The sequence below is a fragment of the uncultured Sulfitobacter sp. genome, from assembly GCF_947497275.1.
Lineage (GTDB): Bacteria > Pseudomonadota > Alphaproteobacteria > Rhodobacterales > Rhodobacteraceae > Sulfitobacter.
This window is the reverse complement of record NZ_CANMFS010000006.1, coordinates 1-57,671: the sequence shown is the minus strand read 5'-3', so window position 1 is coordinate 57,671 and position 57,671 is coordinate 1. Positions and strand designations below refer to the sequence as shown.

Here is a 57,671-nt window from a genome sequence, read left to right as displayed (position 1 = left end):
CGCCGTCTTGACGCCCATGGAGACATTCGTGGGTATAGTCATCCCCCGATAATCCAGAAACCGGTTCCAGCCCTCTTTGTCCGCAGGGTCCATTTCCAACCAGCGAATGCTGCCCGGTGCGCCTTCCATCTCGGACAGGACCGACGAAATGGGCGAGCAATAGGCCACATCAGATTTGCCTTCGATCACGGAACGGCAGTTCTCGCCATAGCTCGACGCAGGCACGTAAGTGATCGTTTCCTGCGCTTCTTCGGGCGTCAGGCCAATAAACCCCGGCAACGCCTCTGTCACAACCGATACGATCGCGGGCGAGAATACACCCGACGTCACACGCACGCCGCCTTTGCCGATGTCCTGGAGCGTTTCGATGTCGGAATCGCCCGCCACGACAAAGCCCCATGGCGTATCGTTGTGGTGCCACAAAATTCGCTGCGGAATGGCTTTTGCCGACGCATACCCGCCGATGCCTTCGGTCTGCGACGCGATCTCGGCGGCAGAAACAGATGCGATCGCAACGTCCTTGCGGTCCGTCAGGCGCTTGTTGCGCATCAATTCGCTGTCTTCAGGGACGATTCGGACGGTGGTGCCTGTCTCTTGCTGAAACACGGGACCCCAACCGTTGGTCGATGCAAAGCTGCCTGTCGACGTTCCCGGCGTGGCGATGACCATCAGGCGCGGCCAATCATAATCCTGCGCGTGGGCACCGCCTGACAGCCCGACCGCCAGAACGGCGGCTCCGACAGCAGATTTCATAAATCCATTCATACACGTTTACTCCCGTTTGCTTTTTTTAAAGGTGTTCGGGAAAGCCACAGTCATGTACGGCGCAGGAATCAGCGCACTGGATGCTGTTCCAAGCTCCAGATGCCAACGGTGCGTCTTTCTGTTCATGAAACTTGCCCTCCCCAAAGCAGATCGCTTTTTCCAGCGAGATCGGGCACACCCGATCCAACCCGATGTTCTCACATCGCCGGACACCTTCCTCCCGAAGGGATCCGACTCGATCATGGAATCAGCTTAGGGGGATAATTACGTTGTGCCAATACCGCAGATCGGAACTTCATTCCGCAGTTTGCGGTTTGTCGCGCGTCGGCTGATCGGATCATTCTGTCTGCACCAGGGTTTTGCGGACTGAAATATAGCGGTCAGCGATGAAATCCGCGGCAAACAACGCCTTTTTGGGATGTTTTTTTGTTGCGGTGTGTCCGGTCGCAGATCTTTCCGGCGCCGCACACGGCCGAGGGCAGATGTCACGAAGGTATCTATCACGATCCGCCTTGACCTGGACATCATCGAGGCGTTCAAGGCGGAAGGTTCTGGCTGACAAAGACGGATCAACGATGCATTGCGCAAGGCCGCAGCGCTATAGCGGGTGACCTGCCAATGAACTTTCATCCACTTGGAACCAGAGCCCTTTGAGTTGATACCCCGATTGGCGCAAGTGGAGCAACCGACATCCGCGCGTAGCTTGCAGATCGCGCGGCGCGGGTGTCGGTCACGGTAATGAGGTATTCGGCGAATGCCTTGAGCGTCTGGTAGCCGAGCGCCGAATGCGGGCGTGCTTCGTTGAAGTCTGCAACCTAGGCCCGGATCACGGCACAAGCATGCGCCATGTTTCGGAACATCGTCTCTTTGAGCAACTCATCGCGCATGCGCCCATTGAAGCTTTCCACGAAACCGTTTTGCATGGGCTTGCCCGGTGCGATGTAGTGCCATTCAATCTTGCGATCCGCGGCAGAGCTTAAGATCGCGTTACTGGTCAGTTCGGTGCCGTTGTCGCTGACAAACATGCCAGGCTTTCCACGCCGTTCGATCAGGGCCGCCAATTCCCGCGCAACACGCCGCCCGGAGATCGAAGTGTCCGGGATTGCCGCCAGACATTCCCGGGTCACATCATCAACCACGTTCAGGATGCGGAACCGTCGGTCGCAGGCGATCGGGTCATGGACAAAATACAGTGACCAACGCGCATTGGGCCGGGCCTCGACCAAGATCGGTGCCCGGGTTCCTACCGCCTTGCGCCTGGCGCGCCGTTTGCGCACCGTGAACCCTTCTTCTCGATACAGCCGGTAGATTCAATTGATCCCTGACGGCTCGCCCGCGCGGCGCAGCAACACGAACAGACGCCGATAGCCAAACCGACGGCGTTCATTGGCCAGATCCCGCAGCCGCTGGCGCAGCTCCGACAGGCCCAGCTTGGCCTGCAGATGCGCAACGGCTTCGCGCTTCACCGCGGGCCCTACCATTTTTTTTACAAGTGTTCCTTCATCGCCGCCGTGTCCAGCATCTGCTCGGCCAAGAGCTTCTTCAGCTTTGCATTCTCGTCTTCGAGCGCCTGGAGCCGTTTGGCATCCGACACCGTCATCCCACCAAACTTCGCCTTCCCGGAATAAGAGGTGCCTTCCGACATCCCGTGCTTGCGGCATAGATCGGCACACTTCGCGCCTGCCACATGCTCGTTCAAAATGCTGATGATCTGTTCTTCCGTGTATCTCGTTCGCTTCATGGCCCCCCCTTCCTTGGGGCGGACTCTAATCGCAGATGGAGGAAAAATCTCGTGGCAGGTCACGGGTAGCGACGTGGAGCGAGTACGACTGGCACCCGGATAAGAACTGGGACCCTTTTGCGCAAGCCCACGGCCTCGTGTGACAACTACCGAAAACGAGCAGAGTTTTTCACCAGTATCGGCCGTTTCTGTCATATGCCCTACCTTGAAAACGGCATCCTTGAGATCAATAACAACATGGCCGAAAGAGGCATGCGGGCCATCGCTATAGTTCGCAAAAACTGACTTTTCGCCGAGTCCGAACGCGGCTGCCGATCAACCGCCATCGCCTATACACTGATCGAAACGGCCAAGCTGAACGGCGTAGATCCGCAGACATGGTCACGGATGTCCTGGGCCGCATCGCCGATCACAAAATCACGCGTATTGATAAACTGGTGCGATGGTGTTGCGCCGGAGCTGCGTGACCGGAAACAGCGTACCGTTGCTATTGGACGCTGACCTTAATTCATGGCTCAGATGTTCCACTCAATCGTTTGCGCAGAACTACCATATCCTGCCCCATAGAGCGCACGTTTGCGAGCGCCTTTCGATGAACAGAGGTGAGGTTTTCGTGATCATACAAAGACGGAGGACGACCCTTGTAAACTTCAAGGATATCGAATGTCCGGCTCCACTCGTTTCTAACATAGTCAGCGGTATGGACCGAGGACCCATAGTTCGACGGAAAGTCCATAACGCTACCCTTGGGAGTATGAATATCAAAGTAGTGGAAACCTGCTTTACGAAGCTTGTTCTGTACCGGAATCGGAAACTTGGATTCAATACACCAATCACCTTGAAATGTAATCAGATAAATGGCACCGGGTCGCCCCACGCGCTCTAGTTCGGTAAGCCATCGGTCCTCGCTATCCCTCGTGAGATGGGAGAATACCGAGAAGCTGATAACTAGATCGAAGCTGTTTGCAGCCCATTTGAGCTTTGGCTCTGTTTTGTTCTGGTAGATATCAGCCTTTGGGAAGTGTTTCTCCATGAACGAAATTAGTGGTCTGTTAACATCGCATCCTGAGATTTTCTGCTTCTCTGGCGAAAAGAATTGAAGAAGACGCCCTGCTCCACAACCGAAATCAAGGACGGAATCAAAGTCCGTTAGCCTTTTGCCAGCATGTTTGGTAGTCGCTGCCTCAAACATCGTTGCTACTTCGAACGCTGTCTTTTGAAACTCTTCAAAGGATTTGGGGCCAGCGGTATGCTTGATCAGGTCGGGGGGAACATCAGACAGGAAAGGGCGATCAAGGTCATCAAAAGGGAAAGCTCTTGCAACACGATACATGTATAAAAATCCTGTTTGGTGAGACTGATAAACCACGGTATAGTACCAAAGTTCTTCAGAGGCCACCTGCCCAATAGCACTATTTTTGCTTAGAACCCACAGACTATGATAATCCGCTCCAAAATTAGTGGTGTTCAAAAGTCGAGTTTTCTCGGAAAGATATCTGAGGAAATTTACGATGAAGAACTGAACCGCGCCGTGTTTGCCGGAGGCTCCAACTCATGAGTAGGGTGGAGCATCATGAACAAGACAACGAACAAATACTTACCAGAAGTACGCGAACGAGCGGTTCAGCTGGTTTTGGATGGCGCAGGGCACCATGAGAGGCGTTGGGCTGTGATTTGTCGATTTCTGCGAAGATCGGCTGTGCGCCGTGACCTGCTCCCCGAAGAGACCTCGGTTTTTAGTTCGCTCTGTTCAGGTTTTGGTCCTCTACTGACCTTTGGTGATACTCCCACGGGGTGAGCCCATCAAGACTCGTGTGTGGGCGATGGTGATTGCAGTCGTCGCGCCAAGCAGAGATCAGATCCCGGGCGTGGCGCAAGTGGGCGAACAGGTGCTCGTTGAGGCACTCGTCGCGCAGACGGCCGTTGAAGCTTTCGACGAAGCCGTTTTGCATGGGCTTTCCGGGAGCGATGTAGTGCCACTCGACCTTCCGTTCCTCCTGCCATCTCAGGATGGCGTTTGATGTCAGTTCCGTTCCATTGTCGCTGCCCCCCCATGCGCGGATACCGCAGGAAATTACAAGTTGGTCGGCGCAATGCACCGGCATAGAGACTTCTTATTGTTCATGGTTTGCTCTAAACTGCTGTTTATCCGGTAGCTGTCTAGACTGATCCCGCGCCAGCAAAGGATTACCAGCATAGGATTTGCCGGATTACGCCCCTTGGCCTCGTAGAAACTGGTGGCAGGGATCAGGCATAGACGCTCCGTGAGGTCTTTTTCCAAAAATGATGAAGTGCGCAACTTGTCATTACGGGCATTGTTTACCGTTCTGCGCTGGATCGGTTTGCCTGTCTTTTTAAAGGTTCGTAGAAGCAGGAAGCCCCTATGCGTGTTCCAAAGGGCGCGGTCCGCACCTCGATCAGGATTTATGGTAGGGCTGTTCCCTTAGGGAAAATTGCGGGCAGAGGTTCCGCTTTGCCGAGACCGTTGTCGAATGCACCTTGGCATTTTCGTCACGCATGAAATTCAAACTGGAAACTGGTAGGGAAACAGGCTTCGCACCGAGACCCAGAAAGCCACCGGCATCGACTACCGCCTGTGCGGTCTGGCCGGTTCCGTGAAAATGAGACACATCGCCGATATGGCTATCCTCGGGCCGTATACGTTCGCGCCATCGGCGGACTCGGAATTCAATTCGTCGGGGCGAAGGGAGGTGTGTTTGGAATGGCCCATTGGTAACCTCGCTTTGAATGATTTTCCATTACTGGAGAAATCTGTTTGACGGGTGGCTGGTTCTGCTTTGCCAAAGTCGGCTCGTTTTCAGGCGGAAAGCTGCGCGCAGTGCTGGTGTCAGTGGCATCGTCTGACTTATGGCTTGTCCGGAACATCCAGCCATGCGACCTGCACTTGCGCAGCGGATAGAGACATCGCTGTGGGCTTGGCTGGGCAAGCATTCATCATACGTTCCAACAGCAATTGAGGCAGGATGTTTGATCCTTTCAAACGCGCGCGTGTCCGAGCGGCGAAAAAAATAAGACGATCGGTCGCTTCGACGGTGACAGACACATGGGGCAACCTGCTCGGCCCCGCCAAATCCGTTAAGCGGACGAAGTCCAAGACGGAAAAGAAAGCCAACACGTCGAGCGTTACCACGCGCAACAGAAAATCGGGCGCGGCACCCGTCAAGTCGAAGACACCGGCCACTTCGAGATCTCGCTCGACCGTGCCACGAGGGGCTTCATTTCAGAGCGGGACGCATGATTGTGCCTTTGGCACTCGGACTTTCAAGCTGTATTTGCCCGTCGTCGCCGGGAAGAACTCCGGCCCCTTACCTCTGGTCGTCATGCTGCACGGCTGTGGGCAAACACCGCAGGATTTCGCCCGCGGGACGGGTATGAACACTTTGGCGGAAGAATTCGGCTTTATCGTCCTTTATCCGGCCCAAGCCCGCAAAGCGCATCTGAATCGTTGCTGGAACTGGTTCAGGCGCGGTGACCAGATGCGGGGCGCGGGAGAGCCCGCTTTAATCGCCAGCCTTACCCGCACAGTTATTGCTGAACACAACGTCGACCCTGCCAGAGTCTATGTTGCGGGCCTGTCGGCAGGTGCGGCCGCGGCAATGATCGTTGCTACTGCATATCCCGATATTTTTGCCGCTGTCGGGGTCCATTCCGGTATGGCCGCAGGTGCTGCCCATGATGCGGGCTCTGCCACGCGCGCCATGCAAGGCGGAGATCCCGGCAAGCGTCAGGAAATTCCCACACCCACGATCATTTTTCACGGTGATGCGGACAAGGTCGTCAATCCACGCAACGGCAGGTTCGTCACCATGCGCGCGGTGGAGCCCTTTGCGGCGCTTTCCAAGAATGAGCAGACACGAAGCGGAGCCAACGGACGGGGATACACACGTATTCAATATCGCATTGGTAAAGGGCGTCCATATGTCGAACAGTGGGTCGTTCACGAAGCCGGCCACGCATGGTCCGGTGGCCATGTGGCGGGAAGTTATACCGATCCCAAGGGCCCAGACGCCTCACGCGAGATGGTGCGCTTTTTTATGCGGCATCGAACCACCAAAAAACGACGGGCGACGCTGCCCCAGACCGGATGAGCGATTTACGCGGAGGCTACAATCACGTCACTGGTTCCGGTGAAGCAGGATCATTCACCGTCAAATGACCTGCATCCCAAAGGGCAGGGCAAACCTCTGCTTCGGCATGGCCGTTGCGCAGCCTGCGGCACGCCCCAACGGGAATATCGACGGCAGCCAAGACATGGTCGGTCATCATCGCCGCAGTCTGGGGCGCGAGTGCCGCGTGAATGCCATCAAGCGATACACCGACATCACAAGGCGTAAAGACGCTGGCGCCACCTACGCCGGTATCTGTCGAAGCGAGACCAAAAGGCACGCCAACTGCGCCAAGAACACAAACGACCGTCTGAAGTTCGATGGCGCGTGCCCGCGCGCAGCTGAAAACCCTGTTGTAGCCGGTGATCATGTCAGTCTTGGCCGGAATGATCACCAGATCAAGGTCGAGCATCCCCAGGCGGGACCACAAGTCCGTAAACTCGCTGTCGAGACAGATGATCATGGCAATCCGCAGACCATTCCATTCTATCACGTTGATCGATTTGCCGTGGACGGTTACGCCGCCGGCGCCCTGCTCTTCGAGGGGGGTCAGGCTCAGTTTGTCTTGGCTGTGACGCACACCATCCGGTGTTAGTAACCACGCCCGATTAAAATACGGCGTGTCGCCATCCACCGTTTCGGTTGGGAAGGGGATGGTGCCGGCAAGGATCGAAACGCCATAGGTCGCGGACATGGCAGCAATCGCATCCAGTGCGGTCTCTCCACATTCAAACAGCCAGCCAAGGGTGTCGGATTTCGGCATGTCGGCAGGAGCAAAACCTAACCACTGGGCACAGGCAAATTCGGGAAGGACAAGCATATGCCCGCCTCGTGCTGCGGTCTGGGCAACGCGCGCTTCCAACTTTGCCAGCCACGACTTCAGATCCGGCACGACCGGTTCAAGATTGGCAGCCCAAAGGTCGATCGAAACATAGTCCATGAAATTTCCTGTGTGAGGTTCAAGTTGATTATCTAACGGCCCGCATGGCTGCCACCGGCGCTTTGCAATCAATCCATAACGACTCCGGCGTGTGAAAGGTTCCATAGTTTATCGTAATCGGAGTGTAGGGCACTGGCTCGCACACAGGTGGGTCAGTCTTTGGTATGGAGATATCAATACCGCGTCTGCGCGAATGGGCTTGTTCCCCACGCCTCTTTTGAAGGGCGCTACGCCGGTCTTTGCATTTGAATGCTACACCTCGTTTTCCAAGCAAACGGCTTTTCAGCGATTAATCCAATCCATCGCCCGACCTACTGTGAATCCGTGCAGGATGGTGGATGCAAGGATTGTGAAAGCCATGATCAGCCACAGGTCTGATATGTTGGACAGCTCAACGTATGTCGCGGCGTAGGCAAGATAATAGATCGAACCAATGCCGCGCACACCGTAAACTGCGATGACCGCGCGGTCGGGGCGCTGCAAGCCGGTTCCAGTCAACGACACCCAACCGGCCACCGGACGCACGACCAACAAGACGATTGCCGACATCACCACATGCTGCCAGGTCAGATCCATCATCAGGATCGGGAGCGCCGTGCCGAGGGCGGTCAGCAGTATGGCGGTCAACACGTGTTCAATCGATTCCGAAAAATCATGCAAGTGTCGGTGATAGCCGTGATCACTTTCGATCCGGCGCAAGGAAAGCCCCAAGACGGCAACGGCAATAAACCCGTAACCCTCAACCAGTTCCGTTGTTCCATAGCACAGAAACACACCCGCGATGGCGATGACGCCCGATCCGGTATCGGCAAGCCGGCTTTCCCGCGGCAGGTTGAACAACACCTGACCCAACAACCATCCCCCGGCCCATCCCATCAAGGCACCGACACCGATCCTATAGATCACATCCCGCAGAAGCCATTGCAGACCCCAATCATAGACTGCCAGCCCCTGCACCGCGATGATCAGGCCCAGATACACGAACGGAAAGGCGAGCCCATCGTTCAATGCGGCCTCCGTGGTCAGAGCGAACCTTACGGGGTGTTCCTCGCCCTCCTGAGGGGGTGCTATCTGCACCTCCTCGGCCAGAACCGGGTCGGTTGGGGCCAGCACCGCCGCGAGCAGAACCGCCCCTGCCACGGTCAACCCGCCGATAGTGACACCCAGCAGGGTGATGGCCAGGATCGTCAGGGGCATCGCAATGATCAGCAACCGCAAGGTCGGGGCCCATTTCCGGAGCGGACCGATGCTGTCGACGCGCATGCCGGCGCCGAACAGGGCCACGATAACGGTCACTTCGGCAACAACTTCCCACAGTTTCGGGCTGTCCCTTGGGTCGGGTGGTGCGGGGATATCGGGAAAGATCAAGACTGCCGCAGCGCCGAACAGGATCATCAAGGAAGCTGCCGCCGGATCACGCGATGATATCAGCCGGGGTATCCAGCGGGACAGGATGATGATGGTCCCGACGATGGCAAGTATCAGATGATATGAACTGAGCTCGAAAAACGGTTCCTGTTCCATGAGCGTTCTTTGGCTGCTTTCAATTTGTCGGAGGAGAGGTTTCGGCCAGACCCATTAATAGCCGGTCATCAACTTGATCGCCGTGAAGCACGGATACATCACCCGTAGTCTCGAGGACCACGGCCCGCACCGATGAAAGCTCCAGCGCGTTCGCTTCACGCAGTTTTGCGATCAGGTCTTCCTCGGACACGCGGGTCCGGCGCAGGGCATCCTGCAGGATCACCCCGTCTTTTACGAGCAGCTCAGGGGTGTTCTGCACCAACTCGTCAAATCGGGGGGATTTCAGGCGTAACTTCGCAACAGTGAACTGTGTTGCAAACAGGCAGACCATCGCGGTCAGTGTCTGAACCAGTCCTGGCCATGTATCCGATTGTGATGCACCTGCCAGCAGGGATCCCATTGCCACCGTCATGACGAAATCGAAATTGGTCATTTTGGAAAAAGACCGAAGTCCGACAATACGGACAAGAAGTATTATCCAACACAGTCCGAATGCGCTCAGCAACGCGCCCTTGGCGACCGCGTCCACGATCTGTCCTTCAAAAAACATGGCTGAACCCTCATCGAAAATATTATGAAATTGGTCGGTTTGGGCATCCTACACCGGCCCTCATCAACCTGTTTGCATCTATATTGAATTGGAATGTCTATGGACAAGATAGACGGGCATAAGTGCAAAAGCACAGGGTAGGAGACGTTCTTAAATGGTCGAATTCAGTGAATTTATTCTTCGGGTGTTGTTTGCGGGTGGGTGCGGTTTGCTTGTCGGGATCGATCGCGAGGTCAAGGGCAAACCTCTGGGCGCGGGCACCTACGTTCTGGTTGCGATCGGTTCCGCAGCGCTCATGAGCGTTACCCTCAGTTTTGCACTCAGTGGCACGGTCGAGGACGATGCGATTTCAATCGATCCAACACGTTTGATCCAGGGAATCGTCGGTGGGATCGGTTTTCTGGGTGCAGGTGCCATCATGTCGCCCAGCAAGGACGGGCGTCTGAAAGGTGTGCGTAGTGGGGCAGCAATCTGGGCGGTGGGCTCCATCGGTATCGCCTGCGGATTAGGCTTTCTTAAAGAAGCGGCGTTTTTGTCAGCATTGATATTCATCGTGCTGAACATTTTCGACTGGCTTCACATCCGGGGCGGCAAACAAGTGGGTTTAGCCGATGAGTAAACTAAGCTGTCGCAAACTGGCGATGCTGGAATAATCCGAACGCACGTTCCGCGCGGGGCAGGATGTCTATCAAGGGGGCGATGTCAGCAGCAATCTTTATGGGGTCAAATATGATGGAAGTTCAGCTATACGGACCTGCCGGACGGCAGACGCCAGATCATCAAGATTCACCACCCCGGTGATATTGTCGGATTCCCGGATGTGGCGCTCAGACAATTTACCATCACCCTTGTCACGGTAGAGGAGGTCTGCCTCTGCCGATAACGCGCGGGACTTTGCTGTGCGGCATGGACTGGGTCTGGAGATACCGGACTGCGTTTTGCCTACGGAACACCGCGTCGGACTTACCCGCCGCATGGGATGTGATGTTGCGCGGCATGTGATGCCAGGGCTGGAATATTTGCTCACGACGGACGCCGATTGCGTCGTAGCCCCTGAATGAGTCTCGGCCGATATTAACCCGCTGAAATCTGCAGACGCGGTCTGTGGCAGAGTTTATCTTATCCCCGCAGAGGCGGGCGATCTGGACCGCATGGACACGGAGCCTGCCACCAGCGAGGGGAATACAAAAATCTCGTGCAAAAGCTCTATGCCCTCCGTGGATATGGATGCGCCGCGCTACCGCTGCGGCATCCACTTGGTCGAGGGGTTGGATCAACACACCGCGACCTCGAGAACACCGCCAGTTACTTCTTGCGTCGTGCCTTCGGGATCGTCCGGAAATTTACACGCGGACAACTGCGACAGGGTCAGCGCCGCGACGAGGGCGCGCAACAATTGAGAGGAGGTCGTTAGTGAGCGCACGGGTGTTCCTGCAAATTCGGTGCAGCCGCCGCAAAGTTGCACTTCACTCTGAAACAAAGGGCTCGAAAATAGGATCCGTGTCTAATTTGTGGAACGATTGTCGGTTCAAATCTATATACTAAGATACCCCCTTTGCGATCATACCGGTAAAACCCGCCGGGAAAGGACCGACATGGCAGCTCGCGCACTTTGGAAAGGACAGCTTCGCCTGTCGCTGGTATCGATCCCAGTGGAAATATTCTCGGCCACCAAATCGGGCGCCCGTGTTTCGTTCCGCCAGATTCACAAACCCTCGGGCAAGCGTGTCCGCTATGAAAAGTCCGTTCCCGGTATCGGGCCGGTCAAGACCGACGAAATCGTCAAGGGCTACGAGGTCGATGACGACGAATACATCCTGCTGGATCCTGACGAGATCGACGCGATCAAGCTGGAGACGAAAAAAACTTTCGAACTGGTGCAATTTGTCGATGCCTGCGAGATTTCCCCGCTTTACTTCGACAAACCCTATTACATCACCGCATCGGACGATCTGGCGCAGGATGCCTACCGCGTGGTGCGCGACGCGCTGCGACAGGCGGGCAAGGTGGGCCTTGGGCAGGTGACCATGCGCGGCAAGGAATATCTGGCAGCCGTGAAGCCCTGCGGTGACGGGTTGCTGATGGAAACGCTGCATTACGAGGATGAATTGCGCGAGGCCGACCAGATTTTTACCGACATCGAGGATGAGAAGGTAGACAAGGAGCTGCTGGAGGTTGCGACCTCGCTGATCGATCGCAAAAGCGCGCCGTTCGATGCCGGCGCCTATCATGACAAATATGCCGAGGCGATGCAGACGATGCTGGATGCCAAGATCAAGAACAAAAAGACCCCGCGCGTCCGGGCAGACGATGATGACAGCGGCGGTAGCGACAACGTGGTTGATCTGATGAGCGCGCTGAAGCAGAGCCTGAAGGATGCCGACGGCAAAAAGAAGAAGAAACCGGCCAAGAAGGCATCCTAGATGGCCAAGTCCCCTGATCCACTGGCCGATTACAACACCAAGCGGGATTTTTCCCGCACGTCAGAGCCGCGCGGCCAAGTAGGCGAGGGTCGCACAAAACGCCGTTTTCTGGTGCAAAAACATGCGGCCTCCCGTCTGCACTATGATTTCCGGCTGGAATGGAACGGCGTGCTGCTCAGCTGGGCGGTCACAAAGGGGCCGTCGCCCGATCCGGGCGAGAAGCGTCTGGCGGTGCGGACCGAGGATCATCCGCTGGACTACGGCGATTTCGAGGGCACGATCCCGAAAGGCGAATATGGCGGCGGCACTGTAATGCTGTGGGACACCGGCGGCTGGGTGCCTCAGGAGGATTTCGAGCAGGGGCTCACCGACGGCAAACTGAAATTTACCCTACAAGGTCAGCGGATGAAAGGCGGCTGGGCGCTGGTGCGGATGCGCGGGAAACCGGGTAAGAAACGCGAAAACTGGCTGCTGATCAAGGAACGTGACGATTACGCGAGAGACGAGGCGGATGCCTTTACCAAGGACAATGCCGTCTCGGTAAAGACCGGCCGCACCATGAAGCAGATCGCCGATGACGCCCCTGCCAAGACAACGCCTGATCCTGTTCCGAACCGAACCCGCAAACACCCTGCCTTTACCAAACTGCAACTGGCAACTCTGGTCGATGCGGCCCCCGAGGGCGACGATTGGCTGCACGAAACCAAATTCGACGGCTATCGTTGCCTCGCGGCACTCGGCAAGGGCGGCACCCGACTTTACACCCGGTCGGGCAAGGACTGGACCGACAGGTTTAACGCGCTCGACGGTGCCTTTGACCCCCTGCCCTGCGACGCTGCCCTAATCGATGGCGAGGTGATGGCCGCACGCATCCAAGGCTCGGCCTTTTCCTCACTTCAAAAGGCACTGAAACAGGGCAATGCGCTGGTGTTCTTCGCCTTTGACGTGCTGCGCATCGACGGAGAGGATCTGCGCAAGCAGCCCCAGATCGAGCGCCGCGAAAGGCTGGCAAAGCTGCTCTCAGGTGTGCCGACCGGCGGCGCCCTGCGGCTAAGCGAGCATATTGTCGGCAACGGTGCGGTAGTCTTTGCCAATGCTTGCAAGGCGGGCGCAGAGGGCATCATTAGTAAACGCATTGACGCGCCCTATCGCGGCACCCGCAACAAAGCGTGGCGCAAGGTTAAATGCACCCGTAGGCAAGAATTCGTCATCGTCGGTTATTCCCCTTCGGACAAGGCGGGGCGGCCCTTTGCCTCGCTTCTGCTCGCCAGTCACGAAGGCGACAGCCTGCGCTACAAAGGTCGGGTCGGCACCGGGTTTTCCGACGCTGCGATGGCGGATGTGAAACAGGCGATGACCCTGCGCAACACCCCGCCCTGCGTCAACGTTCCCGACGATATCGCGCGCAATGCGACATGGGTGCGCGCCGATCTGGTTGCAGAGGTCGAGTTTTCGGAATTCACCTCTGACGGAAACGTCCGGCACGGCAGTTTCCTTGGCCTGCGCGATGACAAAGAAGCCGACGATGTACGATTGGAGGAACCGATGACGAACGGCAGCGACACCACCGTTCAGGGCATCCGCATCAGCAACGCGGACCGCGCTGTTTTCCCTGAGGCGGGCTGCACCAAGGGGGATGTCGCACGCCACTACGCGCGGGTGGGCAAGCGGCTGATTGCCCTGGCAGGAAACCGGCCCCTGTCGCTCTACCGCTGCCCATCCGGCATCGACGATCCGTGCTTTTTCCAAAAACATGACGGTGGGGGCATGCCTCACCAGTTGTCCCGCATCAGCATTACAGAAAGTGACGGCGACACGGCCGATTATCTCTATGCCACGCGCGCAGAAAGCCTGATCGCGGCAGCGCAGATGGGCAGTATCGAATTCCATGTCTGGGGCGCCCGCACCGACCGGCTGGAGCGACCCGACCGGCTGGTGTTCGATTTGGACCCTGATGAAGGGCTGGACTGGGCCGATGTGCAAAACGCGGCTTTCAAAATGCGCGATACGCTGTCGGGTCTGGGGCTGGAAAGCGGCGTCATCGTCACGGGTGGCAAGGGCGTGCATGTCTGGATGGCGCTGCGGCGCACCCGCGGCTGGGATACGGTCAAGCTCTTCGCCAAGACATTTGCGCATGTGATGGCGGCACACCACCCCGACCGCTACACCGCCACCATGTCGAAATCCAAACGCCGGGGGCGTATCTTCATCGACTGGTTGCGCAATGAACGTGGTGCGACAGCAATCGCCCCCTACTCCCTTCGCGCCCGCCCCGGCGCCCCGGTGGCCGTGCCCGTGACATGGGACGAGCTTAGTAAACTGGATGGCGCCAACCGGTTCACAATGTCTGACATGGATGCGCGGCTGAAGGCGGATTGCCCTGCGGCAATGGTGCAGGACAATCTGCAGACCCTAAGCGAGAACGTGATCAACGCGCTTCAGGCTCTTTCGGAAGAATAGCTGCGCTTTTACCCTCGGACCAATTCCCGCCAAAACAGCGAAATGCTGCCAGCCGCACCCGCCCAACGGAACCATTCTGCCTGCGTCTCAGTTTTCCTGTTAGAAAAAGGAGGAAATCAAATGACTAATTCTGCACATTCAAATCTAGTCTCATCAAACGATGTGAACGGGACTGACGTTTATGCTAACGATGGTGCCCACATCGGCACAATTGATCACCTCATGATCGACAAGCAATCTGGTAAGGTCGCCTACGCGGTGATGGGCTTCGGCGGTTTTCTGGGTCTGGGCGAAGACCATCATCCGGTCCCGTGGGGAAAACTTCGTTACGATACGTCCAAGAACGGCTTCATGACAGACATCACGGAGCAAGAAGTAAAAGGTGCCCCTACCCGTACCGACAATTGGTATGGAGACCGAGACTGGGAGCGTCGGACGCACGAGCATTACGGCGTTCCACATTATTGGCTCTGATGGCAAATGCACCGAGAGTATCGGTGGCGGCTCTCTTAGAGAGCCGCCTTTTCGTACAGCCGATATCTCATTGAGAATGCTCTATTAAGTTTGTGAGGTATCATGTGGAACTGGTTGTCCGAGAATGCGTCATCCATCCAAGCGACTGTAGGTGCGATCACCGCTCTGGTGTGGATCGTCTATCTGCAGATTCTTGTGTCAGGACTACGCCGGCAACGCCGCACCGAGGTTCTGATCCATCTGGGTGGCAGTCAGAGCTTGGATGCTCGCGTCTTCATCAGCAACCTTGGCTTCGAGCCAATCTACATTCTTGAGATCCTCCTGACAATCTGGTCCACGGATGGCGAACGCGAGACCTCTATCGCTGATCGCACTGAAACGGCAAAAGGCGATCTATCGAACCCGAGCGCAGCTACCTTTCAAGGTCCTCTGAATAGCGGGGATTTTATCGATATCGGGAGCTTTGAAGACCTGCTGAAACGCGCCCGCTGGAACACCTCAGACGATCTGGATCCTGGGGCGATCAACCGTGTGGAGGTAAAGGTTGCAGCAATCTCTGCGGCCAGTTCCGCCGTGGTGGCATCCAAACGGCAGTTTTACGTCGAGTGTTCCGCGAATGAATATCAAATCCGACCAAAAACGCTTTATGCGACGCAAATTCGGTCTTGGTGGGGTCGCTACAGGCTTAAGCGGGAGCTGCAGGAAAACTTGATGAAATGATGATCATACCTGTCCCGGCACGTACCGGGAGCAGCGGGCATCACGCTGCGCGCGAATATTGAACGTCCGGTTCATCTGCGCTTGTCACTACCTCAGATCGGCTAAGGGATCCTACGCCAGCTAGTGATCCGAACCCCATTGAGCGGTCGCGGTTGGCGGACTGATGATAACGGACAGCCCAAACCCGGCTCGTCCTGAAATACCTGTCTGCAAGCCATCCAAACTCCAGTCCGCCCATCTTGGGAGGAACCGGTGATTTACCTAGACGAAATTCCGGTCAGGAATACTGATGATTCAGCCCCTGAACCACCTGGCAAGGTCCCTCCGGGTTAGCTACCTTCGCAAGCGACTTTTCAGTCGGGAGGCAACATCGGTTCTTCCTAGCTCTGTGTGAAACACTTGCAGTGAGTTCCTGCAACGTCAGCAAGGAAAAAAGTGGCCCTTTGGGGCCACCTGAAGATTCCGAAAAATTACGAAACAGTGTTCATGTAGCGACCGCCTTCACCCATGTCCTCGTCCATGACCTGACGCTCGTCAGCGTCGATCTTATACATTCAAAACTTCTAGCGCATAAAACCTAGGGAGCTTTGCCGAGCATCTTGGTCAATTGACGGGTAAGATTATGCGGCATGAGAGGTTTCGGCAGCAAATCAAACCCATGAAAGCGTGCGGGAATTTGGTTTTTCGCGTAGGCGCTGACGAAGGAAAATGGCACGCCGAGATCATCAAGGTTGTCCGCTACAGGATAAGATTTCTCTGTCCCAAGCGTGATATCAAGAAAGGCGGCGTCGATCTGATGGGAACCGATCAGGGTCATGGCTGAGGCAACATCGCGTGCAGGTCCGATCACGCGGTGACCCAATTCCTCGATCATCATTTTTATATCGATAGCGATAAGCCATTCATCTTCAACGACCAAAATGTTGCGGTAATTTTCTGGTCGCGACATGGTTGGCACTCCTGTCTTACAGAGGGAACTCCATTTTCAGGTTCAACCTCTCCGGTTCGAATTTGGTTTCCAGTCTACCGTTAAGCTGTTTCTGGATGCGACCTTCTATAGAAACGTATCCAAAGCCGTTTCGTTCCGGCTCAACCGCCGTCGGGCCGTCACGTTCATGCCATTCAAGAGCCAACCGGCTGTTTGCCGTTCCATCTCACCTCGTGCGCGCCGTCACCTTTGGACAGCGCACTGTATTTGATCGCGTTGGTGAATAGTTCGTGGACTTCATCAGTGCATTCGGCCACCCTTCATCAGAAGAAATACCTCCTTAGGCATGACATAGACCGTGTCCGCCTCAACCCGTTCACCGTCCCGAGCGACTTTCATCTCATTCCGGTTTTTTGCGCCAACACGGCGTGAAGCATGCTTTCACGATCGGGGTTGAGGTGGGTCACGACGGTGAAGGCCATGCCGCATTGCGACAGGACCACTTCTAGAAGCTATGACAGTGCACGATGCCCCCGGTAGAGGCACCGCCACCGACGATAAGTGGCAAATCAGTATTCATGTGGATCACGCTACGGTTTTGTCGAAGGTAAATCCACAAAGGACTGTTCTGATACCAATGCGCGGATAATGGCGCATCCCTCTTTCCAGCCCACCGGATCGAAGCGCGTCTTAAAACACTTTAATGAGCGCCGCTGCAAAACGGCGAAGGCTGCAAGGGTCAGTCAGCATCATGCAGACGACTCACTTGGAGGAGAAATACAAAATGAGTAACCAAAATTATCGCCAAGAACGTTCCCGTAATGAAGATCGCGGCCAAGGCAGTTGGGACGATCCACGTGACCAGCAGGGTTCGCGGGGTCAGTATCAGGATCGCGGCAATTATCGCTCACGCGAACAAGAGGGACGCGGCGGCCCTCAAGACTGGGATCGAGGCAACTACGATCAAGGCAACTACCGGCAAGACGATTATGGTCAGGACAACTATGGCCAGCAAAACTTTGGTCAAAATCAACGCGGCGGGCACCATCAAGGCGGCCGGAGCGGTAATCGTGGCGGTCAGTCCGATAGGAATTACGGGTTTGAGCGTGATGAATATGGCTCCGGTTACGCGCAGGGCGGTCAGGGCGGCTATCAGCAAGACAGCTATAAGCGCGGCAACTTTCAAGGTGGCGGCGGGTATGATCGCGGGCAAGGCCAATATGGTCCAAATCAAGGCGGCGGTTATCAGCAGGCCGGAAATCAGGGTGGTTCGTCTTGGGGTCAGAATGGTGGCATGCAACGAGGCAATGATAGTGGCGGGCAGTCCCACCGTGGCCGGGGACCGAAAAACTATCAGCGCTCCGACGACCGCATCAGCGAAGATGTCTGCGACCGCCTGTCGGACGATCATGACGTCGACGCATCAAACATCGACGTTTCCGTGTCCGACCGTGAAGTCACCTTGTCAGGTGAGGTCGATTCAAAACAGGCCAAACGCTACGCCGAAGATTGCGCGGATGGGTGCTCCGGTGTGGAACATGTCCAGAATAACCTGCGCGTGAAAAAATCGCAGTCCGGTCAGGAAGATGACAGTTCGAACACGCAGAAGCCTAAGTAAATTTCAGCTCCAAGTGATTTCAGCAGGTCAGGCCATGCCAATGCGGCATGGCCTTTTTTTCTTTTCATCCCAAGAAGTAATTCTCCTAACAAAATCAAAAATTTCGAATTTTATCGTTTGTATCTTGCGAAATAGCTTTCGGGTTTGAAAGTGGAGCGGCAGAAAATCCCATCGGTTCATAATTGATCATGGTCTGCAGGTCGGCCTTTCGCCGGATCAAAATCTTTCTTCCTTTCCGTTCAATATACCCTTCGTCGGATAGCTGACACAGCATTTTACTGACCGACACGTTTGTCAAACCAATGAGATCGCCAATTTCAGATTTGTTTAAGGGAATTTCGACGATCGGCCTTTGATCTCCAGAATGAGGAAGCCGATCGTCCAACATGAGGATAAGCCAAACTATCCGGTGCCGTGCGTCCATGCGCCCGACTGCGATAAGAGTTCGCATCAAGATAGATTGCATTTAGGCCGATTTTTGCAAGAAGTAGGTGATTATCTCAGGCGTCAAAAAATCCGCTGTCGCAATGGCCGTGATCGGGATTGGGAGAACCACGCAACCGCCCATACTGCGCAACGAGCAACTGACTCGCTCCACGCCGAAATCCGCCAGACCTGCAATATCACCTGCCTGATGAAGAAAGAGAATTTGCCGCTGTCCGTCTGCAAGTAAGGCGTAGGAGTAAATCCAACCTGATTTAACCAGATACATCGACTTGGGGCGGTCTCCTTCATGTTGAATGTCGACTTGCGCACCAAGAGAAACCGGCTCAATATTTTGTCTCTTCAAAGCATACCGGATTGCGGCAGCGACGGAAGTTGTCGCATCCCTATTACTGATATCCGGCAGATGGGCCATTCGCCTTTCCTCACGGCATTCTGATAGGGATTAAACCAATGAAGGGTCCGGTCAGTTCCTGTAATTGTCAGCTTCCCACCAAGGTTCCACCGTTGGGATGAAGCACTTGGCCTGTCATGTAAGAGGAATCCTCGCAAGCGAGGAACAACAGGCTGGGAGCAACCTCATTCGGCTGGCCCGGACGACCTAGCGGCGCATCCTGTCCGAAATCTTCAACCGCCTCTTTGGGGAACGATGCCGGTATCAGAGGTGTCCAGATGGGCCCCGGGGCCACACCGTTTACCAGAATTCCTTTCGATGCCAGTTTGCTCGACATTGCCCGCAGGAACGCGAGGATTGCACCCTTGGTCGAAGCATAGTCAATCAACAGGTCCTGCCCCTTGTAGGCGGTAATCGACGTTAGACAGATGATGCGCGCGCCTTTTTTCAAATGCGGCAACGCTGCTTGCGTCATGAACATCATGCCAAAAACATTCGTGCGAAAAGTCCGCTCGATCTGTGCTTCTTCAATGTCTTCAGGATCGTCCTGAGCGTGTTGTTCACCTGCATCATTGACCAGAATGTCAAGTCGGCCGAATTTTTCGACGGTTTGCTTCACCGCGTCCTGACAAAACGATTTTTCGCCTATGTCACCACGGATCAGCAAGGCCTCACTACCTTCTTGTTCAACCATTTCTTTGGTTTTCTCGGCATCACGGTCCTCGTCAAGATAGACAATGGCCACCTGGGCGCCTTCGCGGGCGTAGAGAATGGCCGTTGCCCGACCAATGCCAGAATCCCCGCCCGTTATCAGCGCGACTTTACCTACCAGCCGCTCTGACCCGGCAAACCGTGGCATGTAGTCCGGTTCGGGATTCATTTTATGCTCGAGCCCGGGCTGACGCTGTGGGCTGTTCATCGGTTCAAAGTTATCGTTTGTCATCTGAGCCTCCGTAGGTGTATTTGAAAAACGACTAAGTGTGTTGGGTGGTTCCGCGTGCGGTTGTGAGGACCGGAAATCCAGCGGATTTTTTCCAATTTGGCTGATTTTATAGCCCGACGAACCATCCTGCGAGCATCCAGATGCCCATGCCCAGCATGATTAGATTCTCGCTGAGCGAGATGAATCGGAGCGGCACGTTCGAGCCACCGCGACGCCGGCGCAGGTTAATTCGCGCTTGTCGATATAGACGGCCTAACATCCGCTGATCGCATTGATCGTGCCAATCAGGATGCCCACAGGGGCCATCAGCCAGATCAGGGTCGACCCGGTGCCGATCAAGCTCATCATGCCCAAACCCGTCCAGAGTTCGGCGAAAGGGTAGACATAGGGCAAATGATCCGCGCCCGGTACGAGCAGTTCCGCAACGGTCAATTGGCCTTCCGGTCTGGATGCAAATGAACGTCAGCGGAACGCACACCTCATCGAGTTTTTCAGCAATGAGAGAAATTTCTCCGATCCCAATGTGACACCAAGCAACGCGGCCTCGATCGCGTTGTCTTGTATCATGGTCAAAGCCGCGGCGACAATTTGCGCCGGGCCCACGACAGTGTGGCCTGCTTCTTCAATCATCATCTCGATGTCCAGGGCGATCAGCCATTCATCTTCGACGACCATTGTAAGAATTTTCCGGTCACGGCATGATCGATACCCCTGTTCTACAATGGAAACTCCATCTTCACGCACAAGCCATCAGGGCCGAAATCGGTCTCAAGGTTACCGCCCAGCTGTTGCTCAACCTGTCCTTGTATCAGAACATATCCAAAACCGTTTCGTTCCGGGTTTTCCATCTCCGGGCCGTCCTGTTCCATCCATTCCAGCGACAGCCGGTGGTCTTTAGCTTTCCATCGAACATCCAGATTTCCGTGACTGTTCGAAAGAGCACCGTATTTGACGGCATTGGTAACAAGTTCATGCATGACCATGCTCACCGCCAGCGCCTGCGCCGGTTCCAGATCGACATTCGGCCCGCTGAGATGGAGGCGTTCGGCATCGAACGCCGCCATTTCTCCCTCTATGATGTCGCGCAGGCCCACTGTCGTCCAGGATCGCTCGGACAGCAGACCGTAGGCCCGTGCCAACCCCTGCAGACGATTGGTCAAGGTATCCATGACATCGCGTCCGACGCCCTTGCCCCGCAGCGTGGTCTTTACGATGGTGACGATCACTGCCAGCATGTTCTTAACGCGATGGTTGAGTTCCGCGATCAGAACTTTTTGATGTTCTTCGGCCTTGGCCAGTGACGTGACATCCACCAGCGTCACGACCGCGCCTTCGACCTTTTCATTGCCACCCAGATACGGCGTGATCCGGACCAGATAATCGGTCTTGGTCGCATCGCGTGCAAGACGGTGCTCATAGATCGTTCCGGACTCGAACACCTCGTTGATGTGTTCCCTGAGTTCGGGATAATCGCTGACGCTGGCCAGTTCCGGCAGCGGGCGGCCAAGATCGGCAACGCGAAGGTTGAACAGCTCTGCCGCCGCCGGGGTGAAATTGCGGATGACCAGATCGCCGTCAAGGAACACTGTGGCGATTTGGGTCGCATCGAACAGATTGCGCAGATCGGCATTGGCGTGGTCCAGTTCCTCGATCTTACCGTTCAGTTCAATGTTGATCGTGTTCAGTTCCTCGTTCAAAGACTGCATTTCCTCTTTCGAGGCTTCCAGTTCCTCATTCGTCGATTGGGCCTCTTCGTTCACAGAAACAAGTTCTTCGTTTGAGGATTTCAGCTCTTCTAGCGCGGTCTCATATTCTTCGACGGTGGATTGCAGGCGTTCGCGCATGTCGCGCAATTCATTTTCCGCCGCCTCGCTGCGCCGGTTGTTATCGGTCTGCACTTGCGCTTTTGGCGCGGGCGCAACGGTGGGATGAAAGAACACGATAAACAGCCCGTCGCTCGCCCCTGTTGCGCGTAATGGCTCCACCTTGAGGGTCAGGCGCTGCGTGTCGCCTGACGCCGTTACGATGGACAAATCGCGCCGGGTCACGGCGCGCCGGCTTTCGACGACCTGCCGCAACGTTCCGCGCAGCTCCAAGCGCAGATCGCGCGGCACCATGTCCAGCAGATCGTGCGATGGCGCTCCACGCGGCATTTCCAGAAAACCGCCGGTGCCGCCGGATACGAATACGATCTCGCCATCCCTGCGCACGACCGCATGGGCCGGCGTATGCTGCTCAATGATGTGGCGTTCGACCTTGTGGCGCAACTGGATGTCGGACAAACCTTCGCCGTCGTTCGGACGCGAATCACGATCCGGCAGAGTCTGGAGCATGCTCGCCGGATTCCAGCGGCGGTTGACCTGTTCCAGCGCCTGAAAGATCCGGTTGCGCTTATCCACGGTATGAAACAGGTCGCTGTATTGGCTGATGCTCTCGGACGTGCCGAGAAACAAATAGCCCTCGGGTTTTAGCGCATAATGAAACGTCGGGATCACCTGGCGCTGAAGTTCGGGACCAAAATAGATCAGCAGGTTGCGGCACGAGACCATGTCCATGCGCGAAAACGGCGGGTCGCTGATCACGTTGTGCGGTGAGAAAATGCACATCTCGCGCACCTTCTTGCAAACGACGTAGCTGGCGCCGTCACGATGGAAAAACCGGTCCAGCCGTTCGGGGCTGACTTCGCGGAGCAACTGCTCGGGATAACGCCCCTGCCGCGCCACGGCGAGCGCCGGATCGTCGATATCGGTCGCGAATATCTGCACCGGTGCGGTGATTGATTTCTTCTCCATATGTTCGCAGATGAGGATCGCGAGCGAATACACTTCTTCGCCCGTGGTGCAGGCCGGCACCCAGACGCGGACGGGGTTTCTGGCGTCGCGGTTCTCGCAGAGGTTCGGAATGACCTTCTCTTCCAGTGCGGCAAAAGCATCGGTGTCGCGAAAGAAATTCGTGACGCTGATCAGCAGATCGCGAAACAACGCGGTAATTTCGTCACCGTCCTTTTTCAGCAACGCGCAATACTCTTCCAGATCGCCAATCTGGCGCACCTGCATGCGGCGTGCCACGCGCCGGAAGAATGTCTTGCTTTTGTAGCCGGAAAAATCATGGCCGGATTCCCTCAACAGAATTCCGGAAATGATCTTTTGCACCTGTGCGGAATTGACCTCGTGGTCAGGGTCCGCCGCGATGACCAATGCGTCCAGCGCAACCCGGCCGTCGCGGATCTCGATCAGTTTCTCGGCCATCTGTCCGGCGGGAATGGCAAAATCAACAAAGCCTGTGGCGATGGCACTTTGCGGCATTTCCCTGTTGAGCGGCGGGTCGCCATCGGCGATCTGGGCAAAGGTCACGCCGCCCTGTTCCTTGATAATCTTGACGCCCAGCGTTCCGTCGCCGTCACCCCCCGACAGCACGATGGCCGCTGCGTTTTCCTTCTGATCCTCAGCCAGAGAGCCAAAGAGTATGTCGATCGGCTTGTGGGTCCGGGCACCCGCAGCAGTCTCCGTCAACTTCAGACGGCCCCCTTCGATCCGTAGGAACGCCTTTTCGGGCATGACATAAACAGTGTCAGCATCGACCCTTTCACCGTCTTTCGCTACCTTCACGACCATGTCGGTCTGGCGCGCCAACACGGAATGCAGCATGCTTTCGCGATCCGGACTGAGATGGGTCACGATGACAAAACCCATCCCGCATCGGATCGGCATGTTTTCAAAGAGTTGCGATAATGCGTCGATTCCCCCGGCAGAGGCACCTATTCCGACGATGAGGGGCTGATCAATATTCATGATGACAACGTTAGGATCATGTGTTGTGGAAATCCATAGGGTCTATTTTGGCAGCGATGCGCGGAAAGCAGCGCATGCCGTTTCATAACGGACCACGACAGGATGCTCGTTAAACGAGTTTAATGAGCGGTAATACGACACATCCAAACCTGCGGAGGCGACGGACATCTCCGAATGCGTCTTGTTGATGTCCGGCAGACGAGACATTGGACGTCACTCCTTAACGACGTTCGGCAATTCACCGACAATCTTGACGGTGTGGGTTCCGGAAAGAACTGTTATTGCCGTTCGATAACCACCCAGAGGCTGCATATGGAACCGCCGATCAATCGCGCACGTTCTGATTTGCTGGTCGCTTACACGATACTTGCGCGACAGTTTTTCTCTCAGCTCACTACCGATATTTCCCACGGCACCGGTGATTACGACAATCAGGTTTGGGCTGGCTGACTGCCCCCGCCCACGGGCCTGTTCATCCCGCGTGCCGGTTCGTGAAACGGCGTGGTGCAAACACGTGCCTCCAGCGGTTCAACCCGGCCCGGAATTTGTACCAGCACCTCCGTATCCGGCTCGGTCAGGCTAACCGGAACCCTTGAGAGAGCAATGTTCGTACCGATACGCGGCGAGAAGAATGCCGAGGTGACAAAGCCGATCCGGTCTTTTGTCTGCGGGTTCAGCACCGGCCAGAAATCAGCGTTGTACCAGTCGATCTGGCGACCGCCAAATTTCAGCCCGACCAGCTTGTGACTGACTCCTTGCCTTGCGATATCCGTCAGTGCTGCCTTGCCTATGAAGTGTGGCTTGTCCAGATCCACCTGCCAGTCGAGCCCGACCTCATAAGGAGAGGTTTCCAGATCCATGTCCTGCCCATAAGAGAGAATCCCGGCTTCAAGCCGACTGATATGGCCGGGCGCGATCACACGTAGGGAATGGGGTTCTCCGGCGGCCACCAGCCCGTCCCAGAGAGCGTCCGCGTCCCGGGTGGCATTGCGCAGATAGATTTCGTAACCTTCCTCGCCGGAGAATCCGGTCTTTGAAATAATCACGTCGCTGCCAAATAGGGTCGTCTCGACCAGATTGAAGAATTTAAGGCTCTGCACATCCTTCACGCCGGCATCGGTCAGCAGGGCCGCGCTGTCGGGCCCCTGAATCTGAACCGGGGCGACATCGAGCTCGCGGATGGTGACATCGAAACGGCCCTCAGCATTCACCCCCTGGGCCCAGAGCCCGGCATCCGAATCCGAGATTGACAGCCAGTATTCATCCTGTGCGATCCGCAGCAGGACCGGGTCGTTGACGATGCCGCCGTCCCGATTGCAAAGAACGACATAGCGTGCCTTGCCCGGCGCCAGTTCCTTTTCGCCGGTCATGGCGCGGGTCACAAGATAATCGATGAAGGCCGTGGCATCCGACCCCTTCACCTGAATTTGGCGTTCAACCGCCACATTCCACAGGGTGACATGCTTTGTGAGATATTCGTATTCGCCCAACAGCCCTCCCTGATCGGGCGAAAAATACAGCCGGGGATGATACATGCGATTATATACCGTCACGACGCGGACGCCGTGCTCCAGCGATTTGTGCCAGAACGGCGACTTTCGGATCCGGGTTCCAACGAGCATGTCGATACGCGGTGCACCGCTTTGGCGCAGATTGATTGGGGTATGTCTGGCGTTGTTGAGTGTCATGGGTCTTGCCTCAATTTTTGCCGCTTTTACCTTCAATGAACCATGTGAGTGCCGCTACGAGTTCTGTCAGGACGCTTGCGGCAGGCGCTGGGACTTTCGCGCACCTATTCGGCGGAGGCGAAATGCCTCGAATTGCCGGAAGGCTTCTGGGGCATGTCAGTCTTAAATTATGCGGTCATGCCCCCATCGACGACATATTGCGCACCAGTGATAAAGCTTGCCTCGTCGGAGGCCAGAAACAGAACAAGCTGCGCCACATCGTTGGGTTCGCCATAGCGGCCCAGCGGAACCCGTTTTTCATACTCCGCCTTTGCAGCAGCCGCATCCTCGGGTCTCGAACCCTTTTCGATAGAGCGCATCATCCGGGTGTTCACCGGTGCGGGATGCACCGAATTTACGCGAATATTCTGACCCGCACCCTCGGCGGATGCGTTACGTGTGAGACCGACGACCGCATGTTTGGACGCAACATAAGGTGTCAGGCCCGGTCCGGCTGACAAGCCCGCTACCGACGACGTATTGATGATGCTTCCGCCACTTTCGCTCATGGCCCTCATTACGTGCTTAAGGCCCAGAAACATGCCCCGCACATTTACGGCCATGACCTGGTCAAAATCCTCTACCTTTTGCTCAGTCAGCGGTGCGACAGTGCCTTCGATACCCGCGTTGTTGAAGAAAATGTCTATACCGCCCAACTTCTCCTTCGCCTCTTGAACGTAACGCTCAACGTCCGCCTCATTCGCCACGTCGGCGGCAATGACCACAACCTTGCCGTGCTCTTCAAGCGTTTCAGCAACGTCATTCAAAGCATCCTGATCCAGATCAACCAGCGCAACCTTCGCGCCTTCCTTTAGGAACAGTTTGGCCGTCTCCGACCCGATACCACCCGCACCGCCTGTAATGATCGCTGTCTTGTTATTGAGCCGTCCCATGTCAACCTCCGTTTTCCAAAATGGCTTCACTAGGATAACGATTTTCATCGTGTCCTTGTTCCATGACCTGCCCGCTTTGGTAAAAAGCGGAACGCAATTTGGGAGGTGTGATCGTGACCCGTTTTCGTGACCTTTGCGCTCCGCGAATCTGTCTACCATGGCCTTCTGACCGTCGCCCACATCGTGGCCGGTATTCTGGCGAGCCAGTTTCGCGCTGATCGCGGACACGATACACAACTTCTCGGAAATGGCGTCGCTGGTAGTCGGCTTCGCGCTGCCGTGCCTGGCTGACGCGCATAGCGATATCCTGAACGGAGCACGCCCTTCTGTCGAATTCGTCACTACATGCTCCCGTCACGACAACATTCTCTTATCCGTGGTCCGAAAGCGGAGTGATACCGGCAAAGGATGCGGTCGCAGTGCTTGGCTATTACAAGCGAGTTCGATCCGGAACTGGGCAAGCGTACAAAGACGTACGATCGCCGGGACAAAACCGCCGCGCTTGCGGATGGAGAGGCCGCTGAACGTGGCGCCAGATATGACGTGATCCGAACATTGTAGCGGGACGCCTAGGGATTGTTCTTCTGGCTTCGCGGCATTTCGTCCCCCACAGGGTCGCTTTCAAGCGGCTTGGGTGCAAGTGAATCAACGTCTTCTTCGGGCGGCGCGGCGCCGCCATCCGACCCCAGCGGCGCATCCGTCACCGATCCATCTGCGACGGCCACCCGCCAAACCGTGTTCCCGGCGTCATCTGCAATCAATAAGGCGCCGGTCCCGTCGATGGTTACGCCGACCGGTCGTCCACGGGCCTGATCGCCGACAAGAAAGCCTGTCACGACGTCCTGCGCCATCCCTGCCGGTGATCCGTCCTCAAAGGGGATATAGATCACCTTGTATCCGTTGAAAGAATTGCGGTTCCAACTGCCGTGTTCGCCGACGAAGGCACCATGGGCATAGGCCTCAGGCATCGCGGCGTCACGGGTGAACGTCAGACCTAGCGGCGCGACGTGGCTGGACAACGCGTAGTCCGGTTTGATCGCCTTTTCCACCATATCCGGACGCTCGGGACGCACCCTGATATCCACATGACCGCCGAAATAGCTCCATGGCCAGCCATAGAACCCGCCCTCCTCGACCGATGTCAGGTAATCCGGCACCAGGTTCGGGCCGAGTTCGTCGCGTTCGTTCACCACGGTCCAGAGCGTGCCGGTGTCCGGATGAAAGGTCAGCCCGTTGGGATTTCTGAGACCGGTGGCAAACAGCCGTCGCGCGCCGCTCTGACGGTCGACCTCCCAGATTGCGGCGCGGCCCTTTTCGGCCTGCATGCCGCGCTCACCGGCATTGGAATTCGACCCGACCGAGACGTAGAGATGCGTACCATCAGGGCCAAGCGCAAGGTCCTTCGTCCAGTGATGGTTGATGGGTCCACCCGGCAGCCCGGTCAGCTCGATCGGTTCGTCGGGCAATTCGGTCTGACCCAGTTCATATGGATAGGACAGGATTGCATCGGCGACGGCAACGTAGAGCGTGTCCTCGGCCGAAGCCACTCCAAACGGCGAATTCATGTCCGTGAGGATATCGTGACGGGCGTCCACGGTTCCGTCCCGGTCAGTGTCGCGCAGCAGCGTGATCAAGTTGCTGTCGCGTTCCGGTCCGCCCGATCCCTTGGCCAGCGACATAACCCAACCGCGTATCAGGTCCTTGGGCCGCGACACCGGCTTGCCTCCGGGCCCGCGCGACTGCACGACGAGCACATCGCCATTGGGCAAAGTATGAACGGTACGCGGATTGACGAGATCGGTGGCATAGGCCGTGACGGTCAAAGTGTCGGGCACATCGGGCGTCTGGCCGTCTTGCCAGCCCACCACCTCGGCCAGTTTCATCTCGGCGAACAAAGGCTGGCGGGGTTCGGGCAGCACCGGATCGAAGCCGATCTGGTCCTGTGGCTCGATCTCGTCCTGAGCAGCAAGGGGCCCGGCCAGTAACAGCCCAGCGCAGGCGAGGAGGATGTAGGTGAACTCAGTCATCCGAACGTACTCCGATTTCGTGACGGTAGACCATCTCGCGCCCCAGCCAGACGGTGACCAGCATGATCAGGACGGTGAGGACCGACAGGATCATGCCGGTGGGCACGACAGCCGTCCAGCCGTCGCGCGCATGGACAAGAGCATTGAAGAAGGCCAACACCATCACCGCCAGATTGCCTAGACCGTGGACCCACGCGATCCCGCGTTTGCGCAGCGCGCGGCGCACCAGTAAATCGATCAGACCGGCGATTGCGGCCAGACCGGCGCCGACCAACCCGGCAAGCAGAAGCCAGGATGAAAAGTCGCTCCACATCAGGTTGGCGGTCTGCCAGTAGAGAATATCGGTCACGAGAACGAGGCCGAAACAGACAATCGGGACCGGAACCAGCGCCGCATGGACCTGGTGCCCAGCTATGGCGGCGGTCGCGGCATGATCCGGCTTCGTAGTCTCCGTTCGGGGTTTGATGTTGTGGGTCATCTGCGCGCTCTCCAGCAACCTCTTTTAGGTTTTAACGAGTGAGATGAGCGGAATGTTCCCGTTCGGATCGGTGCTTGTGACCTGAACTCCCGGCAGCTTCACCGCCGGCGAAAAATAATGCGCGGCGGGGTAGGCGAACCGGCCGTTGGGCGCGCCTCCGGGCTACGCAGCTTTATCTCCCTTCTCACGCCATCATTGCAACGACGCAGGAGCCCATCGGGCCACCATCCAGGGTCGGCGAGACATCATTGCCGAAACGCCAGTCGTAGCTGGCGGAAAAAACGATCCCGACCGCGAGGGGTTTGGTATAGCGGACAGGCGCGATGCATTCGCGGAACTCGCGACCATATCTTTGTTCTTGGCGATATCGGTCGTCACAGGGCTATATGCCGTGTCGCGGTGATGATTGCGTCCAGCGCAAGCTTCGCCACACCTATCGGGTATCTAACAAAACACGCTGGTTTACGGAGCCGGAAACTACCGGTTCACGGATTTTCTTAAGATCGGCATCCCAATGAACATCATCGTCGGGCTGAACTCGTCTTTAACCATCAGCATCTTTGCCCCATTTAAGATTTGCCTACGACACTGAAAGGCTAGTGATGATGCCGTAGTTGACGAGGTTCTGGTAGTGAATTCGGGCAACGGACTTTGCCAGCACGGCGCGCAGGCCCAGGAAGCGCGGTGCCACCACCGCATGTTCGCGGCTCGACTCCTGATCATTATTCTCGTCTGCCACGACTAGATGACCATCGGCATCCCGGGCCTCCAGCGCGCGCGAGAGATAGTTTTTATCCACCACGCGAAACTCGAAATCCGCAATTTTCAGAATGCTGCTGCGATAGAGCAGCACCGCGGCCTTCGCGGCATGATCTCGTCGGTCGATGTATCGTCACCGACCCTGAGCACAACCGGCATCTCGCGCGTGTCTTGCAAGGGTTTGGACATCGGGAAATCGGTTTTAATCGGCCCCTTGATTAACTCCGTCGCTGCGCTTCGGCCTCGGGCACCGTGGCGATGATTGGCAGCCGCTCGCGGCCTATATCGGCTCATCCGCCAATCCGGGGTTTTGCGATTTCGCGGTTGTGGCCGACATGGTCCGGGGCGACGCGCGCCGGCTGGCGTATCGTTTGAATCGTTCGATATGAATCTGGTGTCGGATCTTATCCCCGATGGTCGGCTTGCGGCGTTGATAGAGGCGGGCGCGCGGCTGCCATTCATTACCGCGACCATGCCGCACGAGGAAATCCCTGACCGCATCATCCGGCGGAACACCGTCGAGTGGCGTCCAGTTCCGTGCCCATATTGGCGATAACGTCGCTATCGGAGCCCAGAAGCGTGCGCCGCGGAGGGCTAGAATATTTCATGTGCAACGGATGACTGACCTCGTTTCCGGGCGGGCTGAACTACAAGCCGAACCGCGTCGCAGCATATTGCAGGAACAGATGATCGTCGGTCGGGAAAAGTTTATGATCGACATATTGCACCGACAGCTCGGTCTGCATGTGCGGCAGCTTCAACGCCCCCAGTGCCAGCATCTCCAACGTTCCCGTCGCATCCTGTGCCAAGGTCTGGTCGATCCGCAAACCAATCAAATCGTCCCGGGTCATTTTATTTTCTGCCAGATGGTCGGCAGTTAGCTTTTGGGTGGGGCTCTTGGGCATAGAGGGTTGGCCTGTCGTGTCGCGTGGACTGGTTCTGAACCAAGGCGTACTCACCCGCGCGGTTCCGGTCGGAACTTTCTTAAGCAGTTTCGCGTTTCAGTTGTACGGATTTACGGAGGTTGTCATGCCCAGAAAGACGCTGGATCTCGGCCTTGAGATCGAACATCTGTCCATTCTTGACCCATCCGGCGAGGCCGACAACGAACTGGTGCCGCAGATTCCAGACGACATGCTGCTGCGAGGGTACCGCACTATGATCAAGGCGCGTCGCTTTGACGAACGGCGGCTGAAATTGCAACGCTCGGGACGTATCGGCACCTTTGCCCCGGTCACCGGGCAGGAGGCTGCGCAAGTCGGTACCATTGCAGCGTTGGCCGAAAACGACTGGTTCGTTCCGTCCTATCGGGAAACAGCGGCGCATTTCTGGCGCGACACCGATCCAGCCGACATGCTTCTTTACGACGCCGGCTACAACGAAGGCGGCAAGCTGGCCGAGGACGGGCGGCTGACGCCGCTGTCGGTGCCGGTCGGCACACAAATGCTTCAGGCCGCAGGCATCGCCCACGCGGCGCGGATGCTGGGAGCGGATGACATCGCCATGACCTATTTCGGCGATGGTGCCACCAGTCAGGGCGATTTCCATGAAGCGATGAACTTTGCCGGTGTGTTTGATTGCCCCGTGGTGTTCGTCTGCCAGAACAACCAGTACGCGATTTCCGTGCCTCGCGCGCGCCAAACCCGGTCCGAGACGTTGGCGCAGAAGGCTGTCGCATACGGTGTGCCCGGCATTCAGGTGGACGGCAACGACATCTTCGCCTGCTATGTTGCCGCCCATGAGGCGGTTGAGCGCGCCCGCGACACGGGCACGCCGACGTTGATCGAATGTGTGACCTACCGGATGGAAATGCACACCACCGCCGATGATCCCACCCGTTACCGCGAAGACGATGAGGTCGATAAATGGCGCAAGCGCGACCCTATCGAGCGGTTCGGCAAGTGGCTGAAGGGACGCGACCTGCTCGATGACGATGCCATCGCCACGATGGAGGACGAGATCAAGGACGAAATCGAGACAGCATGGCAGACCGCGTCCGACCGGATCGAGGAGTTGAAAGACACCGACCCGATGTTCGCCCATATCTACGCCGAAGAAACGCCCGAACTGGCCCGCCAGCGCAAGCGCATGGAGCAGGGCCAGAACCCCGGAGGATGGTCCGATGGCTGAACTGACTATGGTCGAGGCAATCAACTTGGCGCTGCGCGAAGAAATGCAGCGCGACGAACGCGTCGTGCTGCTGGGCGAGGATGTCGGTGTCGACGGCGGGATCTTTCGTGTCACCAAGGACCTGATCGAGGAATTCGGCGAGGCTCGCGTGATGGACACGCCGCTGGCCGAAAGCGGGATCCTCGGGTTTGCCATCGGCATGGCGATGCGCGGCATGATCCCGGTGCCCGAATTGCAGTTCTCCGGCTTCGCATATGAAGGGTTTCACCAGCTTGAATCGCACGCCAGCCGAATGCGCTGGCGCTCGCAGGGCGGTCTGAGCGTGCCAATGACGGTACGCATGCCTTACGGTGCGGGAGTGCGCGCGCTCGAACATCACTCGGAAAGCCGCGAGGTGTTCTATGCCCATATGCCGGGGCTGAAGATCGTCGTGCCGTCGGGGCCGCGCAACGCGCGCTCCCTGCTGCTGGCGGCGATCCGCGACCCCGATCCGGTGGTGTTTTTCGAGCCTAAAGCCAGCTACCGCGCCTTCCGTGAGGAGGTGCCGGACGACGAAGAAATTGCCGAAATTGGCAAGGCGGTCACGGTGCGAGAGGGCGGAGACATCACGATTGTCGCCTACGGTGCCATGCTGCCGCGCACAATAGAGGCTGCGGAGGCACTGGCCAAGGATAGCGTCAGCGCTGAGGTGATCGACCTCCTGACAATTTCACCGCTCGACTGGCCGACGGTCACGGCCTCGGTTCGCAAGACCGGACGCTGTGTCGTCGTGCATGAGGCGCCGCTAAGCTATGGTCCCGGCGCCGAGATCGTAGCGCGGGTGATGGAGGATTCGTTTCTCAGCCTTGAGGCGCCGGTGGGACGGGTTGCGGGACCGGATGTGCATGTTCCCTATTTCGCCCGCGAACAGCGGTATCTGCCTGATTGCGCCCGCATCTTGGGTGTCTGCAAATCGGTTCTCGACTATTAGGAGGCGTGTAAATGGCACATGAATTTCGCTTGCAAGATCCCGGCGAAGGCATTCACGAGGCGGAAATCCTCGAAATCACCGTCAGCAAAGGCGATCATGTCTCTGAAGGCGACACCGTTGTCGTGGCCGAAACCGACAAGGCAGCGGTCGAAATTCCTGCGCCGGTGGATGGTGAGGTGCGCGAGATCCGCGTCGCCGTGGGCGACATCGCAGAAGTGGGCGACGTGCTGATGGTGTTCGGCGAGGCCGGTGATGATACAGAGCAGGACGCCGATAGAAGTGGCGCGGCCGAGCAAGACAGCGACACGGATACGGATGAGAAGAAGAGCGCCGAGGACGCAAGGAAAGACGACGAGAATGGCGAGACCTCAGATGAGGCACCGTCCGGCGAGAGTGATGGCGCGGATACCGGGCATGACGACACAGACACGCAAGACAATGAGGTCACAGAAGATGGTAGCACGCAAAAGAGCGGCGACACGACATCTTCCGCCGCTAAAAAACCGCTGGCCACACCCGCCGTGCGCGGGTTGGCGCGGGAATTGGTGATCAATCTGGCGAATGTCAAAGGCAGCGGTAAGGACGGCCGGGTTTTAAAAAAGGATGTCCAGGACGCCGCTGGAGACAAAGGAGACGCAGGACGGGCGGAAGGTGCGAAAATCGTCGAACTGCGCTCGCTGCGGCGCACCACGGCACGCCGTATGGCGCAGGCTTGGCGCGAGATTCCGCATGTCACCCATCAGGACGTGATCGAGATCACGGCGCTGGAACGTCTCCGGCGGGAACATGAGGCCGAGATCGAACAGCAGGGTGGCGCACTGACCCTGACGCCGTTCATCGTCAAGGCACTGGCCATCACGCTGGCCGATTTTCCCAATTTCAATGCCACTTTCGACGCGGACGCCTGTGCCGTGCATCAGCTACCCGACGTCAATATCGGTGTTGCACTCGACACCGACCGCGGCCTTCTGGTGCCGGTGTTACGCGATGCGGGGGCCAAGAGCATCGCGGAACTGGCAGTGAACCTGAAAAAGCTGGGCGACCGACTGCGCGAAGACGCTGCAACGCGCGATGATCTGCGCGGCGCGACGTTTACCTTGACCAATGTGGGCGCGATCGGCGGTACCGGCCTCGCCCCCATCATCAACCCGCCGCAAACCGCGATCTTTGGTGTGGCGCGGGCCGAGTTGCGGCATGTCGTTCGAGGCGATATCGACGAACACACTACCGAAGTCGCGCTTTGCTTGCCGGTCTGCCTAACCTTCGATCACCGCGTTGCCGACGGTGCAGAAGCCGCGCGTTTCGTCCAACGGGTCAAGGCGCTGCTGGACGACCCCGGCGCGCTTGTCCTGAACAGTTGACGTTGGACGGCACCTGGCACGAACTGGACTGTGGCGGCGACCGAATTGATCGCGTGCAGGTCCTGATCGCGGTTTAGGCAGTCTTGGCTTGTTAACGCTTCGGCAGCCTTGCCGCTATATCCGAAATAACCGTTGCCAACGGGCGGTCCGCATCTATCTGCTGCCAGTCGAGCGGCCCGGGGTCGATCCGCTCCTGTTGCTTGACGACCCACGGGTCGGCATCCGATGCATCAGGCCCGCGTCCTGTGACACGGTTGCTGCGGACATCTGTCGGCGTTTCAAGCCAGATCCCGATAAATTCACATCCCGCCTCTTGGGCCACATCTCTGGCTGCCGCGCGGCTTTCGGCATTGTCATGCACGGCATCGAGAATCGCGGCATGGCCCTGCGCCAGAACCTGTGTGGCCTGCTGGCGGATCGATTCATAGGTTTGGGCGGTGATCGGCGGCGCATAGCCTTCGGAGTCCAACGGTTCCAGCGGATCCACCTTCATGATTTTCTTGCGCACCACATCGCTGCGGATATGGATCGCGCCCGGGAACGCGCCGATGCGATGCGCAATGGCGCGGGCAATTGTGGTTTTACCACTGCCCGACAGCCCGCCGATGGCAACGAGGACCGGGGCCGGAGGGTCCAGATAGTCAAGCGCTTCTTGCAGATAGTCACGGGCGTCGGTCAGCATCTTCTCCGAGCTTGAGGAGAATTCGGAGGTCTGGATGCTGACCATGGCACGGATAGCCGCACGAATTCCCAAGAAGAGCGGCAGGATATCCAATCCGGCATCTTCCATGTGATCGGACACCCCGTTCAAATAGGTGTTCAGTACCATGTTTGCCGGATGGGCGAAGCCGCGGTGCAACAGGTCCATCAGCAGAAACGCGAAGTCGTAGAGCGTATCGCAGGTGCCCAGACGTTCATCGAATTCCAGCGCGTCGAACGGTGTAAGCACACCTTCAAGCAGCACGATATTACGTAGGTGCAGATCGCCATGACAGCGGCGGACAAAGCCCGCGCGCGACCGCGCCCGCATCACCCCGGCACGATCAGAAAGCATCGCCCTGCCCTGCCGGACGAACCGCAGCGCATTGTCCTGAAATTCGTTTTCCATAGCGCCGAATACGCGGTCCAGCTCATCCAGAATTTCCGTGATAAGCGTAACCCCGTCGGCGTCTTTCACCGGGGCATCCCCGTGATAGCGCACAATCGCTTCTCCCAGATCCTGGGCAAGCGTGTCATCAATGCCGTCGTTGCTGGCGATATGCGTCAACTCGGCCTCGGGCGGGAACCGCCACATCGACAGAACCCACTCCACCGCATCGCCATCACCATCAAGGGCAAGCTTGTCATCCGCTTCGCGCGTCAGCGGGATGACACCGCGATAAATCGAGGGAGCTGTCTTGCTGTTCAATTCGAATTCGCGCTCCAGCAATGCCTTGCGCTTTTCCAGAGTCGACAGGTCCATATAGTCGTATTGCACCGCGCGCTTCATCTTGAGCGCGCGGTCGCCGATCAGGAATATGATTGCGCCGTGGGTGTCTGTCCGATCAGCCTCCGCCCCAATCCCCGCGCCATTTTCGCAAAATGCGATGGCCTCGGCCTGATCGGTTTCATGATGGGCGTCGCCTTGCATCAGCTTTCCCTCGTTTAGTGAACCCTCTGGTTCTTGCAGTTGTCAGATGTTTTCGCGCTTGTCGGGATTGATCTGCAAATCACTGATCGGCCGCACCATGGAGGCCTGCGGCCCCATTGCGCCCTCACCCTCAGCCACCGTCAACTCGACCGCGTCGCCCACGTCCAAGCTTTCGAAATCGTCCGCCACCACCGCGTTGGGCGCGAAATAAATCTCCTGCCCGTCGTTCATCCTGACAAAGCCGTAACCGTCGAACTTGCGGATCACCCGGCCTTGTGGCGGGCCTGACAGTGTCTTGATTTCACCGCGCATCTTCTGCGAATGGGTTTCCAGCCGACGTTCCATCGCGTTAAACGCATCCCGCACCGCGATATTGGGGTCGAAATGGTCATTTCGGTCGCCGGGATCGTTACTGACCACGATTTCATCCTCTGGCACCCGCACCTCAATTCGCAAATGAAATTCGTGCGCATGATATTGGCTGCGATGCGGCACTTCGACAGCGATACGACAGGAGTTGATGCGGCTGAAATAACGATGCAGCTTTTCGGCTCTTTCCCTGATGATCGTCTCAAGCGGTTCTGATTTTTCGACGTTGCGCCATGCGATTTCGAGAGGGATATCCATTGTTGGTTTCGTCTTTCTTTTTTCGAGTCGCCGCTGATAAAACGGCTTAAGTAAGCGAAGTTATCACGTTTTCGGGACGTTGCTGACCCTCCCAGTCGGTGTGCTCGGAAAGCCAGCGATCTCAAGGTTGCGCGCGCGTTGTCACGGGCGCACCGCGACCACTTCGATTTCGACAAGCCAGTCGGGATTGGCCAAACCCGCCACCTCGAAAACCGACCGGGTGGGAAGTTCGGGTTGGGCGTCGGTGCCAAAATGCTTGGTATATCCTTCCATGAAGCCTGAAAAATCCATGCTGTCTTGTCCGTCAGGTGCGACCAGATAGACCTGCATCTTGATCACATCGCCCATCCCGAGCTCGAGCGCCTCCAGCTTGGAGCGGATCGAGGTAAGCGTGCTGTCCGTCTGGGCCGCCGTGTCGCCAAAACGCTCCGGCGCCCCTTCGGACGCGGAATCGTCGAGCACCTGTGGAACCGTGCCGCTGAGATAGACTAACGTCGCATCGGCGGGCACTTCCACGGCTTGCAGGATCGGGAAATCTGAATTGGGCAAACCGTGACGCACCACGTTTGCGACGGTGTCGCGTTTCGCTGAAGGTTCAGCTGACTCTTGAGGAATGGCATGTTCTTCGGTTGCCATTTCTTCCTCCGTTTCGGGACGCGAGTCCGCCACCAGTTCCAGCGTGCCGTCGGTTTCATAATCATTGTCCAGATTAGTCTGGATATAATCGGTCACTGCCAGGATCTGCTCATCGTCCAGCAGATGGCCGAGGCTCGGCATTGCGGCCTGGCCATTGATGATCAGATAGATTGGGTAGGCAGCGGACAACAGCAAGTCGTTCCCTGCGAGCGACGGATATTCACCGGCTCCAATAGCTCCCTTGCCGTCGGGCATATGGCATCCCGCGCAAAGTGACTCGTAAAGCGCCTTGCCATCGGTCGCCGAATAACCCGCCTTGCCGAAATCCGGTACATGCCGGTCCGGCGCGATGGCTTCTTCCATCGGGGTATCGACATTCGGCGCCGCGTCGTCCCCCACGATTTCGTTGCTGGACTGCGCATTGGCAATAGAACCCGCGAAAAGCAGGGCCGCCGCAAAAACTCTGGTTTGCTTTCTCATTGCTCTCACCCGTTGATAACTTTGTCATGAAGACGCGAAATCGCGTCAAGCGAGGACAGGATCGCGCCTTCCTGCCAGGCTGGCAGATAGGACAGATGCTCGCCTGCGCAGACCACGCGATTGTCGATTTCCACTGCGCCGGGATATTGGTCGCGGTTTTCCCAAACGCCACCGCAGCCCAGCACCCAAGGCACCTTGTGCCAGGATACGGTGACGCCGGTCTTGAATTCGTCATGGTATTGCGGATGAATTTTCGCCCCTTGATCAAGCGCGACTTTGATCCGGTCCTCCGGCGACATCGCGTTGAACTTGAACGAATTGGCACCGCGCCAAGTGTAGCCCCCGAGCAGCACGCCCGGCCCTTCGGAATGATAACCCGTGGACGGATAGCTGATCTCCGAAATCGCCTGATCAGTGTAGGAGACGCCGCCGTAGATGTGCTCGTCCTGCTCCCAGAAGCGACGCTTGAATTCCAAACCCCATTTGACGGAACCGTTGTAATACATCGTGTCCACGACGGTTGCCAGATCGCCCGAAAGATTGTGATCTATCTGGCCCAGAATCGAGAACGGGATCGTGCAGACGCACCAATCCGCCGTTGATGTGCGTTGTCCGCCGCCTTGGGTATCTTCCCAAGTCACGGTCACGCCTTCGTCGTCCTGTTGTAGTGACACAACCTTGGCGTGGTAGGTGATCAGATCGCCGACTTCACGCTCGAACCCCTTGGCGATGCCATCCATGCCACCAACCGGCTGGAACATCGGTGCCTGGTGCTGAAGCGAATAATGCGTAGAGAGATGCGCCCACAGGCCTGACTTGATGATCTGCTGGGGATCCATCGGGTCCGATGCGATGGGTGCACCGTCAACACCGCCACCGGGCCTTCTGTCAAAGCCGCGATATTCGCTGGTTTGCAGGCTTTTGACATATTCGTTTTGGTCATCCAGCACGCCATAGCTGCGCAGGCTTTCCAGCAACATTTCGCGATCTTCGGGCGTGACCAACTCATCCAGCTTGTCCTGATCGACCGCCTTCGCAAGCAACTCGGTAATATGGCCGCGATAATCGGTCTCGATCTCACGCAGACGTTGTGGTTTGCCGTCATAAGCATCGCTGCGGTGCAGATAGCTGTTAAAGTTCTGCTGCACGAAGACTTCCAGCGGCACGTTCAGCCTGCGGCAGTAGTCCAACACCGCATAATGATGATGCGGAATGCGCCACGGTCCGGGGTTGATATAGTTCCCTTCGGCGAAATCCACGGTCTGCTTCTTTTCGCCCAGTCCGGTAAATTCATCACCGGACCGCAGCGTCCAGCAGCGTCCGCCAGCTTTCTCGCGGAACTCCAGAATTTCGACCTCATAACCTGCGGCGCGCATTTCGAGCGCCGCCGTCATCCCGGCAAGACCCGCGCCCAGAATCAGAACTTTGGTACCCTGCGGATCGCCATCCAGTTTCGGTGGACCTGTGTAACTGGACGGCGCGGCATGCCCCATTGCGGCCATGGCATGGTACATCGCTGTACCGCCTGCGACGGTGCCGATCATGTTCAAAAGATTTCGACGTGTAATTTGTGTCATGGATATCTCCTGTCCGAACATTCCGTATCGGCCCGAACGTTTACCGGTCGTTGGTGGATCGACATGATCCGACAAAGGCACTGCGTGTCATCCGGAGCGCAATCATTCACATACGAGTGAAACAACCGTGAGTGGAAATGGTTCCATGACTGGCAGCGGGCCGCCACTGGACCCCAGTTCTTCGGGGATCTGCGGTCCGATCGCCAAGCAAAGCGCCTCACCGTAACGAAGAAACCTGCCATGCGTACGACGCTCACCCTTAACGACCGGACCATTAGCCTTAACGACCGGACCATTAGGTCGAACACGATCCGCCCACCCCCGAGCTTGACATCCTGCGCAACAATCTGGGGCAAAAAAGGGATGCGATCACGGGTAATGCGGGGCCTGTACCATTCTTTTGAACGGGCGGTGGATCAACGCGTGTCTGACGCTTGCATGTATGCACGATGAAATTACCCATCGAAGGTCTGGGAACGAGCATTCCCGTTTGCCGGTCTATAAATTGTCGCCAGAACAGATTCCCAAACTGACCCGGGCAACGTTTGATGGAAGAGTCAAAGGCATCTAGATCAGACGCGATCAACATTCGTTCGGTAATACTTTGGCTGCTGACACTCTTCGCGGTCATCCTGTCGATGTGATCGCATTGGGCAACGGCCAGTATCAGCGTGCCGGTGATCTTCGCCGTTTACGTCATGCCGTCTCTGTCGTCGCAGCGCGCTTGCGGCGTTACCTGCTGATCCGCACGATCCTCGGGGATGGTGACCGTCGGGCTCTATGCGGTTTGGCTTTGGTTCTTCGGGCTTGAGCCTTTGCTCATGTGGCGTTGCTGACGTTTCTGCTGATCTCGTGCCAGCCATCGGATCAATGATCGCCGGCGGGCTGGTTGCCATCTACACTATCATTCAGAAGAATTTTTCAACCGCTTTCGCGATCAGTTTATATCGGTTTGCGGGCAAACTTCATTGCAGGCAAAAAAGCACTTGGCGTCAACCGACCCGACGCTAGATCAAACAACGTGCATGGGAAAGAAAGGAACAGGTCATGATCGTAGACAAATTTCTCGCGACCCTCGGGCTCGTGGCGGGTGTTGGTACCCTGGCGCAGGCTGATATCGTCGTGTCATCGAAAATCGACACAGAAGGCGGATTGCTGGGCAATATCGTGGCACTTGCGCTTGAGGATGCTGGGCTACCGGTCGAGCGGCGTCTGCAACTGGGCGGCACACAGGTCGTGCGTGAGGCGCTTCTCGCCGATCAGATCGACATTTATCCCGAATACACCGGCAATGCAGCATTCTTTTTCAACGAGGCGGACAAGGATTTGTGGAAGAACGCCAGCGACGGATATGAGCGCGCCAAGGAACTGGACGGAGAGGCCAATGACATCGTCTGGCTTCAGGCGGCACCGGCCAATAACACATGGGCGATTGCCGTGACCGGTCCTTTGGCCGAACAGAACAGCCTGACCACAATGAGCGATTTCGGCAAATGGGTCGCGGGTGGCGGCGAGGTCAAGCTGGCGGCCTCGACCGAATTCGTATCCTCGCCCGCTGTGCTTCCAGCGATGCAGGAAACTTATGGGTTCGACCTGGGTCAGGATCAGACAGTGATCCTTTCAGGGGGTGACACGGCGGCCACCATCCAAGCCGCCGCGCGCGGTACCTCGGGGGTGAATGCGGCAATGGTTTACGGCACCGATGGCGGTGTCGGCGCGACCGGGTTGGTGGTGATGGAGGACGACAAGGGCGTTCAGCCGGTCTATGAACCCGCACCGATCGTGCGCGCCGAGGTGCTGGACGAATATCCCGCGATCGCCGACGTGCTGAACCCGATCTTTGGCGGGCTGGACATGACCACACTGCAAAAACTGAACGGGCGTATCCAAGTTGGCGGCGAGGCATCCGAAGCTGTTGCGCGGGATCATCTGATCAGTACAGGAGTGTTTGACTGAGCGGGGCGATGGCGGCGCGGGCTGCGCGGTTTCCGCTTTCCCCACCCGGCGCGCTGTTTGCCGCCCTTGGTCTTGGGTCGCTGCTGCTGCCGTTCGTAACGCTGCGGGCCAACCGGATCGTGGCAGGTGACGGGCTGGCGGCATGGGCAACGGCCGGGCCGGGGGTGACGGCAGTGGCCCTGTTGGCTATTCTGGCGGGGCTAGCGTGCGGATTGTCACGGCTTCGTCCCTGGCTGCGGATGCTTGGCGGGCTTGTCTGCCTTGGCGGTATCCTGCTGCTTTTGTCGCGAGCGGCCAGCGTGCAACTGCCAGAAGCCGGAGATCTGGCGCGCCTGTCGCCGGGTGCGGGGTTTTGGTGCCTGTTCGCGGTTGCGATGCTGCTCATCGCCGATGCGGTGGGCGGGTTTGCACCGGGACCGCGCCTGCGCCTTGCACTGCTGAGCGGCGCGCTTGTCGCGATGGCGCTGTTGTTCTGGTCGGGCGTTCTGGACGACCTGTCACCGCTTCAGGAATACCATACCCGCGCCAGCAGTTTCTGGACCGCCGCCTCGCGGCATGTCGCACTTGCGCTAGGGTCGCTCGGTGTTGCCGGCGTCATCGGTTTTCCGCTGGGCATCTGGTGCCACCGCAATGCGCGTCTGCGCGCCGCAACATTGCCAGTTCTCAGCTTTGTCCAGACCATTCCGTCACTTGCGATGTTCGGCATCATGATCCCGATACTGGGCTGGGTCGGGGCCAATGTGCCCATGGCGCGCGACATTGGTATTGCCGGGATCGGCTTTGCGCCCGCATTCGTCGCACTGCTGCTTTATTCGCTGCTGCCGGTGGTTTCCAATACCGTTGCCGGTTTTGCCTCCGTTCCCGCCCCCGCCATCGAAGCCGCACGCGGCATGGGCATGACGATGGGCCAACGGCTTCGGGCGGTGGAACTGCCGCTTGCGCTGCCGGTGATCCTCGCGGGGCTGCGCATCGTGCTAGTGCAGAATATCGGCTTGGCGGTCATTGCCGGGCTGATCGGCGGTGGCGGGTTCGGCACCTTCGTCTTTCAGGGGCTCAACCAGACCGCGACCGATCTGATCCTGTTGGGGGCGCTGCCCACGGTCGCCATGGCCATCGTTGCCGCCATCCTCATGGATATCTTTGTTGAATTCGCGCAGCCCGCACAGAACCGGAACACCACATGATCGAAATTGACCAGATTACCAAGCGTTATGGCACCATCAACGCGGTTGACGAAGTGTCGATGCAGATGGACACAGGTACCATCACAGTTGTCGTCGGCACCTCGGGGTCGGGCAAGACCACGCTTTTACGGATGATCAACCGGCTGGTCGAACCCACGTCCGGCGAGGTTCGGATCAACGGCGAGCCAACCCACGCCGTCGCCCCGCACCTGCTTCGGCGGCGCATCGGCTATGCCATTCAAGGGCACGGGTTGTTTCCGCACCAGACGGTCGCGCGCAATATCGCCGCAGTGCCGCGCCTGCTGAACTGGTCAACCACCAAGATCAGCGACCGGGTGGACGAACTGTTGACGCTGTTCGGCATGGACCCGGCGGCGTTTCGCGACCGCTATCCGCAGGAATTGTCGGGCGGCCAGCAACAGCGGGTTGGTGTGGCGCGTGCGCTGGCCTCGAGGCCAGATGTGCTTTTGATGGACGAACCTTTCGGTGCGCTTGATCCGATCATCCGCGCAAGAGCGCAGGACGATCTGAAACAGATCCAGCGCAAACTGGGATCGACCATCGTTCTGGTCACCCACGACATGGAAGAGGCGATCCGTCTGGGCGACCGCGTCGGCGTTATGGATGAGGGACGGCTGGTGCAATACGGCCCACCCGAAGATATCGTCGCGCACCCCGGCAACAGCTTTGTGGCCGATATGGTTGGGGATGCCGAACGTCCGATGCGCCTGTTGTCGCTGATCCCGGTGTCGGAACTGGCAGAAAACGGGACCGCCGACGGCGATCCCCTGCCCGAAACCGCCAGTCTGCGCGATGCGCTGTCGGCCTGCCTATGGTCGGGACGCGATGCGATTCCGGTTGAGCGCGACGGCACTCAGGCTGGCCGCGTGACGTTGCAGGCAATCCGCCAGCGGGTAAGGCGGTACGTATGACGGCGTCACATGTCATCCGCATCGCCCTTGTGGCCCTGTTGCTGGCGCTGGTGGTGCAGCCGCATCTTTTCACGGCGGTGTTTGCCCCCTTCGCACCCGAACGCGGCCCGGTGATCTACGACCGGGTTTCGCTATTGTCGCTGTCGCTCAATCATCTTGCGCTGGTCGCCACCGCAAGCCTTGCCGCAACGCTGATTGCTGTGACGCTGGCGATTTTTGTCACCCGCCCAGTGGGAGCCGCCTTTGGGCCTCTGTCTCGTACCATCACCAATGTCGGGCAGGCCTTTCCGCCGGTCGCGGTTCTGGCATTGGCGGTGCCGGCGCTGGGGTTCGGCGCGCGTCCGACACTTGTGGCGCTGTTCCTCTACGGTCTTTTGCCGATATTCGAGAACGCACTGACTGCATTATCAACCCTGCCAGCAGCCACGATGGAGGCCGCACGCGGCATGGGCCTGAACCGCTGGCAGCGTTTGGTGCAGGTGGAGTTGCCATTGGCCGCCCCAGTCATCCTGGCCGGTATCCGTATTTCCGTGATGATCGCGCTTGGCACCGCCACCATCGGTTCGACCGTCGCGGCGCGCACCCTGGGCGAACCGATCATCGCCGGGCTGCTGACCAACAACACGGCTTATGTGCTTCAAGGCGGTTTGATCGTGGGGTTGTTCGCGGTGCTGACCTATGATGCTTTCCTACAGATCGAACGCCGTCTGACCCGCCGGTCAAGCCGCCACACCGCACCGCGCAGGGCGCCGGAAAACTCTTGCTAGGAGCGGTAGAAGGCTCAGGATCTGACCTGCTACTGAAACGCGCGGATGTCAGTTTCGGTTGAAAGGCGCCCGGTGCGGAACGGCACGCTGACAAGTTGACTCTCTACGATATGATGGGCTTCTGGTAGAGTGAAACGCCGGTGTTATTCCGTAAGGGCGGCCCCGGTTGAGGAACGTCGCACTCCGTGCTCTTGGCTCAAGCGCGCGAGTACGTCTGCCCTAAGCCTTGTCTTGTCCACTCGGTCAGTCTAATCTCATTTCGACTTTTTCTGAGGCAGACCGTCCTCTGATCAGGCCGCATTTGACATCGGTGAAAATGGGCACTGGCATTATGTTGGAAGAACCCGACGAGCCTATCGAATTTGTCTATTTTTTCTGGAAACCGGTGTCGGGTCGACGGTGGCCTTCAGCAACAATGGTCGCCGCATCGAAACCGGGCTGTTCGGCTATGAACGCTTGTCGGGGACCGCAGTGATCCTGCAAACCGAATTTACGCCCATGCGATATGTTCAGACGATGATGACGCAGACCTCGCAAACCGCATTGTCGAACAGACAGGCCAAACTAGAAGAGCGGTGGCTGCTGATGTGTCGCTACCGTATCAACAGCGACGAGATGAACCTGACCCATGAGTTTCTGTCGATTATGTTGGGGGTGCATCGCAGGGGCGTGACGATCGGCTCCGCGCTACTTCTCTCGCTTTGCGATTGGACAAGATGCTGAGTCCACGTCTTCAGGAGCCTTGCAACAAACTCGGCAATGCCTCTGGAATCCTGTCATGCATTGAAAATCCTTCGGGCAGACCACTGCCGTTGTCCTGAACCGTAAGCTGCCGACAATCGGAACTGTTGCACAACATTTTCAGTGCCAGAGTACTCTTCTTTTGATCGTGTCCGTTGTGTTTCACGTCGTTTCTCGCCAACTCGTTCAGTATGATACAGATTTGACCCTCGACATGGGCGCGCGGCGTCACAGCATCCGATACGACGTTCACTACCGCTCCGATGCTCCGGCAAATATGCTCGCAAAAGGGCGCGATGAATTCGACGAGGTCGACGTCACGGTCTGGCAGAGTTGGGCTGAATTTTCGGTGTATATGTGCTATGGTGCCCAAGCGGTCCGCCCCCTTGATCAGTGCGCCGCGCGCCGCAGCGACACTGGTTATCTGGCCTCTCGTATCGCAGCAGCGCGGTGGCGGTTGGCAATCCGATGATCGGTTTCCCTTTTTTGCGCATCATTGGTACGCAACTAAGTGTCTAAGACAGTTTTCTTGCCAGGGCCAAATTCTGTATTCAGTGCTGTTGTCACGCCGATGTTTCCCCAACCCGGTTTCGAAAGCGGGGTGATTCTTGGAAAAGTTGAAGTAACCCGAACTGGATTTTTGAGAAGCGCTTTCTTATGCTACTGCGCTTAGTGCGAAATCGTACCGTTGTGTGGGCGAAGTGCTGCTGATTCAGGGGCGGAAGGCTGCGATGATCCTGCCGCCCGGTTTTTATTGTGTTCGCTCGGTAAGCTCTCCGCACGCAATCCGCTCGCCTGCATCTCCGGCGGGTTGGCTTTCATAATCGTCAACCCCCTCATGGATGACAAATGCTGCTCCGTCTTCATCAAGAAGGTGTTCACTTACGTTGAGGAACGGCAAGAACACCTCTACCTCACCGACTCCATCGGATTTCACCGTAAGATTCGGCATATCGCCGGGATGCGGTCCGTCTTCGGTCATGACACCATGCGCACGGTCCCCAGCCACATGGCCGCCAGCGGATTTGAAATCACTCGCGGAACAGTCGCCAGTTTCGTGCAGGTGAACTGCATGAATCCCCGCAGGAACACTGTTGAGCGTGAGCGTTGCGACGGCCACCCCCGAAGGGGTATCGTGCACACGAACAGCGCCAAGACGGTTGCCATCGCGATCCGTGACATCCGCGCTGACCTCGGCGGCTTGAAGTGCCGGAGCCGCCAGACCGGCGACAAGAATGGCTGCAGTAAGTGTTTTCATTTTATCCTCCAAAATCCCGCGCCGACATGAACATCAGCTGTTAAGATAGAACGGTTAAAACAGAAAAATGTTCCAGACCGATCTCGAAACCACGCCGGATGTAAGTCATGCAAAAGTGAGACAGGTTCTATAGTGCGGTTGGCCCAATCGCACGTCTGCCAGTTTCACAAAATTGGAAAAGCAAGCCCACTGCACTTGGCATCTTGCTATTATGAGCGAATCGTTCGTTGGGCGTCGTACGTTTCGTCACCATGATGGTTCAAAAACCGTGCGCGCCAATGACGCAGCGTGCGCACGTAATTTAAACGTCAGATATCAATGTCTGTCTGCCACAGTCCCGCGCCTTCCATTGAAGGCACAAGTTCTAACAGGGATTGCACATAGTTTGTTTATCCACGGATCATGGAATGTCGGCGGACCGCTGCGGCCAATTGCTTGAATCAAGGCAACGCCGCCCGGCGCCAACAAATCCGCCACACGTTCGAATTACTCGCCGTAATTGGACGCACCGACGTGCTCCAGCAGGCCGACACTCACGGTCCGGTCATATGTGCCAGTCGTGGCACGGTAGTCCTGCAGTTCAAATGTCGCCAGTTCAGACAGACCTTCCTGTTCGGTCTTCTGACAGGGTAATTCTCGTGACCCTTACGGCGCAATCGCGCGCGAGTGTAAGCGTCATGCCGCCCCAACCGCAACGCGATGGCGAGTACCCTTGCGCCCGGCTCAAGCAGTAATTTGGCTGCGATATGAGTTTTATTTGCCCTCTGGGCGGCGTCCAGATCCAAGTCTGGTTGGTAAAATAGGCGTAGGGATATTGCAGATCACCGTCCAGAAACACTGCATAGAGATCATCGGAAATATCGTAATGGTCCGCGACATTGGTCTTTGCGCGTTGCGGTGCATTCCGCTGAACTAAGTTGCGGATGAGAAACCGGAACCGATTGGCCGCGCGCTGTCAACTAGGCTATGTTCCTATCATACGGTTGCGGTAAAACAGCTTCAACGTTTCTTCGATCGTCAAATGGCAGCGTGATGCTTTGGTTCATATAGCCTTCGAGTGGCTGACTAAGGCAGAGCGCATTGACAGTTGTATCGTCAGCAATATGAATAGCTGCTTGTTTTCCAGTGGATGGGTCAAAGACATGCGTGGTTGCATCCGGGAAGCGGACCGTCAACTGATCGAAGGTCATCTTCGCATTCAGAATTGTCAAAAACCCGGTGCAGCATAGTGTTCTCCTTGCGATAAAAATTCGCGTAAACGAGATCGCAAAGACGATGCTCCGCGACCTTCGTATCTACCCTCCCGGACCATTGACGACCTTTAGGTCTTCGATCCCACGGTTTGATGGTGTGATCTTTTTTCAGGAATGGACGGAAGCCTTATGGAACAAGTTCGTCACGGGAGCACCACGCCCTGTTACCCTGCAGGTGATTTGCAAGGCAGTTCTGCCGAGAGGGCACGTACGCCGTCAGAGCTGCAATACAGCGATCCACTGGCCGGCAGTCGTTTGCAAAGCAAACGATGAGAGGCGCGGGCTTCGCTCTTGGAATTGAGCCAAGAACGCGACATCAATCTCAAGACAGGCGCCAAGTGGCGCAAGCGCCGGACGGTCGAGGATCAGAAGACCGGTCCAGAGGAGCCGTGCTCAACGGGTCTCAACGAAGAAGAGGACGCCACATTCCGACGGCACACGCTTTTACCGCTGGACGACTGCCTCTATGTCCTTCAACCGTTGATCCCACATCTGGCCCGGTCGGCACTACATCGGCGCATTCACAGGCATGGCATCTCTCGCTTGCCAGATGTCGATGGCCCCTCTCACACATGCAGGCATATGTTGCCGGGCAGCCCCGCAACCGGAACACAGCATACCCGCGGCAAATGCGCTTCGACATGATCTGCGAGCCCAACCGGATCGAGCATCGACTGACCAGCCCAAACCATCCGTGGACCAATGGCCAAGGCGAATGAACCGCACGATCAAGGATGCGACGGTAAGAAGATACCACCACGACAGCCGTGATCAGCTACGCACGCACCTTACCGACTTCATGGACGCATGCAACTTCGCACGCAGGCGTGAGACCCTTGACGGTCTCACGCCCTACGAATACGTCTACAAAAACTGGACTTCAGAGCCAGATCGATTCAGCTGAGATCCGAGCCGCCAATTGACGGGACTGAACACTAGCATCGATATCTGGCTGTGGTGTCTTGGCCTTTCAGTAAGATCAGACCAACAAATCAAACACATCTCCGATATCTGTAATCTGCATGTTGATTGATGACTGCCCTGCACCGTCGACTAGAGCCCAGATAATTTGCCCGCTTGGTCTGTGGATGATAAAAGCTTCTTCCACATCAGCGTTTCCTGCAGAGACGCCGGCCGCATTGACTGTATTGGCGTAGTTAACCTGAAAATCAGACATCTGCGCATCTTCCCGGCCCAAAAGCAGTATGTCGCCGTCACCGTAAAAATAGTCCTGTACCCAATCGGATCCGTGACCGCGTGAGCCAAGGTGATAGAAAACGTCGGCCCCAGTCCCGCCATTCATCCTGTCGCTGCCATATCCCCCATTGATGAAATCGTCACCGTCATTGCCGAATAGGGTATCACCCAATGCCGATCCGGTAAGAGTATCGTTGCCGTTTTGACCAGCGAGGAAATCCGCGCCGAACCCGCCAAGAATACTATCGTTGCCGTCCATACCAAAAACGGCGTCGTTTCCATAGCCAGCATCGATTACATCATCGCCGTCGCCACCAAAGATTTCGTCGCGGCGATCATTCTCGGTATCCCCCCCGATGATCGTATCGTTTCCTGTCCCTCCGCCCAGATAATCAGACCCATCGCCGCCCAGAATGCGATCGTCGCCCTCATGCCCTTCAATTTTGTCGTTTCCTGTGCCTCCCGACACGGTATCGTTACCACGATATCCACGGAGTATGTCGTTACCGGGGGTTCCTTCGAATACTCCCCCGACGATTATGCTGGGTGGTTCAGAAAGAAGAGATTCAACGACACCGTGACCGTCTTCGTAGCTGACTCGTACGTTAACAATGTCGTTCGCATCATCAATCGTCAGAGTATATATTCTATCTGTTTCGCCGACGATCTCGGTACCATTTCGCAGCCATTGAAATGTAAAATCTCCGATCCCATCTGCATCGGTGATGCCGTCTGTCTCGGCGATCAAATCAGAACCCTGAGCATAGCGACCAGAAACGAAAATTTCACCTTGCGGCAGTGTATTTATAACAAAGCGCTGCCCGAATACACCTGAGGAACTTTGCGGGTCGCCATCTGCGCCAATGACTGTACTGACGAGCACGGTTTGCGTGCGCGCCTCTGCCGCCAAAGTCTGCAAGATCACATCATACGGACCAAGCCCGATGTCTTCGAATTTCTTTCCGCTCTCGCCAAAGAAGACACCACGTGTGTAGGTTGTTTGTGGTATGCTACAACAGTAGTCTGCCCTGTAATCGAATGAGACCAGAACTCTGCCAGATTCCGCCGGTGAAATTTTAGGAAGTCCTATATCACCACCTGACGAACCGGCGCTTGCCACAATCTGAGTTTCGTCAACTGCGGCACCATTTTCATCGAAAACCTGCAAGAACACAGATTCCGAAAAAAGATACGATCCACCCGAGGCTACTATGAAGCCACCGTTTTCAAGTCCCTGAACCACGGAATTTGTTATCCAGTAATCTACTCTTTCCACAGTGGAGGGTTCGCCGACCATGTTTCCCGATTCATCAAATCGTTGAGCCGAATTTGTTCCAGAAACGACAAAGCCGCCTTCGGTCAGGGCGGATACCGAAAACGCTCCAGTTGAGACAGATACCTGAAACTCGTCACCGATTGCTACGCCTGCCGCATCAAAAATTTGCCCGTAGGTACCAACGTGATCTCCATCAGCATCACCGGAATTCCACAAGGTAACGAAACCACCACCATCCAGTTGTGCCACAGCAGCATTGGTTTGATTACCATCGGTATGGCTGTTGATTCTGAACTCCGCGCCACGCCGACTTGCGTCGCTGTTCAAAAGCTGTCCGTAGATCCCGTAGCCGTCGCCATCTTGCCCTTGTGATTGCCAAACCGTCGCAAAGGCCCCACTGCTTAGCGTTGCGATTGTTGGCTGGATCTGTTCGCCTCGAAAGTAAGTGTTGATCTGAAACGGCTCTCCAACAGTTACCAACTGAACATTCGACATCGCTCGATCCCTATCTAGAATTTGTATAAGAGCGGTACAACGACTGTGATACATTGCTTTGTCCGAACGTGCCCGCTAACCCCAGAATAGGCAAGAATTTTTTCGATTGATCTTAAAGAAGACGCTCCCACTTGTTTCAGTTTCCTCTCGCAAAGCATCAGCGTATTTGCACAGGCGGAGCTCGACCGCGCATTCAAGAAATGATCCAGTTCATTGAAGATCACCGCGCAGACCATGGGGTCGAGTCGATTTGCCGGGTTCTGCTGATTGCCCCAGCCACTTTCTATGACAACATGGCCAAGCGGACAGATCCGTTCCTCCTTTCGGATCGTGCCAAGCGTGATGAGCAACTCAAGCACGAGATTGAACGGGCCTTTGAGCAAAATCTCAGCGTCTACGGTGTGCGGAAGCTCTGGCATCAGATGCGCCGAGAATGCTTTGACATCGCGCGTTGCACCGTTGCCCGCCTGATGAAGGATATCGGGGTCGAAGATGTCATTCGCGGCAAGAAGTCCAGAACAACCGCGCCTGACAAGGCGCTGCCCTGTCCACTGGACCGTGTGAACCGCCAATTCCATGCGCCAGCCCCAAACGTCTTGTGGGTCAGTGACTTCACGTATGTCGCTACATGGCAGGGCTTCGTTTATGTGGCGTTCGCCATTGATGTGTTCGCACGACGGATCGTGGGATGGCGCGCCAGTCGCACGCCCAATGCGGGCTTCCTCCTCGATGCCTTGGAAAAGGCCATTCCTCAACGTAGACCCGCGCGCGATCAGCTGGAGCATCACACGGATCGCGGTTCGCAATACCTGTCGATAAAGTACACTGATCGATTGGCCGAGGCAAAAGTTGCACCATCTGTCGGCAGCGTCGGGGTTTCCTATGAAAACGCGCGGGCCAAAATAATCAACGGATTGTTCAAAGCCGAGGTCATTGACAGACGCGGACCTTAGCGCAACTTCGAGGCCGTGGAATATGTAACGCTGGAATGGGTGGACTGGTTCAACAACCGCCGCCTGGGGGAGCCTATCGGGAATATCCCGCCCGCAGAAGCCGAGGCCAACTTCTACGCCGCTCTGGAAAGATCAGACATGGCCGCGTAACGAATACAAATCAGTCTCCGACAAACCCTGCGCGGTTCAGTTCCCTTTATCGGCCATGCTACGCCAATGCCCTGATAATGGGGGGCCTTTCACAAAAAAAAGCCTTCGCAGCTTTCGCATCGCGCCAGGTCGTAAGTCTGAAATCGACCATCTTTCCGTGACGATCAATCGCCCGCCAGAGGTAGCGCCACTTCCTACTGACGCGACACAAGTCTCGTCCACGTGCCAATCCAGGCTGATTCAACGCCGCCGATTGTCAATCTGGTCAGCCAGACGCGGCCCGAACTTCTGCACTCAGCGGTAGACCGTCGCGCGATCAACAGTCACCCCGCGTTCGACCTGCAAATCCGCAGTGTCTTGGTTAAAACAGGGGATAGCGTAGATGCATGCGAACGGCAGACAGGATGACGCTCGCGGCGAAATGGTGGTGCTTGAACGGTTGCGGGCTGGACATCGATCACCTCCGTTTTTCGAACACGATTGGGAAAAGTGCCGGTTAATGCAACAGTCCCTTATTTTTTGTGTGCTCCGTTGTGAAATGTCGGTACATATGAAAAACGGTTCATTGGGGAAAACAGGGGGGCAGGAATTCATGCAAGCTATGGCAGCGATCGTGCGCGGCATCAACGCGTTGAATGCGGTGATCGGTCGCGTGGTATCTTGGCTTGCCCTTGGCATTGTGATTGCCTGCTTTACCGTCGTGGTGCAGCGCTATCTGTTCGGTGTCAGTTACCTGTGGCTGCGCGATCTCTATATCTGGCTGAATGGAGCGATGTTTACCGGGGTTGCTGGCTTTGCGCTGGCACGGGGCGATCATGTCCGTGTGGATATCTTTTACCGTCCCGCAAGCGTGCGCCGAAAAGCCATAATCGACCTGTTTGGCGTGCTCGTTTTCATTTTGCCTTTCATGGCCATTGTCGTGGTTTATTCTTGGCCGTTCGTCACGCGTTCCTGGTCCTACTGGGAAGGGTCTTCGAATGTTGGCGGGATGCCGGGCCTGTTCATCCTGAAATCGTTCATCATTGTATTCGCCATGCTGGTAACCTTGCAGGGGATTGCGATGGCATTGCGCGCGATCCTGGTGTTGGCCGATCGTGAATATCTGCTGCCTGAACAGTTGCGCTATCCGCCAAACGTCGCCGCAGAATTGCAGACACCCGGTGAGACCGGTCACGAAGGAACTCTTTGATGGATCCGGTTCTGCTTGGAGAGTTGCTCGCCAGCCTCATGTTCTTTGGCATCATCGGCTTTTTGATGCTTGGCTTTCCGGTCGCCTTCACGTTGGCCGGCGTGTCACTGCTGTTCGCACTGGTGGGCTGGTCGTTCGGGGTTTTTGATCCGTCGAACTTTGGCAGTTTGCCCAACCGCTATATCGGTTTCATGTCCAACGAAGTGTTGGTCGCCGTGCCATTGTTCATTTTCATGGGGGTCATGCTGGAAAAATCCGGCATTGCCGAACAATTGCTGCTGACGATGTCAAAGCTGTTTGGCAATGTGCGCGGCGGGCTGGGGCTTTCGGTGGTTCTGGTGGGCGCGATGTTGGCCGCCTCGACGGGGGTTGTCGGTGCCACGGTTGTGACGATGGGCCTGATATCGCTGCCTGCGATGCTGCGGGCCGGGTACGACCCGAAACTCGCCACAGGTGTCATCTGCGCGTCGGGCACGCTGGGCCAGATCATCCCGCCCTCGACCGTGCTGATCTTCATGGGCGACATGCTGTCGGGTATCAACGCGCAGGTACAGATGGAAAAAGGCAATTTTGCCCCGGTGCCGGTGTCCGTCGGCGATCTTTTCGCCGGAGCGTTGTTGCCCGGGGTTCTGCTTGTCAGCCTTTACGCCAGCTATGTGATTTTCAAGGCGATCACCGACCCGGCAAGCTGCCCTGCTACGCCGGTTCCGCCTGAAGAACGCAGTGGTCTGCTGCGAGAGGTAGCGGTGGCCCTTATCCCGCCGTTCCTGCTGATCCTGGCAGTGCTTGGCTCGATTCTGGGTGGCATCGCCACACCGACAGAGGCCGCTTCGGTAGGTGCTGTCGGCGCGATGGTCCTTGCGATCCTGCGCTGGCGGATGTCTCTTGGCATTCTCACCCAAACGATCGTTGCGACGGCGACGATCACCTCGATGGTGTTCATCATCCTGTTCGGTGCGAGCGTCTTCTCGATCGTGTTCCGGTTGATGGGGGGGGACAACCTGGTGCATGCCCTGCTGACCGGCCTGCCGGGCGGCGCCATGACGGCTGTGGTGGTCGTCATGCTGATCATGTTCGTGCTGGGGTTCATTCTTGACACGTTCGAGATCATTTTCATCGTGATCCCGATCACGGCTCCGGTCCTGCTTGCACTGGATATCGACCCTATCTGGCTTGGGGTGATGGTCGGGGTGAACCTGCAAACCTCATTCCTGACGCCCCCCTTCGGGTTCGCGCTGTTCTATCTGCGAGGCGTCGCCCCGGACAGCCTGCCGACCAGCGCCATCTACCGGGGCATCATTCCGTTCGTGGTATTGCAGCTTATTGCAATCGTGCTGTTGTTCGTCTTCCCTCAGATCGTGCTGTGGTTGCCGCGCGGCTAAGTTCGTGCGGCGGCATTTTTTGCCGTAAGTCGTAAACGAAAAAGGGCGGCCCGAAGGCCGCCCCTGATACCTACTCTTCCAGAAATCAGATGGTGAAGTACTTCCGCCGTGCTTCGACAAAGGCACCGTCGGTGTCTTCGGTACGGACGCGCATGATGTTCAGCGCCTCGATAAAGCTTTCGGCGGTGCGCTTGGTCAGATCGTCGCTCGAGTCGCGCAGGCCTGTCAGCACTTCCTTGGCCGCTTCGGCACCTGCCTGAATGATCTCGTCGGGGAACTGCATAACGTTGACATCGTGGTCGTTGATAAGCGTTTGCAACGCGCGCGGATCGTTGGCTGCGAAGTCGGACGCAACCTGATCGTACTCAGCCTGGCAGATGTCGCGGATCAATGCCTGCAAGTCATCGGGCAGATCCTGATACTTGGCCTTGTCCACTACAAGTTCTGTCGCCAGACCCGGCTCCACGAAGGACGGGAAGTAGTAGTTCTTTGCGACCTGATAGAACCCAAGTGCGAGGTCGTTGTACGGTCCGACAAATTCTGCGGCATCAAGCGTGCCCGATTGCAGCGCCTGAAAGATCTCGCCAGCGGCCATGTTCGTGACACTTGCGCCCAGCTTCTCCCAAACCTGACCACCAAGGCCGGGCGTGCGGAACCGCAAACCCTGCACATCGGATACGCCGGTCAGTTCATTGCGGAACCAACCGCCAGCCTGCGTTCCGGTATCCCCCGAAAGGAACCCCTGCACGCCGAACTGGTCGTAGATTTCGTCCCACAGTTCCTGGCCGCCCATGTGGCGAACCCAGCCTGTCAGCTCGCGCGACGTCATTCCGAAGGGCACACCGGTAAAGAAGGACAGCGCGGTTGATTTGTTCTGCCAGTAATAGGCAGCACCATGGCTCATCTCGGCGGACCCGTCGATGACGGCGTCAAGGGACTGAAGTGGCGGTACAAGTTCACCGGCTGAATAGACTTGCACGGTCAGACGCCCGCCCGATGCAGCGGTAATCCGATCGGCCAGACGCTGTGCGCCGACCCCAAGGCCAGGGAAATTCTTAGGCCATGTCGTGACCATGCGCCATGTAATATTATCCTTCGCCAAAGCTGGCGCTGCAAACGCTGCTACTCCTGTTCCAGCCACTGCCGAGCGGGTTAGAAATTTACGTCTGTCCATCTGTCGCCTCCTCGCGATTTAAACTGTCCTAATTAGTGGGACCACTTCAGTTTTCCAAGGGGACTTTGGTCCGGAGGAATATTTTTAGCAAGATGAAACTCACCCGGACTGCATCACCTTCACCCGCTCGTTCACATTCAGAGCCTTCATGAACCGCCCCTTGTTTGCCGGAGTCCGAGAAGTAACGATACTGGGTTATGGAAAAGAACAAATGTGGAAACAGATATTCACCAGAAGTGCGCGAGCGTGCTGTGCGGATGGTTTTTGAGCATCAATCTGCTGCGATCAAATCGATTGCGGGCAAGATTGGATGTGGGCCGGACACGCTGCGTACGTGGGTTCGACGAGGCAAGACGAACAGCAGGCGGCCTGATAGGCTCGCGACACCAAACCCTCTATTTAGCCAGTGGCAGAAACGTACGGGTTTTGCCGCGAAGCTGTGCCATTATTTTTTTCTCCAGCCAATCACTAGGTATCGCCCACCATGAAATCCGAGGCGCGTTCAATTTGAGAGAGTCGGAAATGTATTGTGTTAAGAATGCCCCAGCTAGGAGAAAATTATCATGAGCCGTTCAGAATGTTGTGTTTGAAGGGAGGCTTCGGCTAACTACTCTAAGTTGTTAAATTGGTGACCGTAAGGCCAGCGATCTACGATATTTTCTTGCGCAAGTTAACAAAGCTCGCTTGCCCGAAGCTTTTTGGAATGGGTCTGACAGTCATGAAGTTTTCATTCGCATATTTTATTGCGGTAATTCTTGGTCTTGCATCCCGCAGTGGGCAGCCCTGTCAACGCGATGCTCTGATGTCCAGGCTGACGCGGTCCTGCCTCCCGGCGCTATTGGGCCTGATGCTCTGGTTCACGGCGGCGGTCCCTGCCCAGGCGCAATACAACAATTGTCCTCCCCTCACTGGCGGAGCCGGCGGCGGCACTGTCTGGTTGGACCTGACACTTAACCAATGCTCCAACCCTGAGCCGCCGTTTTCTTCGGACGTGATAACGATCGAATACAACTCCGGCGCCCAGACATACCGTGTGGCCTACTTTTCAGCCTCGCCGCCGAATGCCCAATCTTTCGGGACCGTCTCATTCGCAGGTATAACCCTCACCGAGGGTAATTTTACATCCAGCGTCTCTTGCCCATCCGGTTGTAGCCTTTCGGGCACCTACGGCGGATCACCCATCAGCGCAACGGTATCCGGCACATCGGTCAAACCATCAGGCCCAACCGACACAACACCCCCCACCATCCAGTCGATCAACCGGCTAACCCCATCGACCGAATTCACAACGGCGACGACACTGACATGGCGCGTTACATTCAGCGAGGATGTGCAGAACGTGGATGTCGGCGACTTCGGGTTGAGGGATGTTCCGACCGGTGTGGTAACTGGCGGTTTAAACCTCTCGCTCACACCGATCGACGCACGCGCTTACAATTTGACGGCACAGTTCACCCGAAACTCCAGTGCCTTGGATGGTTATGTCGAAGTGGGAAATCGCGGAGGCGGCATTGAGGATCTTGCTGGAAACACCCTTGCCAACACAATAAATTCCCAACCCTACAGCTACGACACTACGCCGCCCACGATCTCCATCGGATCATTTTCGCCGGGCGGGAGCGGCACGTTCACCGCACCGGTCACGTTGTCCGATCCGTCGGCGAACTTTACATCCGCTGATTTGATCACAACCAACACGTCAAGTGCCAGTCTCACCGGATCAAACACGTCCTATACGATCACGGTGACCCCGGCCAATGTTGGTACATTTACGGTGCGTGTGGGTGCAGGCGCATTCACCAACGGTGCGAATATCCAGAATACGGCGTCCAATACCGCGTCCGGCAGCTTGCCCAACACCGCGCCGAGCGCAGATGCGGGCCTGAATCAATCCGTCGCCTCCGCCGCATCCGTCAGGCTGGACGGCTCTGGCTCGGACGCAAACGATGCGGGCCAGAGCCTGACCTACGCCTGGACCGAGACCAGCGGCACCGGCGTCACCCTAACCGGGGACACCACCGGCAGCCCCAGCTTTACCGCGCCAACCCTGGCCGTGGGTGCTGCCAATGTGGTGCTGACCTTCCAGCTCGTGGTCAACGACGGCATCGATTCCTCCCCCGCCGACAGCGTCACCGTGACCGTCACCGCCCCCGCCAATACCGCGCCCACCGCAGATGCGGGCCTCGATCAAGAAGTCGCCTCCGCCGCATCCGTCAGGCTGGACGGCTCTGGCTCGGACGCAAACGACACAGGCCAGACCCTGACCTACGCCTGGACCCAGACCGGCGGCACCGGCGTCACCCTCACCGGGGACACCACCGGCAGCCCCAGCTTCACCGCGCCGACCCTGGCCGTGGGTGCTGCCAATGTGGTGCTGACCTTCCAGCTCGTGGTCAACGACGGTTTCGATCCTTCGCCCGCTGACAGCGTTTCCGTCACCGTCACCGCCCCCGCCAATACCGCGCCCACCGCAGATGCGGGCCTCGATCAAGAAGTCGACCCCGCCGCATCCGTCAGGCTGGACGGCTCCGGCTCGGACGCGGGTGATGTAGGCCAGACCCTGACCTACGCCTGGACCCAGACCGGCGGCACCGGCGTCACCCTCACCGGGGACACCACCGGCAGCC

Annotated in this window: 47 protein-coding genes, 9 pseudogenes and 1 other annotated feature (1 of these 57 running past the window's edge); of the genes and pseudogenes, 24 read left to right on the top strand and 32 right to left on the bottom strand. The window is 57.1% G+C overall.

The window, feature by feature from the left end; genetic code table 11:
• On the bottom strand, positions 1-753 hold the 5' portion of the coding sequence (locus Q1A06_RS13345) for a TAXI family TRAP transporter solute-binding subunit (protein ID WP_299564410.1). The gene continues 417 nt to the left of window position 1, outside the view; only the first 753 of its 1,170 coding nucleotides appear in the window; its start codon is at positions 751-753; the stop codon falls past the left edge of the window.
• A 430-nt stretch (positions 754-1,183) separates the two neighbouring features.
• On the opposite strand from Q1A06_RS13345, the gene Q1A06_RS13340 reads away from it, so the two are divergent.
• A complete protein-coding gene (locus Q1A06_RS13340; protein WP_299564407.1) occupies positions 1,184-1,324 on the top strand; it encodes a BrnA antitoxin family protein in 141 nt (46 codons plus the stop codon).
• A 67-nt stretch (positions 1,325-1,391) separates the two neighbouring features.
• Here Q1A06_RS13340 and Q1A06_RS13335 read toward each other — a convergent pair.
• The 3 genes and pseudogenes from Q1A06_RS13335 to Q1A06_RS13325 form a co-directional block, all read right to left on the bottom strand.
• A pseudogene (locus Q1A06_RS13335) lies at positions 1,392-2,506 on the bottom strand (IS3 family transposase).
• A gap of 508 nt (positions 2,507-3,014) precedes the next feature.
• On the bottom strand, positions 3,015-3,977 hold the full coding sequence (locus tag Q1A06_RS13330; protein ID WP_299564404.1) for a class I SAM-dependent methyltransferase: 963 nt from the start codon (positions 3,975-3,977) through the stop codon (positions 3,015-3,017).
• Between the two features lie 265 nt (positions 3,978-4,242).
• A pseudogene (locus Q1A06_RS13325) lies at positions 4,243-4,551 on the bottom strand (integrase core domain-containing protein); the annotation flags it as partial.
• Positions 4,552-5,490: 939 nt separating this feature from the next.
• Here Q1A06_RS13325 and Q1A06_RS13320 point away from each other — a divergent pair.
• Positions 5,491-6,615 carry a PHB depolymerase family esterase gene (locus tag Q1A06_RS13320; RefSeq protein WP_299564401.1) on the top strand — a complete coding sequence of 375 codons (1,125 nt, stop codon included), beginning with the start codon at positions 5,491-5,493 and terminating at the stop codon, positions 6,613-6,615.
• A gap of 22 nt (positions 6,616-6,637) precedes the next feature.
• Here Q1A06_RS13320 and Q1A06_RS13315 read toward each other — a convergent pair whose 3' ends face one another.
• The 3 genes from Q1A06_RS13315 to Q1A06_RS13305 all read right to left on the bottom strand — a co-directional run bounded on the left by Q1A06_RS13315 (position 6,638) and on the right by Q1A06_RS13305 (position 9,647).
• A complete protein-coding gene (locus tag Q1A06_RS13315; RefSeq protein ID WP_299564398.1) occupies positions 6,638-7,573 on the bottom strand; it encodes a nitrilase-related carbon-nitrogen hydrolase in 936 nt (311 codons plus the stop codon).
• A gap of 282 nt (positions 7,574-7,855) precedes the next feature.
• Positions 7,856-9,097, bottom strand: coding sequence for a cation:proton antiporter (locus Q1A06_RS13310; protein WP_299564395.1), 1,242 nt, complete (start codon positions 9,095-9,097; stop codon positions 7,856-7,858).
• 19 nt (positions 9,098-9,116) lie between these two features.
• Complete coding sequence (locus tag Q1A06_RS13305) at positions 9,117-9,647, bottom strand: YetF domain-containing protein (RefSeq protein WP_299564392.1); 531 nt, start codon at positions 9,645-9,647, stop codon at positions 9,117-9,119.
• A gap of 154 nt (positions 9,648-9,801) precedes the next feature.
• Between Q1A06_RS13305 and Q1A06_RS13300 the strand changes: the two genes are divergently transcribed.
• Entirely contained in the window at positions 9,802-10,266 is a 465-nt protein-coding gene (locus Q1A06_RS13300) for an MgtC/SapB family protein (protein WP_299564389.1), read from the top strand.
• Positions 10,267-10,920: 654 nt separating this feature from the next.
• Here Q1A06_RS13300 and Q1A06_RS13295 read toward each other — a convergent pair.
• The gene (locus Q1A06_RS13295; RefSeq protein WP_299564386.1) at positions 10,921-11,070 is read right to left on the bottom strand and encodes a hypothetical protein; all 150 of its coding nucleotides are present in this window, start codon (positions 11,068-11,070) and stop codon (positions 10,921-10,923) included.
• 172 nt (positions 11,071-11,242) lie between these two features.
• Here Q1A06_RS13295 and Q1A06_RS13290 point away from each other — a divergent pair, with 172 nt between their 5' ends.
• The 4 genes from Q1A06_RS13290 to Q1A06_RS13275 all read left to right on the top strand — a co-directional run bounded on the left by Q1A06_RS13290 (position 11,243) and on the right by Q1A06_RS13275 (position 15,724).
• Entirely contained in the window at positions 11,243-12,070 is an 828-nt protein-coding gene (locus tag Q1A06_RS13290) for a Ku protein (RefSeq protein ID WP_299564383.1), read from the top strand.
• Entirely contained in the window at positions 12,071-14,530 is a 2,460-nt protein-coding gene (gene ligD / locus Q1A06_RS13285) for a DNA ligase D (protein WP_299564381.1), read from the top strand. It begins immediately after the preceding gene.
• A 120-nt stretch (positions 14,531-14,650) separates the two neighbouring features.
• Entirely contained in the window at positions 14,651-15,004 is a 354-nt protein-coding gene (locus tag Q1A06_RS13280) for a PRC-barrel domain-containing protein (RefSeq protein ID WP_299564378.1), read from the top strand.
• Positions 15,005-15,106: 102 nt separating this feature from the next.
• Positions 15,107-15,724, top strand: coding sequence for a hypothetical protein (locus Q1A06_RS13275; RefSeq protein WP_299564376.1), 618 nt, complete (start codon positions 15,107-15,109; stop codon positions 15,722-15,724).
• 577 nt (positions 15,725-16,301) lie between these two features.
• Here Q1A06_RS13275 and Q1A06_RS13270 read toward each other — a convergent pair.
• Entirely contained in the window at positions 16,302-16,673 is a 372-nt protein-coding gene (locus tag Q1A06_RS13270) for a response regulator (protein WP_299564374.1), read from the bottom strand.
• 763 nt (positions 16,674-17,436) lie between these two features.
• Between Q1A06_RS13270 and Q1A06_RS13265 the strand changes: the two genes are divergently transcribed.
• On the top strand, positions 17,437-18,270 hold the full coding sequence (locus tag Q1A06_RS13265; protein WP_299564372.1) for a BON domain-containing protein: 834 nt from the start codon (positions 17,437-17,439) through the stop codon (positions 18,268-18,270).
• Between the two features lie 94 nt (positions 18,271-18,364).
• Here the strand turns inward: Q1A06_RS13265 and Q1A06_RS13260 are convergent, their stop codons facing one another.
• From Q1A06_RS13260 to Q1A06_RS13210, 11 genes are all read right to left on the bottom strand, one after another.
• Positions 18,365-18,736: a helix-turn-helix domain-containing protein gene (locus tag Q1A06_RS13260; RefSeq protein ID WP_299564370.1), complete on the bottom strand. Its 372-nt coding sequence runs from the start codon at positions 18,734-18,736 to the stop codon at positions 18,365-18,367.
• A complete protein-coding gene (locus Q1A06_RS13255) occupies positions 18,737-19,129 on the bottom strand; it encodes a cyclic nucleotide-binding domain-containing protein (protein WP_299564368.1) in 393 nt (130 codons plus the stop codon).
• Positions 19,130-19,196: 67 nt separating this feature from the next.
• Positions 19,197-20,051 carry an SDR family oxidoreductase gene (locus Q1A06_RS13250; protein WP_299564366.1) on the bottom strand — a complete coding sequence of 285 codons (855 nt, stop codon included), beginning with the start codon at positions 20,049-20,051 and terminating at the stop codon, positions 19,197-19,199.
• A gap of 252 nt (positions 20,052-20,303) precedes the next feature.
• Entirely contained in the window at positions 20,304-20,483 is a 180-nt protein-coding gene (locus Q1A06_RS13245; RefSeq protein WP_299564364.1) for a hypothetical protein, read from the bottom strand.
• A gap of 30 nt (positions 20,484-20,513) precedes the next feature.
• Positions 20,514-20,726: a hypothetical protein gene (locus Q1A06_RS13240; protein ID WP_299564362.1), complete on the bottom strand. Its 213-nt coding sequence runs from the start codon at positions 20,724-20,726 to the stop codon at positions 20,514-20,516.
• A 41-nt stretch (positions 20,727-20,767) separates the two neighbouring features.
• A complete protein-coding gene (locus tag Q1A06_RS13235; protein WP_299564359.1) occupies positions 20,768-23,842 on the bottom strand; it encodes a CheR family methyltransferase in 3,075 nt (1,024 codons plus the stop codon).
• A 42-nt stretch (positions 23,843-23,884) separates the two neighbouring features.
• Positions 23,885-24,049, bottom strand: a complete 165-nt coding sequence (locus tag Q1A06_RS13230; protein ID WP_299564356.1) for a hypothetical protein — start codon at positions 24,047-24,049, stop codon at positions 23,885-23,887.
• A 224-nt stretch (positions 24,050-24,273) separates the two neighbouring features.
• Complete coding sequence (locus tag Q1A06_RS13225; protein WP_299564353.1) at positions 24,274-25,530, bottom strand: aminomethyltransferase family protein; 1,257 nt, start codon at positions 25,528-25,530, stop codon at positions 24,274-24,276.
• A 167-nt stretch (positions 25,531-25,697) separates the two neighbouring features.
• Positions 25,698-26,462, bottom strand: coding sequence for an SDR family oxidoreductase (locus Q1A06_RS13220; protein WP_299564351.1), 765 nt, complete (start codon positions 26,460-26,462; stop codon positions 25,698-25,700).
• 569 nt (positions 26,463-27,031) lie between these two features.
• Positions 27,032-28,489 carry a sorbosone dehydrogenase family protein gene (locus Q1A06_RS13215; RefSeq protein ID WP_299564348.1) on the bottom strand — a complete coding sequence of 486 codons (1,458 nt, stop codon included), beginning with the start codon at positions 28,487-28,489 and terminating at the stop codon, positions 27,032-27,034.
• A complete protein-coding gene (locus Q1A06_RS13210) occupies positions 28,482-28,967 on the bottom strand; it encodes a DUF2231 domain-containing protein (RefSeq protein ID WP_299564345.1) in 486 nt (161 codons plus the stop codon). The genes Q1A06_RS13215 and Q1A06_RS13210 overlap by 8 nt, the downstream gene beginning before the upstream one ends.
• Before the next feature lie 393 nt (positions 28,968-29,360).
• Between Q1A06_RS13210 and Q1A06_RS13205 the strand changes: the two are divergent.
• Positions 29,361-29,559: pseudogene (locus Q1A06_RS13205) on the top strand (hypothetical protein); the annotation flags it as partial.
• Here Q1A06_RS13205 and Q1A06_RS13200 read toward each other — a convergent pair.
• Together Q1A06_RS13200 and Q1A06_RS13195 are read right to left on the bottom strand one after the other, a co-directional pair.
• Positions 29,548-29,820, bottom strand: coding sequence for a hypothetical protein (locus tag Q1A06_RS13200; protein ID WP_299564342.1), 273 nt, complete (start codon positions 29,818-29,820; stop codon positions 29,548-29,550). The pseudogene Q1A06_RS13205 and the gene Q1A06_RS13200 overlap by 12 nt on opposite strands.
• A 553-nt stretch (positions 29,821-30,373) precedes the next feature.
• Positions 30,374-30,577, bottom strand: coding sequence for a hypothetical protein (locus Q1A06_RS13195; RefSeq protein WP_299564339.1), 204 nt, complete (start codon positions 30,575-30,577; stop codon positions 30,374-30,376).
• Positions 30,578-30,755: 178 nt separating this feature from the next.
• Between Q1A06_RS13195 and pdhA the strand changes: the two genes are divergently transcribed.
• From pdhA to Q1A06_RS13180, 3 genes are read left to right on the top strand one after another with little or no spacing between them, the layout of a single operon-like run.
• Complete coding sequence (gene pdhA / locus Q1A06_RS13190; RefSeq protein ID WP_299564336.1) at positions 30,756-31,856, top strand: pyruvate dehydrogenase (acetyl-transferring) E1 component subunit alpha; 1,101 nt, start codon at positions 30,756-30,758, stop codon at positions 31,854-31,856.
• The gene (locus Q1A06_RS13185; RefSeq protein ID WP_299564333.1) at positions 31,849-32,826 is read left to right on the top strand and encodes an alpha-ketoacid dehydrogenase subunit beta; all 978 of its coding nucleotides are present in this window, start codon (positions 31,849-31,851) and stop codon (positions 32,824-32,826) included. Before pdhA ends, Q1A06_RS13185 begins: the two co-directional genes overlap by 8 nt.
• Before the next feature lie 11 nt (positions 32,827-32,837).
• A complete protein-coding gene (locus Q1A06_RS13180; RefSeq protein ID WP_299564330.1) occupies positions 32,838-34,187 on the top strand; it encodes a dihydrolipoamide acetyltransferase family protein in 1,350 nt (449 codons plus the stop codon).
• A gap of 91 nt (positions 34,188-34,278) precedes the next feature.
• On the opposite strand, the gene Q1A06_RS13175 is transcribed toward Q1A06_RS13180, so the two are convergent.
• From Q1A06_RS13175 to Q1A06_RS13160, 4 genes are all read right to left on the bottom strand, one after another.
• Positions 34,279-35,817 carry a bifunctional aminoglycoside phosphotransferase/ATP-binding protein gene (locus tag Q1A06_RS13175; RefSeq protein WP_299564327.1) on the bottom strand — a complete coding sequence of 513 codons (1,539 nt, stop codon included), beginning with the start codon at positions 35,815-35,817 and terminating at the stop codon, positions 34,279-34,281.
• Positions 35,818-35,859: 42 nt separating this feature from the next.
• Positions 35,860-36,444, bottom strand: a complete 585-nt coding sequence (locus Q1A06_RS13170; RefSeq protein ID WP_299564325.1) for an HPF/RaiA family ribosome-associated protein — start codon at positions 36,442-36,444, stop codon at positions 35,860-35,862.
• A 141-nt stretch (positions 36,445-36,585) separates the two neighbouring features.
• Positions 36,586-37,560: a Rid family hydrolase gene (locus tag Q1A06_RS13165; protein WP_299564322.1), complete on the bottom strand. Its 975-nt coding sequence runs from the start codon at positions 37,558-37,560 to the stop codon at positions 36,586-36,588.
• A 5-nt stretch (positions 37,561-37,565) separates the two neighbouring features.
• Positions 37,566-39,137, bottom strand: a complete 1,572-nt coding sequence (locus Q1A06_RS13160) for a flavin monoamine oxidase family protein (protein ID WP_299564319.1) — start codon at positions 39,135-39,137, stop codon at positions 37,566-37,568.
• A gap of 1,047 nt (positions 39,138-40,184) precedes the next feature.
• On the opposite strand from Q1A06_RS13160, the gene Q1A06_RS13155 reads away from it, so the two are divergent.
• The 6 genes from Q1A06_RS13155 (at position 40,185) to Q1A06_RS13130 (ending at position 45,189) form a co-directional block, all read left to right on the top strand.
• Positions 40,185-41,093, top strand: coding sequence for an ABC transporter substrate-binding protein (locus Q1A06_RS13155; protein WP_299564316.1), 909 nt, complete (start codon positions 40,185-40,187; stop codon positions 41,091-41,093).
• Between the two features lie 8 nt (positions 41,094-41,101).
• On the top strand, positions 41,102-42,277 hold the full coding sequence (locus Q1A06_RS13150) for an ABC transporter permease (protein WP_299564314.1): 1,176 nt from the start codon (positions 41,102-41,104) through the stop codon (positions 42,275-42,277).
• Positions 42,274-43,209, top strand: a complete 936-nt coding sequence (locus Q1A06_RS13145; protein ID WP_299564311.1) for an ABC transporter ATP-binding protein — start codon at positions 42,274-42,276, stop codon at positions 43,207-43,209. Before Q1A06_RS13150 ends, Q1A06_RS13145 begins: the two co-directional genes overlap by 4 nt.
• Positions 43,206-43,976, top strand: coding sequence for an ABC transporter permease (locus Q1A06_RS13140; RefSeq protein ID WP_299564308.1), 771 nt, complete (start codon positions 43,206-43,208; stop codon positions 43,974-43,976). The genes Q1A06_RS13145 and Q1A06_RS13140 overlap by 4 nt, the downstream gene beginning before the upstream one ends.
• Before the next feature lie 399 nt (positions 43,977-44,375).
• Entirely contained in the window at positions 44,376-44,699 is a 324-nt protein-coding gene (locus Q1A06_RS13135; protein ID WP_299564305.1) for a hypothetical protein, read from the top strand.
• A gap of 160 nt (positions 44,700-44,859) precedes the next feature.
• The gene (locus Q1A06_RS13130; RefSeq protein WP_299564302.1) at positions 44,860-45,189 is read left to right on the top strand and encodes a hypothetical protein; all 330 of its coding nucleotides are present in this window, start codon (positions 44,860-44,862) and stop codon (positions 45,187-45,189) included.
• Between the two features lie 279 nt (positions 45,190-45,468).
• On the opposite strand, the gene Q1A06_RS13125 is transcribed toward Q1A06_RS13130, so the two are convergent.
• From Q1A06_RS13125 to Q1A06_RS13120, 3 genes and pseudogenes are all read right to left on the bottom strand, one after another.
• Positions 45,469-45,975, bottom strand: a complete 507-nt coding sequence (locus Q1A06_RS13125) for a superoxide dismutase family protein (protein ID WP_299564299.1) — start codon at positions 45,973-45,975, stop codon at positions 45,469-45,471.
• 486 nt (positions 45,976-46,461) lie between these two features.
• Positions 46,462-46,900, bottom strand: a pseudogene (locus tag Q1A06_RS21045) (class I SAM-dependent methyltransferase).
• 34 nt (positions 46,901-46,934) lie between these two features.
• On the bottom strand, positions 46,935-47,165 hold the full coding sequence (locus Q1A06_RS13120; RefSeq protein WP_299564296.1) for a hypothetical protein: 231 nt from the start codon (positions 47,163-47,165) through the stop codon (positions 46,935-46,937).
• Positions 47,166-47,519: 354 nt separating this feature from the next.
• Between Q1A06_RS13120 and Q1A06_RS13115 the strand changes: the two are divergent.
• Positions 47,520-48,132, top strand: a pseudogene (locus Q1A06_RS13115) (integrase core domain-containing protein).
• Positions 48,133-48,207: 75 nt separating this feature from the next.
• Here Q1A06_RS13115 and Q1A06_RS13110 read toward each other — a convergent pair.
• Positions 48,208-50,196 (bottom strand): calcium-binding protein, encoded by a 1,989-nt coding sequence (locus tag Q1A06_RS13110; protein ID WP_299564293.1) that lies wholly within the window; start codon positions 50,194-50,196, stop codon positions 48,208-48,210.
• Between the two features lie 148 nt (positions 50,197-50,344).
• On the opposite strand from Q1A06_RS13110, the pseudogene Q1A06_RS13105 reads away from it, so the two are divergent.
• Positions 50,345-51,299, top strand: a pseudogene (locus Q1A06_RS13105) (IS3 family transposase); the annotation flags it as partial.
• Positions 50,356-50,471 (top strand) — a sequence feature (AL1L pseudoknot). (Overlaps the previous pseudogene by 116 nt.)
• A gap of 94 nt (positions 51,300-51,393) precedes the next feature.
• On the opposite strand, the pseudogene Q1A06_RS13100 reads toward Q1A06_RS13105, so the two are convergent.
• A pseudogene (locus Q1A06_RS13100) lies at positions 51,394-51,521 on the bottom strand (DDE-type integrase/transposase/recombinase); the annotation flags it as partial.
• 160 nt (positions 51,522-51,681) lie between these two features.
• Here Q1A06_RS13100 and Q1A06_RS13095 point away from each other — a divergent pair.
• Complete coding sequence (locus Q1A06_RS13095) at positions 51,682-52,488, top strand: TRAP transporter small permease subunit (protein WP_366523522.1); 807 nt, start codon at positions 51,682-51,684, stop codon at positions 52,486-52,488.
• Positions 52,488-53,870 (top strand): TRAP transporter large permease subunit, encoded by a 1,383-nt coding sequence (locus Q1A06_RS13090; RefSeq protein WP_299564290.1) that lies wholly within the window; start codon positions 52,488-52,490, stop codon positions 53,868-53,870. Before Q1A06_RS13095 ends, Q1A06_RS13090 begins: the two co-directional genes overlap by 1 nt.
• Positions 53,871-53,955: 85 nt before the next feature.
• Here the strand turns inward: Q1A06_RS13090 and Q1A06_RS13085 are convergent, their stop codons facing one another.
• Complete coding sequence (locus Q1A06_RS13085) at positions 53,956-55,044, bottom strand: TRAP transporter substrate-binding protein (RefSeq protein ID WP_299564287.1); 1,089 nt, start codon at positions 55,042-55,044, stop codon at positions 53,956-53,958.
• 197 nt (positions 55,045-55,241) lie between these two features.
• On the opposite strand from Q1A06_RS13085, the pseudogene Q1A06_RS13080 reads away from it, so the two are divergent.
• Both Q1A06_RS13080 and Q1A06_RS13075 read left to right on the top strand, forming a co-directional pair.
• Positions 55,242-55,418 (top strand): annotated as a pseudogene (locus Q1A06_RS13080) (transposase); the annotation flags it as partial.
• A gap of 473 nt (positions 55,419-55,891) precedes the next feature.
• Positions 55,892-57,671 (top strand): annotated as a pseudogene (locus Q1A06_RS13075) (hypothetical protein); the annotation flags it as partial.

What these genes read in the sequence shown, in the direction of transcription:
- Q1A06_RS13090 (WP_299564290.1), top strand. Translation starts at nt 52,488, where the DNA reads ATGGATCCGGTTCTGCTTGGAGAGTTGCTCGCCAGCCTCATGTTCTTT.
- Q1A06_RS13145 (WP_299564311.1), top strand. Translation starts at nt 42,274, where the DNA reads ATGATCGAAATTGACCAGATTACCAAGCGTTATGGCACCATCAACGCG.
- Q1A06_RS13225 (WP_299564353.1), bottom strand. Translation starts at nt 25,530, where the DNA reads ATGACACTCAACAACGCCAGACATACCCCAATCAATCTGCGCCAAAGC.
- Q1A06_RS13120 (WP_299564296.1), bottom strand. Translation starts at nt 47,165, where the DNA reads ATGACCTTCGATCAGTTGACGGTCCGCTTCCCGGATGCAACCACGCAT.
- Q1A06_RS13265 (WP_299564372.1), top strand. Translation starts at nt 17,437, where the DNA reads ATGAGTAACCAAAATTATCGCCAAGAACGTTCCCGTAATGAAGATCGC.
- Q1A06_RS13185 (WP_299564333.1), top strand. Translation starts at nt 31,849, where the DNA reads ATGGCTGAACTGACTATGGTCGAGGCAATCAACTTGGCGCTGCGCGAA.
- Q1A06_RS13230 (WP_299564356.1), bottom strand. Translation starts at nt 24,049, where the DNA reads ATGTCTCGTCTGCCGGACATCAACAAGACGCATTCGGAGATGTCCGTC.
- ligD (WP_299564381.1), top strand. Translation starts at nt 12,071, where the DNA reads ATGGCCAAGTCCCCTGATCCACTGGCCGATTACAACACCAAGCGGGAT.
- Q1A06_RS13270 (WP_299564374.1), bottom strand. Translation starts at nt 16,673, where the DNA reads ATGTCGCGACCAGAAAATTACCGCAACATTTTGGTCGTTGAAGATGAA.
- Q1A06_RS13175 (WP_299564327.1), bottom strand. Translation starts at nt 35,817, where the DNA reads ATGCAAGGCGACGCCCATCATGAAACCGATCAGGCCGAGGCCATCGCA.
- Q1A06_RS13110 (WP_299564293.1), bottom strand. Translation starts at nt 50,196, where the DNA reads ATGTCGAATGTTCAGTTGGTAACTGTTGGAGAGCCGTTTCAGATCAAC.
- Q1A06_RS13150 (WP_299564314.1), top strand. Translation starts at nt 41,102, where the DNA reads ATGGCGGCGCGGGCTGCGCGGTTTCCGCTTTCCCCACCCGGCGCGCTG.
- Q1A06_RS13235 (WP_299564359.1), bottom strand. Translation starts at nt 23,842, where the DNA reads ATGAATATTGATCAGCCCCTCATCGTCGGAATAGGTGCCTCTGCCGGG.
- Q1A06_RS13180 (WP_299564330.1), top strand. Translation starts at nt 32,838, where the DNA reads ATGGCACATGAATTTCGCTTGCAAGATCCCGGCGAAGGCATTCACGAG.
- Q1A06_RS13165 (WP_299564322.1), bottom strand. Translation starts at nt 37,560, where the DNA reads ATGAGAAAGCAAACCAGAGTTTTTGCGGCGGCCCTGCTTTTCGCGGGT.
- Q1A06_RS13195 (WP_299564339.1), bottom strand. Translation starts at nt 30,577, where the DNA reads ATGACCCGGGACGATTTGATTGGTTTGCGGATCGACCAGACCTTGGCA.
- Q1A06_RS13310 (WP_299564395.1), bottom strand. Translation starts at nt 9,097, where the DNA reads ATGGAACAGGAACCGTTTTTCGAGCTCAGTTCATATCATCTGATACTT.
- Q1A06_RS13340 (WP_299564407.1), top strand. Translation starts at nt 1,184, where the DNA reads ATGTTTTTTTGTTGCGGTGTGTCCGGTCGCAGATCTTTCCGGCGCCGC.
- Q1A06_RS13170 (WP_299564325.1), bottom strand. Translation starts at nt 36,444, where the DNA reads ATGGATATCCCTCTCGAAATCGCATGGCGCAACGTCGAAAAATCAGAA.
- Q1A06_RS13220 (WP_299564351.1), bottom strand. Translation starts at nt 26,462, where the DNA reads ATGGGACGGCTCAATAACAAGACAGCGATCATTACAGGCGGTGCGGGT.
- Q1A06_RS13315 (WP_299564398.1), bottom strand. Translation starts at nt 7,573, where the DNA reads ATGGACTATGTTTCGATCGACCTTTGGGCTGCCAATCTTGAACCGGTC.
- Q1A06_RS13305 (WP_299564392.1), bottom strand. Translation starts at nt 9,647, where the DNA reads ATGTTTTTTGAAGGACAGATCGTGGACGCGGTCGCCAAGGGCGCGTTG.
- Q1A06_RS13140 (WP_299564308.1), top strand. Translation starts at nt 43,206, where the DNA reads ATGACGGCGTCACATGTCATCCGCATCGCCCTTGTGGCCCTGTTGCTG.
- Q1A06_RS13260 (WP_299564370.1), bottom strand. Translation starts at nt 18,736, where the DNA reads ATGCAATCTATCTTGATGCGAACTCTTATCGCAGTCGGGCGCATGGAC.
- Q1A06_RS13095 (WP_366523522.1), top strand. Translation starts at nt 51,682, where the DNA reads ATGCATGCGAACGGCAGACAGGATGACGCTCGCGGCGAAATGGTGGTG.
- Q1A06_RS13300 (WP_299564389.1), top strand. Translation starts at nt 9,802, where the DNA reads ATGGTCGAATTCAGTGAATTTATTCTTCGGGTGTTGTTTGCGGGTGGG.
- Q1A06_RS13290 (WP_299564383.1), top strand. Translation starts at nt 11,243, where the DNA reads ATGGCAGCTCGCGCACTTTGGAAAGGACAGCTTCGCCTGTCGCTGGTA.
- Q1A06_RS13320 (WP_299564401.1), top strand. Translation starts at nt 5,491, where the DNA reads ATGTTTGATCCTTTCAAACGCGCGCGTGTCCGAGCGGCGAAAAAAATA.
- Q1A06_RS13280 (WP_299564378.1), top strand. Translation starts at nt 14,651, where the DNA reads ATGACTAATTCTGCACATTCAAATCTAGTCTCATCAAACGATGTGAAC.
- Q1A06_RS13210 (WP_299564345.1), bottom strand. Translation starts at nt 28,967, where the DNA reads ATGACCCACAACATCAAACCCCGAACGGAGACTACGAAGCCGGATCAT.
- Q1A06_RS13275 (WP_299564376.1), top strand. Translation starts at nt 15,107, where the DNA reads ATGTGGAACTGGTTGTCCGAGAATGCGTCATCCATCCAAGCGACTGTA.
- Q1A06_RS13215 (WP_299564348.1), bottom strand. Translation starts at nt 28,489, where the DNA reads ATGACTGAGTTCACCTACATCCTCCTCGCCTGCGCTGGGCTGTTACTG.
- Q1A06_RS13160 (WP_299564319.1), bottom strand. Translation starts at nt 39,137, where the DNA reads ATGACACAAATTACACGTCGAAATCTTTTGAACATGATCGGCACCGTC.
- Q1A06_RS13250 (WP_299564366.1), bottom strand. Translation starts at nt 20,051, where the DNA reads ATGACAAACGATAACTTTGAACCGATGAACAGCCCACAGCGTCAGCCC.
- Q1A06_RS13085 (WP_299564287.1), bottom strand. Translation starts at nt 55,044, where the DNA reads ATGGACAGACGTAAATTTCTAACCCGCTCGGCAGTGGCTGGAACAGGA.
- Q1A06_RS13240 (WP_299564362.1), bottom strand. Translation starts at nt 20,726, where the DNA reads ATGGTCGTCGAAGATGAATGGCTGATCGCCCTGGACATCGAGATGATG.
- Q1A06_RS13125 (WP_299564299.1), bottom strand. Translation starts at nt 45,975, where the DNA reads ATGAAAACACTTACTGCAGCCATTCTTGTCGCCGGTCTGGCGGCTCCG.
- Q1A06_RS13255 (WP_299564368.1), bottom strand. Translation starts at nt 19,129, where the DNA reads ATGGCCCATCTGCCGGATATCAGTAATAGGGATGCGACAACTTCCGTC.
- Q1A06_RS13155 (WP_299564316.1), top strand. Translation starts at nt 40,185, where the DNA reads ATGATCGTAGACAAATTTCTCGCGACCCTCGGGCTCGTGGCGGGTGTT.
- pdhA (WP_299564336.1), top strand. Translation starts at nt 30,756, where the DNA reads ATGCCCAGAAAGACGCTGGATCTCGGCCTTGAGATCGAACATCTGTCC.